Below are 56480 nucleotides of genomic sequence, written 5' to 3'. Positions count from 1 at the left end.
CCGGTGCGAGCGCAGTTGCGGTGGGCGGCAAGACCTACAAGATCGACAGCAGCTTCGCGCTCGGCGCGATCCGCGTGCAGGGCATGGTCAACGACAAGCCCTTCACCGCGCAGGTCGAGCGCGGCGCGGGCAAGAACCCGCTGGCGCTGCGCGTGTCGCACGACGGCACGCAGATCGAGGCGATGGTGCTGTCGCCGCTGGGTGCGCGCCTGCTCGAACTGATGCCCTACAAGGCCCCGCCGGACCTGAGCAAGTTCCTGATGTCGCCGATGCCGGGCCTGCTGGTCGAGGTGTCGGTGCAGCCGGGGCAGCAGGTGCGTGCGGGCGAGAAGCTGGCCGTCATCGAGGCGATGAAGATGGAAAACGTGCTGTTCGCCGCGCAAGACGGCGTGGTGGGCAAGATTTCGGCCGGCAAGGGCGAATCGCTCGCGGTCGATCAAATCATTCTGGAGTTCAATTGATGGGTGCCAATGACCTGCAACAGACGATCACGCTGCACCGGCCCGCGAAGCCGGTGACGCCCCAAGGCCCGTGGTCGGTCGAGGCGATCCAGGCGCTGCTCGACAAGCCGCTGATGGACCTGCTGTTCGAGGCGCAGACGGTGCACCGCCAGCACTTCCCCGAAGGCGACATCGAATTGGCAACGCTGCTGTCGGTCAAGACCGGTGGCTGTCCTGAGAACTGCGGCTACTGCCCGCAGTCGGCCGAGTTCGACACCGGCGTGAAGGCGCAGAAGCTCATGGAGGTCGACGAGGTGGTGCGCGCCGCGCAGGCCGCCAAGGACGCGGGCGCCACGCGCTTCTGCATGGGCGCCGCATGGCGCGCGCCGAAGGACCGCGACGTCGAGAAGGTCGCCGTGCTGGTCGAGGCGGTGAAGGGTCTGGGCATGCAGACCTGCGCCACGCTCGGCATGCTGGAGCCGCACCATGCGCACCAGCTCAAGGCCGCCGGCCTCGACTACTACAACCACAACCTGGACACCGCGCCCGAGTACTACACCGACATCGTCGACACGCGCACCTACCAGGACCGGCTCGACACGCTGGCCAACGTGCGCAGCGCCGGCATCAGCGTGTGCTGCGGCGGCATCGTCGGCATGGGCGAGCAGCCGGTGCACCGCGCCGGGCTGATCGCGCAGCTGGCCAACCTGAACCCGTACCCGGAGTCGGTGCCGATCAACAGCCTCGTGCGCGTGCCGGGCACGCCGCTGGCGGATTCGGAACCGGTCGATCCCTTCGACTTCGTGCGCATGATCGCGGTCGCACGCATCACGATGCCGACCGCACGCGTGCGGCTGTCGGCCGGTCGCCAGCAGATGGGCGATGCGGTGCAGGCGCTGTGCTTCATGGCGGGTGCCAATTCGATCTTCTACGGTGACAAGCTGCTGGTCACCGGCAATCCCGACGTGGACGCGGACGTGCAGCTGCTGCGCAAGCTGGGGCTGCAGTCGCGCCGTACGACGACCACTGAACCCGTGGAGGTCTGCGCATGACGACCACGGCGCGTCCCTTCAAGGTGCTGGGCATCCAGCAGATCGCCATCGGCGGCCCGGACAAGCTGCGCCTGCAGAAGCTGTGGGTCGACATGCTGGGGCTTGAAGTCACCGGCACCTTCAAGAGCGAGCGCGAGAACGTCGACGAGGACATCTGCGCGATGGGCAGCGGGCCGTTCAAGGTCGAGGTCGACCTGATGCAGCCGCTGGACCCCGAGAAGAAACCCGCGGTGCACGCGACGCCGCTCAACCACGTGGGGCTGTGGATCGACGACCTGCCCAAGGCCGTCGAATGGCTTACCGCGCAGGGCGTGCGCTTTGCGCCTGGCGGCATCCGCAAGGGCGCGGCGGGGTTCGACATCTGCTTCCTGCACCCGAAGGCGAACGAGGAATTTCCGATCGCGGGCGAGGGCGTGCTGATCGAGATGGTGCAGGCGCCACCCGAGGTCGTGACCGCCTTCAACGCACTCGCGAATCGCTGATCCTGGTTCTCCACTGACCGTTCGGGCTATCAGGCGTTCAGCACCTTCTTGATGGGCGGCCTCACGTCCGAGCGAAGTGGCGGCAGCATCGGCTGGTGCTCGCGTGCCGGGTTCAGGATGATCGATGTCGCCGTCTCGGTAAGGATGCAGAACTTGGTGACCACCGCGTCGAGGTGGCTCACGTCGATCACCGCGATCTCGAGGATCCAGCTGTCCTCGCCGGTCACGTTGTAGGCGTTCACGCACTCGGGCGTGTCCTGCACCAGCTTCACGACGAGGTCGTAGTCGGCGCGGCCGACGCGGATGATGGCGCGGATGCCGTAGCCCAGCTTGCCGAGGTTGACGGTGGCGCGGTAGCCGCTGATGACGCCCGCGGCCTCCAGCTTCTTCACGCGCTCGGTCACGGCCGGCTGGCTCAGGTGCACGCGGCGGCCGAGTTCGGCCATGGTGAGGCGCGCATCGCCCTGCAATTCGGCGAGGATGCGGGTGTCGTGGGCGTCCAGCGCGGGGTTCAAGGTGAAGTCCATGGAACTCCTTTAAATCGACGGTGATGGGGCGGCAGAACCGTGAAATATCCATGGTTCCCGGAAGGCGGCTTTCATACCATGGGCGGCGCTTCGATACCAATAAAACAATCACCTCGATATGCCGACACTCGTTTCTCCCGCCCAAGCCGCGACCGGTCCCGTACGGCCCGCGCTGCCGCCTTTGCTGTGGCTTTGCCTTGCCGCCACCTGGGTGGTCTGGGGCTCGACCTACCTGGCGATCAAGTACGCGCTGATCAGCTTTCCACCGTTCCTGCAGATGGGGTCGCGTTTTCTGTTCGCGGGGCTGGTGCTCGCGGCCTGGATGCGCTGGCGTGGCGCTGCATGGCCTTCGATGGTGCAGTGGCGCAATGCGCTGGTCGTGGGTGCATTGATGCTCGGGGGCGGCATGGGCGGCACGGCGCATGCGGAGGTGACCATCGGCTCGGGGCTCGTGGTGGCCTTCATCGCGGTGGTGCCGCTGCTGATCGCGTTGCTCAACTTGATCTGGGGCATCAAGCCGACGCGCATGGAGGCGGCGGGCATCGCGCTTGGCCTCATCGGCGTGCTGATGCTCACGCAAGGCAGCGGCTTCCAGTCGTCGCCTGCGGGGCTGGCGGCGATTTCGATTGCCTGCATCTGCTGGTCGATGGGCAGCGTGTTGAGCCAGCGCAGCCTGCCGCTCGCGCCCGGTGCGATGGGTTTTGCCAGCGAAATGATCTGCGGCGGTGTGGTGCTGCTGGTGCTCGCGGCCGTCTCGCGCGAAAGCCTGGTGTGGCCGCCGGCGCCCGAAGCCGTCTGGGCCTGGCTGTACCTGGTGGTGTTCGGCTCGCTGATCGCGTTCAACGCCTACATGGTGCTGCTCGCGAAGGCGCCGGCCGCACTGGCCGCGAGCTACACCTTCGTGAACCCCGTGATCGCAATGCTGTTGGGCGTGTGGATCGCCAACGAGACGGTCACGCGCTTCGAGTGGTACGCGGTGGTGGTCGTGCTGGCGGGGGTGCTGTTGTTGCTCTTCAAACGGCCGAAGAAGAGCTGAACGTCTTTCAGGTGCCCGGACGGCGCCAGAAGGCCAGCGTGGCCGCCAGCAGCCACATGCCGGCCGCGCAACTGCGGTTCAGCACCTTGAGGCCGCGACGCGAGAGCCAGCGCACGGCCTGCGTACCGGCTGCTGCATAGGCCAGCATCACGCAGGTGTCGAGCACCACGAAGATCGCGCCGAGCACAAGATATTGCACGCCCTGCGGTTGGGTGATGTCGATGAACTGCGGCAGGAAAGCCGCGAAGAACAACACCGTCTTCGGGTTCGACAACGCCACGAGCAGGCTGCGCATCAGCGCGACGCGGCCATGCGGACGAACCTCGACAGCAGACTTGGCCAGCGCCGTGCCGAGGTCGGTCGCCTCGCTGCGCCAGAGCTTGATGCCGAGCCAGACGAGGTAGGCGACGCCCGCCACGCGGATCGCGTTGAAGAGCACTTCGGATGCCGCGAGCAGGGAACCCAGCCCGAGCGCGACGACCGTGATCAGCGCGATGCTGCCGAGCGACGCACCCGCGATGCCCCAGCTCGCGCGCCGCATGCCGCCATCGATGCCGTTGGACAGCGCCAGCAGCATCGTGGGGCCGGGAATCACGGCGAGGGCGAGCGAGGCGACGACGTAGATCAGCAGGGTGTCGAGTGTCATGGCTTTGGGATGGTTTTTGCGCGTTGTTCGGCGGCGGCGCGGGCGCGCGCCAGGGCGGCTTCGACGATGGAGCGTTTGCGCGTGTCGGCGGCTTGCGGCTCGGCGATGGCAGGGGGTGGCTCAGTCTCGCGCTTCGCAGCGGCGCGGTGCTGACCATGGAGCTTGTAGCGCTGCAGTGCGGCTTCGGCCTGTGCCTGCGACCAGGCCTGCCAGCCGCTGCGGCCCGGCGTCTCGACCTCGAGCGAAATGCAATCGACGGGGCAGACCGGAATGCAGAGTTCGCAGCCTGTGCAGTGCGCCTCGACGACCGTGTGCATGCGTTTGTTGATCCCGACGATGGCATCGGTCGGGCAGGCATCGAGGCAGAGCGTGCAGCCGATGCACCAGGCCTCATCGATGACGGCCATGGCGCGCGGGCCTTCGGTGCCGAACTGCGGATCGAGCGGCAGCGCGGGGCGGCCGGTGAGCCGCGAGAGGCGGTCGATGCCCTCTGCGCCACCGGGCGGGCATTGATTGATGTCCGCTTCGCCATCGGCCACGGCTTGCGCATAGCCAGCGCAATCGGGGTAGCCGCACCGTGTGCACTGCGTTTGCGGCAGTGCGTCGTGGATGCGTGCGGCCAGTCCGTTCACTTCAGGTTGCGCGCGCCTCAGCGTGCGGTGCTGGCGCGGGGCTTCTTGGCAGCGGCCACGGGCTTCTTGGCGGGGGCGGCCACGACGGCCTTGGCCTTCTTCGCGGCCGGGGACTTCTTGGCCGCTGCGGTCGCGACCTTCTGGCCCGGCTTGATGCGATCTTCGGCGGCCAGGCTTTCGCGCGCGCCGGCACGGCTCTGCGGCTGGTCGTTCGCGGCGATGAACTTCAACAGCTTCGGGTAGACCAGTTCGCGCCAGCGGCGGCCGCTGAAGATGCCGTAGTGGCCCGCACCCTTGACTTCGTAGTGTTCGCGCTTCGAATCGGCGACGCCGGTGCACAGGCTGTGCGCGGCTTCGGTCTGGCCGGAGCCGGAGATGTCGTCGAGCTCACCCTCGACCGTCAGCAGCGCGGCCGTGCGGATGTCCTGCGGACGCACCCGCTCGATCAGGCCTTCGGGGTTCTTCACGTCCCAGGTGCCGTTCACAAGTTCGAACTGCTGGAACACGGTGCGGATGGTGTCGAGGTAGTAATCGGCGTCCATGTCGAGCACGGCGTTGTACTCGTCGTAGAACTTGCGGTGCGCCTCGGCGCTGGCGTCGTCGCCCTTGATCAGGTCCTTGAAATAGTCGTAGTGACTCGAGGCGTGGCGGTCGGGGTTCATCGCCACGAAGCCGGTGTGCTGCAGGAAGCCCGGGTACACGCGGCGGCCTTCACCCGGAAAGCCCTGCGGCACGCGGTAGATCACGTTGTTCTCGAACCATTCGTAGCTCTTGTTCATCGCGAGGTTGTTGACCGCGGTGGGCGACTTGCGGGCGTCGATCGGGCCGCCCATCATCGTCAGCGTGAGCGGCAGCGGCTCCTTGCGGCTCGCCATGAGCGACACGGCCGCCAGCACCGGCACGGTGGGCTGGCACACGCTCACCACGTGGCAGTTGCCGTACTCGGCCTGCAGGCGGCGGATGAACTCCTGCACGTAGTTGATGTAGTCGTCCAGGTGGAATTCGCCTTCCGACATCGGCACGAGGCGCGCGTTCTTCCAGTCGGTGATGTAGACCTTGTGGTCCTGCAGCATGGTGCGCACGGTGTCGCGCAGGAGCGTGGCGTAGTGGCCCGACAGCGGCGCCACGATCAGCACCACGGGCTGGCTCTTGAGCGTCTTGAGGATGTGCGGCTCGTCGGTGAAGCGCTTGAAGCGGCGCAGCTCGCAGAAGGGCTTGTCGAGCTCGACGGCCTCCTGGATGACGACCTCTTCGCCATCGACCTTCACCGACTTGATGTTGAACTCGGGCTTCTCGTAGTCCTTGCCGAGGCGATAGAGCAGGTCGTATCCCGCGGCCATGCGCTGGGCCATGGGCAACTGACCCCACACGGCGCCTTGGCCGTACAGCTTGGAGGCCGCTTGCGCGAAGTCCGAGAACGGCTCCATCAGGGAACGCTGGGCTTCGTAGAGTTGATAGAGCATCGCTGGTCTTGGAGTGGAATGTTGCGGTGCAATATATCAGTGCATCTGTGGGCACGCAGGGGGCCTAACCCCTAGTCCGGCCCTGTCGCAGGGGCCCTTCTAGCGAAAGGTGTGAAGGAATCGTCGGAACACGGATTCCTCCACACTTTGCTGTCACCTAGATGACTTTGGCGATCGACGCGCAGACGTAGTCGATGTTCTTGCTGTTGAGCGCGGCCACGCACATGCGGCCGGTGTCGGTGCCGTACACGCCGAACTCATTGCGCAGGCGCACCATCTGGTCCTTGGTGAGGCCCGAGTAGCTGAACATGCCGATCTGCGTGGTGATGAAGCTCATGTCTTCCTTCACGCCCGCGGCCTTCAGGCCGTCGACCAGCTTCTGGCGCATGGCCTTGATGCGCACGCGCATCTCGCCGAGTTCCTTTTCCCACAGGGCGCGCAGTTCGGCGTTGCCGAGCACCGCGGCCACCACGGCGCCGCCGTGAATGGGCGGGTTGCTGTAGTTGGTGCGGATGGCGATCTTCAGTTGCGACAGCACGCGGCCGGCTTCTTCCTTGTTCTCGCACAGCACCGAGAGGGCGCCCACGCGTTCGCCGTACAGGCTGAAGCTCTTGGAGAACGAGGTCGAGACGAAGAAGGTGAGGCCGGCAGCGACGAACTTGGCGACGGCCGCGCCATCTTCCTTCAGGCCGTAGCCGAAGCCCTGGTAGGCCATGTCGAGGAACGGCACGAGGCCCTTGGCCTTGACTGCTGCGACGACCTGGTCCCACTGCTCGGACGTGATGTCGTAGCCGGTCGGGTTGTGGCAGCAGGCGTGCAGCACGACGACGGTGCCCGCGGGCGCCGCGTTGAGCGCAGCCAGCATGCCGTCGAAGTTGATGCCGCGCTTGGCGGCGTCGTAGTAGGGGTAGCTTTCGACCTCGAAGCCCGCGTTGGTGAACAGGGCGCGATGGTTTTCCCAGCTCGGGTCGCTGATCAGCACCTTGGCCTTGGGGTTGAGCTTCTTCAGGAAGTCGGCGCCGACCTTCAGGCCGCCCGTACCGCCGATGGCCTGGATGGTGGCCACGCGGCCCGAGGTGACCGGTTCGCTGTCGGCGCCGAAAACCAGCGTCTTCACGGCGTTGTCGTACGCCACGATGCCGTCGATGGGGAGATAACCGCGCGCCGTGGGCGCTTTCATCATGTTCTGCTCGGCTGCCTGCACGCACTGGAGCAGGGGCAGCTTGCCGTTGTCGTCGTAATAGACGCCGACGCCGAGATTGACCTTGTTGGGGTTGGTATCGGCTGCAAATTGCTCGTTGAGGCCGAGGATCGGGTCGCGCGGTGCCATTTCGACCGCGGTGAACATAGACATGGAAAGGTCCTTTGGGATGAAAGCTTCGCTGGCAACCGGACTTGCGCTACGCTTTCCGGTTGCCTTGAATTTTACCGGCGCCATCGCCACCTGTCGGGAACAGCCATGCCAGAGAACACCGAAGCCATAGCAGACCTGAAGAAACTGGACCCGATCGGTCCGGCCAAGCAGGGCGAATTCATCAAGTACCCCGACTCCCCGTTCGAGCTTTTCCAGCCGTATCCGCCGGCCGGCGACCAGCCCAAGGCAATCCAGGGGCTGGTCGATGGCGTGATCGACGGCGAGGTGTTCCAGACGCTGCTGGGCGTCACGGGCTCGGGCAAGACCTTCACCATGGCCAACGTGATCGCCCGATTGGGCCGGCCGGCCATCGTGTTTGCGCCCAACAAGACGCTGGCGGCGCAGCTCTACAGCGAGTTTCGCGAGTTCTTTCCGAAGAACGCGGTCGAGTACTTCGTGAGCTACTACGACTACTACCAGCCCGAGGCCTATGTGCCGCAACGTGACCTTTTCATCGAGAAGGACTCCTCGATCAACGAGCACATCGAGCAGATGCGCCTGTCGGCCACCAAGAGCGTGCTGGAGCGGCGCGATACGGTCATCGTGGCCACGGTGAGTGCGATCTACGGCATCGGCACGCCCGAGGACTACACGCAGATGCGTTTCATCATGCGGGTGGGCGACAAGATCGGGCAGCGCGACGTGATCAGCCGGCTGATTCGCATGCAGTACACGCGCAACGAGCAGGATTTTGCGCGCGGTACGTTCCGTGTGCGTGGAGACACCATCGACGTGTTTCCGGCAGAGCACAGCGAGTTGGCGATCCGCATCGAGCTGTTCGACGACGAGATCGAATCGCTGCAGCTCTTCGATCCGCTCACGGGGCGCATCCGCCAGAAGATTCCTCGCTTTACGGTGTACCCGTCGAGCCATTACGTGACACCGCGCGACAAGGTGCTGGGTGCGGTCGAGACCATCAAGATCGAGCTGGCCGAGCGGCTCAAGGACTTTGTGTCGCAAGGCAAGCTCGTGGAGGCGCAGCGCCTGGAGCAGCGCACCCGCTTCGACCTGGAGATGCTGGCCGAGATCGGCCACTGCAAGGGCATCGAGAACTACTCGCGCCACCTTTCCGGCGCGGCGCCCGGCGACCCGCCGGCCACGCTGACGGATTACCTGCCGAAGGACGCGCTGATGTTCCTCGACGAGAGCCACCAGATGATCGGCCAGCTCAACGCCATGTACAGCGGCGACCGGGCGCGCAAGACCACGCTGGTCGAGTACGGCTTCCGGCTGCCTTCGGCGATGGACAACCGGCCGCTCAAGTTCGAGGAGTTCGAAACGCGGGTGCGACAGGCGATCTTCGTCTCGGCCACGCCGGCACAGTACGAAAAAGACCATTCGGGCAATGTCGTCGAGCAGCTGGTGCGGCCTACGGGCCTGATCGATCCCGAAGTCGAGGTGCGCCCTGCAACGCATCAGGTGGACGATGTCCTGGGCGAGATCCGCATCCGTGTCGAGAAGAACGAACGCGTGCTGATCACCACGCTGACCAAGCGCATGGCCGAGCAACTGACCGACTACCTGGGCGACAACGGCGTCAAGGTGCGCTACCTGCACAGCGATGTGGACACGGTCGAGCGAGTGGAGATCCTGCGCGATCTGCGGCTGGGTACCTTCGATGTGCTGGTGGGCATCAACCTGCTGCGCGAGGGACTGGACATTCCCGAGGTGTCGCTTGTGGCGATCCTCGATGCGGACAAGGAAGGCTTTTTGCGCGCCGAGCGCTCGTTGATCCAAACCATCGGGCGTGCGGCGCGGAACCTCAATGGCAAGGCGATTCTGTACGCGGACCGGATGACCGACTCGATGAAGAAGGCGATCGATGAAACCGAACGCCGCCGCGCCCGGCAGATCGCCCACAACGAGGCGAACGGCATCACACCGCGCAGCATCGTCAAGCAGGTGCGCGATCTGATCGACGGCGTCTACAGCGAGAAGACAGGCAAGGAAATGGCCAAGCTCGATCTGGAGCGTGCCAAGGTCGAGGACATGAGCGAGAAGGACATCGCGCGGGAAATCAAGCGGCTGGAGAAGCTCATGCTGGAGCACGCCCGCAACCTCGAATTCGAGAAGGCGGCGCGGGTGCGGGACCAGTTGGCGCTGCTGCGCGAGCAGGCGTTCGGGGCGTCGGGCGGCGACAACATCGTGATCTTGCCGTCATAGGTCGGAAGTCCGCGTTCTTCAAGTGGTTGGCGCTGGGGTTTACCCCAGCAGAGTTGAGGGCCTTCTGCTATACTTGACCGAAACACTCAACAACAAAAACTAGAACTTCGCGATGAAGGACCGACTCCTACCGACTGGTTCACCAGCATCAAGGGTCGGGCAGGGCGGAGACGAAGTCACCGCGGTCCAGAACCACGGTGTCATTTCAACGGTAAGCACTTGAAGGAGCTTGCGATGCGTCTCACTACCAAAGGCCGTTTTGCGGTCACCGCCATGATCGATCTGGCCCTGCGCCAGAACACCGGTCCGGTCACCTTGGCTGCAATCAGCCAGCGGCAGCAGATTTCGTTGTCGTATCTCGAGCAGTTGTTCGGCAAGCTGCGCCGTCACGAATTGGTCGAGTCGACCCGTGGCCCCGGCGGCGGTTACAGCCTTGGCCGTAAGGCTGCGGATATCACTGTGGCCGACATCATTGTTTCCGTCGATGAGCCCATCGATGCCACACAGTGCGGCGGCAAGGAAAACTGCCTTGGCGAAGCCGGCCGTTGCATGACGCACGAGCTCTGGGCCTCGCTGAACCAGCGTATGGTCGAGTTTCTCGATTCCGTCACCCTGCAGAAGCTGGTCGACGACCAGATCGCCAAGGGCGTGCAGATCGAGAACAAGCCTGTCGTCAAGCGCGCAATCTCGGCCCAGCCGGTGGTCAAGCCGATTCGCGTCAATGCGCCGAATTCGGTGTTCGCCCTCGGCAACGCCTTCGCCAAGTCCTGATGCCCTGAGTCGCGGCAAGCGCCTTCGGGCACTGCCGCGAGAGAAGAAGCCCAGATCCAAGAACAACCCCACGCCAGCCCGAGCCAGCCATGGACGTCACTCCTCATTTCCCGATCTATCTCGATTACGGCGCGACCACGCCGGTCGACCCGCGTGTGGTCGACGCCATGATTCCCTGGTTGCGCGAGCACTTCGGCAACCCGGCGTCGCGCAGTCACGCATGGGGTTGGGAGGCTGAAGAGGCTGTCGAGAAGGCGCGCGGCCAAGTGGCGGACCTGATCAATGCGGACCCCCGCGAGATCGTCTGGACGTCGGGCGCCACCGAGTCGATCAATCTCGCGCTCAAGGGCGCGGCCCAGTTCTACAAGGGCAAGGGCAAGCACCTGATCACGCTGAAGACCGAGCACAAGGCTGTGCTCGACACCATGCGCGAGCTCGAGCGCCAGGGCTTCGAAGTCACTTACCTCGACGTCGAGGAAAACGGCCTGGTCGACCTCGACAAGTTCAAGGCGGCGATCCGTCCCGACACCATCCTGGCCAGCGTGCTCTTCGTGAACAACGAAATCGGCGTGATCCAGGACGTGGTCGCGCTGGGTAATGTCTGCCGCGAAAAAGGCGTGATCTTCCATGTCGATTCGGCCCAAGCCACCGGCAAGGTCGAGATCGATATCACGAAGTTGCCTATCGATCTGATGAGTCTCGCCTCGCACAAGACCTATGGTCCCAAGGGCATCGGCGCCCTGTACGTGCGTCGCAAGCCGCGCATTCGCCTCGAAGCGCAGATGCACGGTGGTGGCCATGAGCGCGGCATGCGCTCGGGCACGTTGCCCACGCACCAGATCGTCGGCATGGGCGAGGCCTATCGCATCGCCAAGCTCGAGATGAAGGACGACATCGCACATGCGACCCGCCTTCAGAAGCGCCTGCTAGATGGCCTGAAGGATGTCGAACAGGTCTTCATCAACGGCGACCTCGAACGTCGCGTGCCGCACAACCTGAACATGAGCTTCAACTACGTCGAAGGCGAGTCGTTGATCATGGGCATCAAGGGCTTGGCGGTGTCTTCGGGTTCGGCCTGCACCTCGGCCAGTCTGGAGCCCAGCTATGTGCTGCGCGCCCTGGGCCGCAGCGACGAGTTGGCCCACAGCAGCCTTCGCATGACCATCGGCCGTTTCACGACCGAAGAAGAGATCGACTACGCCATCTCGACCATCAAGCACAACGTCGCGAAGCTGCGCGAGTTGAGCCCCCTTTGGGAGATGTTCCAGGACGGCGTCGACATCAGCACGATCCAGTGGTCGGCCCACTGACAACGGCCCGCCCCGAGGCTCCACGATTGAACAAAGTTTGAGAGGTACACCATGGCATATTCTTCCAAGGTCATCGACCACTACGAAAACCCCCGCAACGTCGGCTCCTTCGAAAAGGGCGACGATTCGGTAGGCACCGGCATGGTCGGCGCGCCGGCCTGCGGCGACGTGATGAAGTTGCAGATCAAGGTCAACCCCGAAACCGGCGTGATCGAAGACGCACGCTTCAAGACCTACGGCTGCGGCTCGGCCATTGCCTCGTCGTCGCTCGTGACCGAATGGGTCAAGGGCAAGACGCTCGATGAAGCGGCTGCACTCAAGAACGCGCAGATTGCCGAAGAACTGGCGTTGCCGCCGGTCAAGATCCACTGCTCCATCCTCGCGGAAGACGCCATCAAGGCAGCCGTGAGCGACTACAAGGCCAAGCACGGCGCCAAGACCACCGAGTCTGCCGCCGAAGCTGTTCACTGAAATGGCCGTCACGCTGACCGAAGCCGCTGCGCGCCACGTCACCCGCTACCTCGGCAAACGGGGGAAGGGCGTGGGCGTGCGGCTGGGCGTGAAGACCACTGGCTGCTCGGGTCTTGCCTACAAGCTCGAGTACGTGGACGAACTGGCGCCTGAGGACCTGGTGTTCGAAGACCGTGGCGTGAAGGTGCTGGTCGACCCCAAGAGCCTGGCCTACATCGATGGCACGCAGCTCGACTTCGTGCGCGAAGGCCTGAACGAAGGCTTCAAGTTCATCAACCCCAACGAGCGCGATCGCTGCGGTTGCGGAGAGAGCTTCCGCATCTGATGCGTCGTCGCTGACCGCGACCACAGCCGCCACCATGTCATGTGCTGGCGGTTTTTTCTTGCCATGAACCTGAACGACACCGACTTTGAACTGTTCGCCGTCCCGGCGACTTTCGCGCAGGACCGCGCCGCACTCGACGCGCGCTGGAAGGAACTGCAGCGCGAGGCGCACCCGGACCGCTTTGCCGCGCAGGGCGCCGCGGCGCAGCGCGTGGCCATGCAGTGGTCGGTGCGCATCAACGAGGCCTACCAACGGCTGAAGGACCCGATCCGCCGCGCCAGCTACATCTGCGAGTTGCACGACGCGCCTCTGAACGCTGAGAACAACACGGCAATGCCGCCCGAGTTCCTGATGCAGCAGATGGAGTGGCGCGAGGCGCTCGACGACGCCCGCGACATCGCGGCGGTCGAGAAGCTGCAGGCCGAGGTCGAGGTTGCGCGCACCCGTGCGCTTTCGTCCCTGGACTGGCTGATCGACGAGAAGGGCGACTACCCCGCCGCAGCGCAGCAGGTGAGAGCCCTCATGTTCATTGAGCGCTTCGGCGAGGACGTCGAAGCCAAATTCGATCAGTTGGGACAATAACGAAATGCACCCCCACGCTCCTCACTTCGTGTATTCGCTGCCCCCCGAGGGGGCGCAGGCCTCCCTTGGGGCGGCCCGGCGGGAGGCCTGATGGCTCTTCTTCAAATTTCCGAACCCGGCCAGGCGCCCGATCCGCATCAGCGCCGCATCGCCGTGGGCATTGACCTCGGCACCACGCATTCGCTGGTGGCCGCGGTGCGCAATGGCGTGGCCGAGTGCCTGCCTGACGACCAGGGCCGCGTGCTGTTGCCTTCGGCCGTGCGTTACCTCGAAGGCGACCGCCGCCAGATCGGTTTCGATGCGCTCGCCGCACGCGCAGAGGACCCCGCCAACACCATCACCTCGGTCAAGCGCCTCATGGGCCGTGGCCTTGCCGACATCGCGAACCGCGAATCCATGTCGTACCGCATTGGCGGCGACGAGGGCGGCATGGTGAAGGTGCAGACCTCGGTGGGCGAAAAGTCGCCGGTCGAGATCAGCGCGGAGATTTTGGCCACGCTGCGTTTCCGCGCCGAAGACACCTTCGATGATGAGCTCTACGGCGCCGTCATCACCGTGCCGGCCTACTTCGACGAAGGCCAGCGCCAGGCCACCAAGGACGCCGCGCAGCTTGCCGGCATCAACGTGCTGCGCCTGATCAGCGAGCCCACGGCCGCTGCGATCGCCTATGGACTCGACAACGCGAGCGAAGGCGTCTACGCGGTCTACGACCTCGGCGGTGGCACCTTCGACATCTCGATCCTGCGATTGACCCAAGGCGTGTTCGAGGTCATCGCGACCGGCGGCGATTCGGCGCTCGGTGGCGACGACTACGACCACGCGCTTGCCGATTTCGTGCTCGAGCAAACCGGCTTGAAAGTCGGCAACGACGCCGACAAGGCCGCGGTGCTCATGGCCGCACGCGCTGCGAAAGAGGCGCTGACCGATGCGGACGCGGTGGCGTTCCACGCCGATGTGGCAGGCGCCACCGCGCGATTCGACCTGACGCGCGCGCATTTCGACGCAGCAACCAAACCGCTTACGGACAAGACCATTGCCGCCGTCCGCAAGGCGCTGCGCGATGCCAGGCTCAAGGCGGATGACCTGCAGGGCATCGTGCTGGTTGGCGGCTCCACCCGCATGCCGCAGATCCGCGAGGCCGTGGCCGCGTTCTTCGGCCGCGAGCCGCTGGTCAACCTGAATCCGGACGAAGTCGTCGCGCTCGGCGCGGCGATCCAGGCCAACCAGCTGGCCGGCAACAACGGCGCAGGCGAGTTGCTGCTGCTCGATGTGATCCCTCTCTCGCTCGGCATCGAGACGATGGGTGGGCTGGTCGAGCGCATCGTGCCGCGCAACCAGACCATCCCGACCGCGATGGCCCAGGACTTCACGACCTACCAGGATGGCCAGACGGCCCTTGCGCTGCACGTTGTGCAGGGCGAGCGCGACCTGGTGTCCGACTGCCGCAGCCTCGCACGCTTCACGCTGCGCGGCATCCCCCCGATGGCGGCCGGCGCGGCGCGCATCCGCGTGACTTTCACTGTCGATGCCGATGGCCTGCTGAGCGTCAGTGCCAAGGAGCAGGGCAGCGGTGTCGAAGCCAGCGTGGCAGTCAAGCCGTCGTACGGTCTTTCGGACGACCAGATCGCGACCATGCTGCAGGAGAGCTTCTCCACTGCGCAGCAGGACATGCAGGCTCGCGCACTTGTCGAGGCGCGCGTCGACGCCGACCGCATGCTGCTCGCCACGCAGAGCGCGCTGGATGCCGACGGCGACCTGCTGAACGAAGACGAGCGCGCCGTCATCGACGCGGCGATGTCGGCGCTGCGCGAAGCCGCCAAGGGCAGCACCGACGCTGCCGCCATTGAGGCCGCCACCAAGAAGCTGGCCGACGATACCGAAGCCTTCGCTGCCCAACGAATGAACGCGGGCATTGCGCGCGCACTCGCCGGCCGCAAGGTCGAATCCCTCTAGAACAACAACATGCCCACGATCAAGATCTACCCGCATCCCGAGTACTGCCCGCAAGGCGCCGAGATCACCGCGCCCGCCGGCACCTCGATCTGCGAGGCGCTGCTGGACAACCACATCAACATCGAGCACGCCTGCGAGATGAGCTGCGCCTGCACCACTTGCCACGTGATCGTGCGCGAGGGCTTCAACTCGCTCAACGAAGCGGAAGAGGGCGAAGAAGACTTGCTCGACCGCGCCTGGGGCCTGGAGCCGCAATCGCGCCTGAGTTGCCAGTCGATCCTGGCGCAGGAGAATGTGACGATCGAGATTCCGAAGTACTCGATCAACCACGCCAAGGAAAATCACTGATGAGCGCAGCGCCGGGCCGCCCCAAGCAAGCTCGCACCCCCCTGGGGGGCGGCGAGGACACGAAGTGCCGGGACTGGGGGCACGCATGAGTCGCCAGATCGTCCTCGATACCGAAACCACCGGGCTTTCCGCCGAGAACGGCGATCGCATCATCGAGCTCGGCTGCGTGGAGCTGTTCGCCCGCAAGCTCACTGGCAACGACCTGCACATCTACTTCAACCCCGAGCGCGAGAGCCACGAAGACGCACTCAAGGTGCATGGCCTCACGACCGATTTCCTGCGGGACAAGCCGAAGTTCGCCACGCTCGCGAACGACATCGTCGAGTACCTGCGCGGCGCCGAGATCATCATCCATAACGCGGCTTTCGACGTCGGGTTCCTCAACAAGGAATTCGAGCGCGCGGGGCTGCCGCCGCTGCGAACCTTCGTCGGCGAAGTGACCGACACGCTGGCCATGGCGAAGCTGGTGTACCCCGGCAAGCGCAACTCGCTTGATGCGCTGTGCGACCGCTTCGGCGTCGATCGCTCGAACCGTACCTTTCACGGCGCCAAGCTCGACGCGCAGCTGCTGGCCGATGTCTACATCAACCTCACGCGCGGACAAGATGCACTGCTGATCGACGTGGCATCGAACGAGCCGGCGCAGGGCACTGCGGTGGTGGCGGTCGACCTGAGCCAGTTCGAGCTGCCAGTGATCGCGGCAGGCGAGCAGGAACTGGCCGCGCACGAGGCGGTGTTGTCGCAGCTCGACAAATCCAGCGGCGGTCGCACCCTGTTTCGCCAAAACAGCGGAAATGCTGTGGCATAATCGAAGGCTTCGCAGACAACGCGATTGATTCCACGGCACAGCAACTCGCTGTGTCACGGGCGGTTAGCTCAGGGGTAGAGCACAGCATTCACACTGCTGGGGTCGGAGGTTCGAAGCCTCCACCGCCCACCAAAATTTCACGACACGGCACCTTCGGGTGCCGTTTTCGTTGGTGCCGCCGTTTCAGCGAAAGGGCACGCTGCGATAGGGGCTGCGGGCGTCGCTCAGCAGCATGCGGTTCGTGCGCAGCAGGTGTTCCTCGCGCGCGTCGGAATAGCGCCAGATCAGGCCGGCGGCAATGTACGCGGCACTCACCTGAGACCAGTCGGCATACGCCTCGCGCACCTGCGCGTTCAGCGCGCCTGCGAAGCCGGCGAATTCCTCGCGCCCGATGAAGCCGAGCTGCACCGCCCAGCGCGAAAGGCTCGCCAACCGCACGGCATCCCAGGCCACCAGATTGGATATCTGGGGCGGCGAAACCTTGAAGTGCTTGCGCAAGGCATTGACCCAGCTTGGGCTGCCCGACACCAGCTGGCTCAGGTCCGTCACCGACCGCCCGCTCTCCGCCGCCAACGCGCGGTAGTCCAGGCTCTTGCGCGCCTTGATCTGGAAGAACGCGGGAAACCATGCATCCATGACCAGCCGTAGCACCGCCGGCGTGCTCTGGGTCGCCGCATCGACCGCGGCAACGGCCTGCCAAGTGGTCAGATAGGTCGAGCGCTGGCCTTCCTCCTTGAGCCAACGGGCCGTTTCCTCGAAGCTCGCCCGGTCGTGAACGTTCCAGACTTCCGAAATGCCCTCGCGCAAGGCGTCGTCGTCTTTTCCGGTGGTCACGGCATTTACGAAATCGCCATTGAATGCAGACAATGGCGCACTCAGCGTGACCAGCCATTGCTCTTCTGCGGTGAGTGTCTCCGTGCTGCTGAAATGAAGCTTCTCGTTGTCGAGCAGCGCATGCCCAAGCGTGTCCTTGATGCCCATTGATTTCCCTCCAGTTTTTGAAGCGTGAGTGCATCCAAATTGAATGCACGCCGAATCGGTATCGGAGGCGGATCTTAAACAGTAGCGTTTGCCTGGCGGTATGGCGTGCCGCGCAGGGAAATCGCATGCGATATTTGCTGCGTTCCTTCACCCTGAAAAAAGCGAAATGCCCGAATTCCTGAATGGCGTTCTCATCCGAACCCTGGCGATCTGGACCGCTGCACTCATGCTGGGTCCGTTGGCATTCGCGGCAGACGGCCTTCCTCCTTTGAAGGAGGGGGAAGACTACGGAGCGGTGCGGACAAAAATGATCAAGGCCGGGTGGAAACCGTTCCACGCACCCGATGCCGACGAGTGCGGCTCGCGCGACGCGAGGTGCGCCAACAGGCCCGAGATGCTTGCGTGTGCCGGCACCGGGTTGGCCAACTGCAAGTTCCTCTGGAAGAAGAATTCCCGCACGGTCGCCTTGTGCACGGCTGGGGAGACGAGGGCTGTGTTTACCGTCGTTTGCCGGCCTTAGGTTGTTCCGGACCGGCGGGCCACAATCGGCGAAGTCGGGAGCGGCCCTCGATCGAACTGTCGGCCCGCGCTGACGCCAGGTGCCGCTGCGTGCTGGCTGGCCATTCGCGGCAACGGCGTAAAAAGAGGGAAAAGGAGGTGACCATGGCCACTCATCCCGATCTTCCGACTCCCGTCACACCCAATTTGCCCGTAGAGCCAGATGAAGGGCCGAGCACGCCGCCCGACGAGCCCACGGACCCCGAGCCGCCGCCCTCCGTGTCGTGAGTTCGGCAGGTTGCGAGCCGCGATAAGCTCGTGCCATGGACGAACTCGATTGCGCCGTCATCGGCGGTGGTGTGGTGGGGCTGGCAGTGGCGCGCGCATTGGCGCTCGCGGGCCGGGAGGTGCTGGTACTCGAAGCCGAAGGCGCCATCGGCACGGGGACCAGTTCGCGCAACAGCGAAGTCATTCATGCCGGTATCTATTACCCCGAAGGCTCGCTCAAGGCGAGGCTGTGTGTGGAAGGGCGGAATGCGCTCTACGCATATGCAGCGGAGCGCGGTGTGCCGCATCGGCGTTGCGGCAAGCTCATCGTGGCGACCTCTGCCGAGCAGGTGGGCCAACTCGAATCGATCCGCGCGAAAGCCGAGGCCAACGGTGTCGACGACCTCGTGCAGCTCACCGCGCAGCAGGCGCAAGAGATGGAGCCGCAACTGCGTTGCACGGCGGCGTTGCATTCGCCCAGCACCGGCATCGTCGACAGCCACGCGCTCATGCTGAGTTTGCTTGGCGACCTGGAGAACGCGGGCGGCATGCTGGCACTGAAGTCGCCCGTCACGCGCGCCGAATGCGGTGACCGCGGCATCGTTCTGATCGCCAAGGACGGAACGACGCTGCGCTGCCGCAGCGTCGTCAATGCGGCGGGGCTCCGTGCACCGGCGCTGGCCAGGCGCTTCGAAGGGCTGCCTTCGTCGGCAATCCCGACCGAGTATTTCGCCAAGGGAAACTACTTCACCCTGTCGGGCCGCGCACCCTTCAGCCGTCTCATCTACCCGGTGCCCGAGCCCGGTGGACTGGGCGTTCACCTGACGCTCGACCTCGGCGGCCAAGCTAAGTTCGGCCCCGATGTGCAGTGGGTCGAGTCGGCCGACGACCTCGTGGTGAACCCCGCCCGCGGCGACGGTTTCTATGCCGAGGTCCGCAAGTACTGGCCTGCGTTGCCCGACGGCGGATTGATCCCGGGCTACGCCGGCATGCGGCCCAAGATCTCGGGCCCGGGCGAGCCGGCGGCCGACTTCATGATCGACGGCCCCGCGTCGCATGGCGTGCCGGGGCTGGTCAACCTGTTCGGCATCGAATCACCGGGGCTCACCAGCAGCCTCGCGATCGGTGCGCATGTTGCCCGGCTGCTGGCCGACGCCTTCTGAGCCATCGCACGCACAAGTCTGCACACCTGCCGCGCATGAGGGGCTTTCGAGCCTGTAACATGACACCACGCCATATGCTGGCGTGAAGCCGCCGGCGCGGTGCCGGTGTCATCACGGAGGAAAGATTCCAATGAGTGCATCCAACAATCTTGAAGCAGCAGCCGCAGACATCGCGAGCGACGTGCGTGGCGTGCTGGCCAGCAAGGATCTGGATTCGGTTCCCCACATCAAGGCGCTGCGCCAACGCATCGACACCAAGCTCGCCATCGCGCGCGAACTCGCCGCCGAGAAGAGCAAGCTCGCCGCCAAGAAGGCGCGCGAGGCGGCCTCCGCCACCAACGCCTACGCCCACGACGAACCTTGGCAGATCGCAGGCGCCGCACTGGCCGTCGGCGTGCTGGTGGGTCTGTTGCTTGGCCGCCGCTGATCGCGCTGATCCAAGCGCGCACTGCCGGAGCCTTCGTCGCCGCTCGCTGAGCGGGGCTGGAGCACGCCGATGAGGCTGCTTTCCCTGTTTGGGCTGAGTGGTCGCATCCGCCAGTTGCGCATTGCTGCTGCCGAAGGCGCACTGGCGGCCGAAGACCGGGTGCAGCTGCTGCGCATGGCCTGGGAGGACGAGAAACAGCGCCTGAAGCTGATGCTCATCCTCGTGGTGGCCGTGCTGGGGCTGACCACCGTCACGGTGGCCTTGCTGTCGATGGCGGTGGTGGTGCATTTCTGGGAAACACCGTACCGCATCACGGCTGCATGGTCGGTGGCCGGCGTGTGGATCGTTCTCTGGTTGGGTGCTGCCGCCGGTCTGCTGTTGACCCTGCGCAATGCCTCCAACAGCTTCATTCCGGCACGCCAGGAGTTCGAACGCGACTGGGCCTGGGTGCAGGACAGCTTCGGCCTCGGCAAGGACCCGGAAGACGAGGAAGCCCCGCGTCCCCCGCGGCCGGCCACGCGCGAGGAATTGCTGGCGCGAATGGCGCTTCAGCGCGAACGCATCGCGACCCTGCAGGGCGGCCGCGAGACGCAACCGGCGAGCACTGGGCGCGAAGCACCTCCGCCGAACGAAACGGCCACAGCCGCCGCACTGCGGATTGCCCGGGCGCATCCTGTGGCGACCGGCGTCGCCGCCGCAGCTGCCGTGGTGGTGATCCGCCCGAAGCGCCTGCTGCGCTGGGCAGCAGTCATCGCGCCGATCCTCTGGCGCATGCGCTGAAGGAAGAGAGAAAAAGGCTCAGGCCTTGCTGCGATCGCGCAGCAGCGCCTGGGCCGTCTCGCGAACCAGCGCCGGGCCGCGGTAGATAAGGCCGGTGTAGATCTGCACCACGTCTGCACCCGCGGCGATCTTGGTCTTGGCATCGGCCGCACTCAGGATGCCGCCCACGCCGATGATCGGGAAGTCCTTCCCCAGCGCCGCGCGCAGTTGGGCAATCACTCGGTTGCTCGCCTCGCGCACGGGCGCGCCTGACAGTCCTCCGGCCTCTTCCGCATGTGGAAGACCAGCTACTGCATCACGCGCCAGCGTGGTGTTGGTGGCGATCACGCCGTCCATGCGGTGGCGCTGCAGCGTCGCGGCAATGACAGCAACCTGTGCTTCATCAAGATCGGGTGCGATCTTCACGAACAGCGGCGACCGCTTGCCATGGCGCGTGGCCAGCGCCTCGCGCCGCTCGGCCACCGCGCCGAGCAGTGCATCGAGCGCCTCGTCGCTCTGCAGCGTTCGCAGGTTGGCGGTATTCGGGCTGGAGATGTTGATCGTCACGTAGTCGGCATGCGGGTACACGCCATCCAGGCAGGTGAGGTAATCGTCCACCGCGCGCTCGATCGGTGTGGCGGCGTTCTTCCCGATGTTCAGCCCGAGCAGCATCGGCGTCTTGCTGCCAGCGCTCTTGCGAAAGCGCGCCTTCTGCACGTTGGCGAGGAAAGCGTCGAGTCCTTCGTTGTTGAAGCCGAGGCGGTTGATCAGCGCGTCGCGCTGCGGCAGGCGGAACATGCGGGGCTTGGGGTTGCCCGGCTGCGCTTTCGGCGTCACGGTGCCAACCTCGACGAAGCCGAAACCCATCGCTGCAAAGGCGTCGATGCAGCGGGCATTCTTGTCGAGCCCTGCGGCCAGGCCCACGCGGTTCGGAAAGGTCAGCCCGGCCAGCGTGACAGGATCGTCCACGCGCGGGGCGGAGTACGCGCAGGCCAGTGGCGTGTTCTGCGTGCGGGCCAGGCCGTCGAGGGTGATTTCATGGGCGTGCTCGGGATCGAAACCGAACAGGAAAGGGCGGGCCAGGCCATAGAGCGAAGAGGGCATCAGCAGGGGCATCGGATAATTCTCGTCTCGACTTCAATGAGCCAAGGATTCTCCGCGATGACCGCACCTGCCTCCCCATCCCCCGTGACCCCTGTCCTGTCCCAGGACGAACTCAAGACCCAGGTCGGCCTTGCCGCGCTGGCCTATGTGGTCAAGGGCGAGATCGTCGGCGTGGGCACCGGCTCCACGGTCAACAAGTTCATCGACGCACTGGCAACGATCAAGGACGAGATCAAGGGTGCCGTCTCCAGCTCGGTGGCCTCGACCGACCGCCTGCGCGCGCTGGGCATCCCGGTGTTCGACAGCAACGAGGTGGAAGAGCTGGCCGTCTACATCGACGGTGCCGACGAAATCGATCACCGGGGATTCATGGTGAAGGGCGGCGGCGCGGCGCTCACGCGCGAGAAGATCGTCGCGGCGCAGTCCAAGCGCTTCATCTGCATCGCCGACGCTTCCAAGCTGGTCGAGACGCTGGGCGCCTTTCCGCTGCCAGTGGAAGTGATCCCGATGGCGGTGCGCCGCGTCATGCGCCAGTTCGCGGCCATGGGTGGCATCGCCCAGGTGCGCGAGAAGGACGGCCTGCCGCTGGTCACCGACAACGGTCAGCACATCGTCGACGTGACGGGCCTGCAGATTGCCGATCCGCTGGCCTTCGAGTCCGAGGTGAGCCAGTGGCCCGGCGTGGTGACGGTCGGCGTCTTCGCTCACCAGAAGGCCGATGTGTGCCTGCTGGGCACCGCGACAGGCGTGAAGACGATGCAGTTCGCCTGAGGAGGCGAACTGCCCCGCATCAGAATTTGATGCCGGCCGGGTTGCCTGCACCCGGATCGCTCGGTGCAGCGGGCGGTGGCGCTGGCTGCGCGGCGGGCGCTGTTGCGGCGCGGGACGCTGGCGCCGCCTGCTGCGCGGCGATCAAGGGGCGGGCCGGCGCATTGCGATAGCCCGCCGGCAGGCTGTTGCTCTTGGGGTAGCCCGCCGCATCGAGGTACTGCGACCATTCGGCATCACCGTAGCCCTTGAGCTGCTGAGAGCCAATGGTGAGCAGCGGCAGCGAACTCTGGCTGCTCAGCCGCTGCAGCGCCTCGATTTCTTCATTGCTCTTGACCGTGCGTTCCTCGAACGGAATGCCGCGCGTGGTGAGCAGCGTGCGGGCCTGGCTGCAGGGCGCGCAGTCTTCGCTGGTGTACAGCGTGACGGGATAGCGCTGGGCCACCTGTCGCAACTCGTACGGAAGCCCTGCGGTGTTGGCCGGGGTGGCGGCGCCTTGCGGACCCGCGGCAGGCTCGGTGCTGGCGGCGGGCGCACGATCCGAGAAAGTGACCTTGCCGTTCTTGTCGACGTTGCGATAGATCGGCTGGGCCATCGCGCCTGCGGCGACGAGCAGCAGGGCGAGGCCGGTCAGGCGATGCGACGGGAATTTGTAAGAGGTCAGATACATGTCCCGAGTATCGCAAGCTTCAGCGCCGCATCAAGCAGGCTGGGCCTCGGCCATGCCCTGATGTCGCAGCAATGCATCAAGCTGGGGCTCGCGGCCGCGGAAAGCCTTGAACGAATCCATGGCGCTGCGGCTGCCACCGGCCTCCAGGATCGCCTGGCGGTACTTGCGGCCGGTCTCGATGTTCGGCTCGCCATCGGCGCCCACGGTTTCCTCGAAGGCCGCATAGGCGTCGGCGCTGAGCACCTCGGCCCACTTGTAGCTGTAGTAGCCGGCTGCATAGCCGCCCGAGAAGATGTGGCTGAAAGTATTCGGTGTGCGGCTGAATGGCGGCGAAGGCATCACCGCCACTTCGCTGCGCACCTTGCCGAGCAGCGCCATCACATCACCTGGCTTGGCGGCGGCGGCGTGGTATTCGGTATGCAGCAGCATGTCGAACAGCGAGAACTCGATCTGGCGCAGCGTCTGCAGCCCGCTCTGGAAGTTCTTGGCGGCGGTCATCTTGTCGAAGAGGGCGCGCGGCAACGGCTCGCCGGTGTCCACGTGGGCCGTCATGTGGCTGAGCACGTCCCACTCCCAGCAGAAGTTCTCCATGAACTGGCTGGGCAGCTCGACCGCGTCCCACTCCACGCCGCTGATCCCCGAGACATCGCGCTCATTCACCTGCGTGAGCATGTGGTGCAGGCCGTGGCCGAATTCATGGAAGAGCGTGGTCACGTCGTCGTGCGTGAGCAGCGGCGGCTTGCCGTCGACGCCGCTCGCGAAGTTGCAGACCAGCTGTGCGACCGGCGTCTGCAGCACGCCGTTGTCGGGGCGCAGCCAGCGGGCGCGCACGTCGTCCATCCAGGCGCCGCCGCGCTTGGCGGCGCGGGCGGAGGGGTCGAGGTAGAACTGGCCGACCTTCTGGCCGGCACGTTCGATGCGGTAGAACTCGACGCTCGGATGCCACGTCGGCGCGCTGTCGCGGCGGATCGACACCTCGAACAGCGTCTCCACGATCTTGAACAGCCCGGCCATCACCTTCGGTGCCGGGAAATACTGCTTCACCTCCTGCTCGCTGAAGGCATAGCGCGCTTCCTTCAGCTTCTCGCCGATGTAGCTCCAGTCCCAGGGTTGCGGGTCGGTGATGCCCAGTTGCTCGGAGGCAAAGGCGCGCAGGTCGGCGAGGTCGCGTTCGCCGTACGGCCTGGCCTTGGTGGCCAGATCGCGCAGGAATTTGACGACCTGCTCGGGCGATTCGGCCATCTTCGGCACGACCGAGAGCTCGCCGAAATTCTTGTAGCCCAGGAGCTTTGCCTCTTCTTCGCGCAGCGCGAGGATCTCGGTGATCAGCGCCGTGTTGTCGAAAGCTGGATCGCCAAATTCGCTGGCGCGGGTGACGTACGCGCGATAGAGCGTTTCGCGCAGCGCGCTGCTCTTGGCGAACTGCATCACCGGCAGGTAGCACGGCATCTTGAGCGTGAGCTTGTAGCCATCCTTGCCGTCCGCTTCGGCGGCGGCGCGTGCGGCGCTCACCACGTCTTCGGGCACGCCTTCGAGTTCGCCGAGCTTGGCGTAGTAGGCGAAGGCGTCGGTGGCGTCGAGTGCGTTCTCGCTGAACTTCTGGCTCAGCTCGGCCTGGCGTTCCTGGATGTCGGCGAAGCGCTTCTTGGCGTCGCCCTGCAACTCGGCGCCGCCCAGCACGAAATTGCGCACGGCATTGCGGTGGGCCTGGCGCTGCTCGCTGTTGAGCGTGGCGACGTCGATGGCCTTGTACTTCGCATAGAGCCGTTCGTCGGAGCCCACGCGGGTCCAGAACGCGGTGACGCGGGGCATGGCTTCGTTGTAGGCAGCGCGCAGTTCGGGCGTGTCGGCCACGGCGTTGAGGTGGCCGACCGCGTTCCATGCGCGGGTGAACCGCTCTCCACCCACATCGAGCACGCGCGAAATCTTGAGCCAGTCGGCGGGAAACTCCGGCGCGACCACGGTCTCCAGATTGGCCTCGCCTTCTGCCAGCAGAACGTCCACGGCAGGAGCCACGTGCTCGGGCCGGATGCGGTCGAACAACGGGAGATCGGTGAAGTCGAGAAGGGGGTTGTTAGTCATGGCCATGAAAGTTACTTGGCGGCGCGTTCGGCCGCTTCAAGGGTGTTGACGAGCAGCATGGCGCGGGTCATCGGGCCGACGCCGCCGGGCACGGGGGTGATCCAGCCGGCCACTTCTTTCACGCCGTCGAAATCGACGTCGCCGGCGAGCTTGCCGTCCGCCTTGCGGTTCATGCCGACGTCGATGACGACCGCGCCGGGCTTCACCATGTCGGCGGTCAGCAGGTTCAGCTTGCCGACCGCCGCAACGACCACGTCGGCCTGCCGCGTGATGGCGCCCAGGTCTTGCGTGGCGCTGTGGCAGATGGTCACGGTGGCGCTCTTGGCCAGCAGCATCATGGCCATCGGCTTTCCGACGATGTTGCTGCGGCCGATGACCACCGCGTGCTTGCCGCGCAGGTCATAGCCGATGGCCTCGAGCATCTTCATGCAGCCGTGCGGCGTGCAGGGCCAGAAGCCGGGGGCGCCGGTCATCAGCGCGCCGGCGCTGGCGACGTGGAAGCCGTCCACGTCCTTGGTGGGCGAGATCGTCTCGATGACCTTCTGGCTGTCCATGTGCTTGGGCAATGGCAGCTGGACCAGGATGCCGTGCACCTTGGGGTCGTCGTTGAGCGCGCGGATACGGGCCAGCAGGTCGGCCTCGGTCATGTCGGCGGGGTAGGTCTCCAGCGTGGCTTCGAGGCCGGTCTGCGTGCTGTCGTTGACCTTGTGCTTCGTGTAGACCTGGCTGGCCGGGTCTTCGCCTACGAGGATGATGGAAAGAGCCGGGTTCACGCCACGTGCCTTGAGTGCGGCGGTGCGGCCTGCGACTTCGGTGCGGATGGTTTTGGCGAGGGCGTTTCCGTCGATCAGTTGGGCGGTCATCGGTTTCGATTTTCCAAGTAAAAACGCCCGCTTGCGCAGGCGTGAGGGCTATGCGTTGCTATCGCGGGGATAGCGGTCTAGGCCTTGGCCGCGGGGGCCGCCTGTCCGAGCGCGATCTTCAGCAGATCGGCCACGGTGTTGGCGTTGAGCTTTTCCATGATGTTGGCGCGGTGCGCCTCCACCGTCTTGATGCTGATGCCCAGGTCGTCGGCGATCTGCTTGTTCAGGCGGCCGGCGACGATGCGCTCTAGCACCTGTGCCTCGCGGCCGGTGAGCTTGGACAGCAGCGCGTCGCGACTGGCCGATTGCTGGTGCTGGGTGAACGCGCCGCGCGCATGTTCGAGCATGCGCTCGACCAGCGTGACGAGTTCTTCGTCGTTGAAAGGCTTCTGGATGAAATCCATTGCGCCCTTCTTCATGCTGTCGACCGCCATGGGCACGTCGCCGTGGCCGGTAATGACCACGATCGGCAGCGGGGAGCGCCGCTCGATCAGCCGATCCTGCAATTCGAGGCCGGTCATGCCGGCCATGCGGATGTCGACGATCAAACAGGCGACTTCGCGCGGGTCGTATCGGGAGAGAAAGGATTCGGCGGAATCGAAACAGCGGACTCTGTAGTCCTTGCCTTCGAGCAGCCATTGCAGCGAATCGCGTACGGCTTCGTCGTCGTCGACGACATAGACCGTGCCCTTCTTCGGAATCAAACTCATGCAGGTACCTTTGCCTCGTCGCTAGCTACGGAACTGATAGCGTCCAACACCGGAATCCAGAAGGAAAAACGGCATCCGATCACATCCGGGCCATTGTAGATGTTCTCCGCCTGCATCCGGCCGCGGTGCGACTCGACGATGGTGCGGCACAAATTCAGCCCGATGCCCATGCCTTCGGGCTTGGTGGAGAAGAAGGCTTCATACAGCCGGTCCATCACCTCGGGCGACAGGCCCTTGCCCGTGTCCTGCACCGAGAACTCGATGGCGTTCTGCCCCTCGATGGTCTTGGGCAGAACGCGCAGTTCGACGCTGCGGCGCGCGAGCGGCCGGTCGGCGAGGTCGATGGACTCGGCGGCGTTCTTCAACAGGTTGACCATCACCTGCTCGATCAGGATCGGATCGACCCGCACCACTGGCAGCCGCGCGGCCACGTAGTGGTTCAGGCGCACGTTGCGCCGGCGCAGCTCGATGCCCGCGAGCTCGACCGCTTCGCTCACCATGGTGGCGACGTCGGCGGGCGTGCGGTTTGGTTCGCTGCGCTTCACGAAGGAGCGGATGCGCTGGATGATCTGGCCCGCGCGCTGCGCCTGCTTGGAGGTCTTCTCCAGCGCCGCGAGCAGCGCCTCGGTGTCGATCGTCTGCCCCTTGATGCGCGACATCATCCCGTTGCAGTAGTTGGTGATGGCCGTGAGCGGCTGATTGAGTTCGTGCGCCACGCTGGAAGCCATCTCGCCCATCGTGATGAGACGGCTCGCGGCCTGGGCCTTGTCGGCCTGCGCGGCGGCTTGCTCCTCGGCATCGCGGCGTGGCGTGATATCGGTGGCGATCACGAGCTGCGCGAGGCGGCCGTCCACCCAGGTCAGATAGCGCGAGCGCACTTCGAGCCATTTGCCGAGATGCGGCACGAAGATTTCGTTGTTGGCGGCCTGCGCTGCAGTGAGCGTGTCGATGGGAAGACCGGCGTACGGGTCCACATCGTCGAGACCTTCGTCGTGCGCATTCGACGCCGGCACGCCGGCCTGCGCGACCATGCCCAGGTGGCCTACGGTGTCGGAGCCGAACCACAGGCGGTAAAGCTTGTTCGCGAACAGCAGCTCTTCACTCCCGATGGGCGCGACCGACACCGCCGCGTCGAGTGCTTCGAGCACCGTGGTGAACCGCTCGTAAGACGCCGACAGCTGCTCGCGGATGCGCGTGGGCTCGGTGATGTCGGTCATCGACGTCATCCATCCGGTCTGATGGCCGCGCGCGTCGATCAGCGGAGAGACGTAGAGCCGCGCGTTGAACACGCTGCCGTTCTTGCGCTTCACCCGCACCTGGAAGCCGCCGGGGAGGGCGCGGCCATGCAACTCTTCTTCGAGCCGCTCGTTCATCACTTCGCGGTCGGATTCCAGCCAGTAGGGGAAGGGCGGCGATTGGCCGACGAGTTCGGCTTCGCTCCAGCCCGTCATCGCACAGAACGCGGCGTTCACATAAGTGATGCGGCCCTGCAGGTCGAGCACGCGCATGCCGGTCAGCATGGAGTTTTCCATCGCGCGCCGGAAGTTGGTCTCGGCGACCAGCCGTTGCTGCGCCTGCAGGCGACGGCGCGTGTGGCGCCAGGTGCCGATCAGCATCCAGCTGGTGAGCACGCTGAGCGCGCAGACCAGCCAGAAGAGGCCGTTGCCCACCACGCCTTGCGAGGTGCGGTAGGCCTGCGCGCGCAGGATCAGCGCATTGCCGACGGGCGATACCGGCACTTCGTATTCGTTGGTCCGCTCCGACCAAGGCAGCAGCCGCGTGCCGCTGTCCTTCAAGTTGGTCGTGTTGCCGGCGATGACGTTGCCCTTGGCGTCGAGCAGCGAGACCGCATAGCGCGCCTGCACCTCGGAGGGCATGCCGTAACGCAAGAGGCCATCGACCGAGAACTCGCCGAGCACGACGCCTGCAAACAGGCCCTGGTCGAAAAGAGGGATGTGCAACTGCAGCATTGCCGCCGGGTCGCCGCCCGCCACCGGCTGCGAATACACCGGCTGCCGCAACTCGCGCGCCAGGGCGTAGTTGCTTTCGATGTCGCCCGGACGCAGCACATCGCCGATCAGGTGCTGCTGCGCGGGGTGCACGCTGGGCGCCGCATAGCCGGCCTTGAAGCGGCGGCGGTCGTCGATCCAGGTGATGGTCTGCAGCTCGGGGAACTGGCTCACGAGCGATTCGGCACGGCTCGTGAACTCGGTGGGGTCGATCTCGCGGTTGGAAGCGTCGCGTGCGATGCGCATCAGCTGCTCCTGGCGCTCCAGCAACCGAAGGCGCATGCGCTGCTGGGCATATTCGACATCGCGGCGCACCGACTCCTGCTCGCGCTCGACCTCCTCCGTGCGCAGATACCAGAAGGCGGAAACGATGGCAGCAAGAAAGAGCAGCACGGCTGCCATCGGCGCCAGCATGGCGACGGCGTCCTGCAGCACCGGCGTTTGCCGACGCCACCAGCGGCGCCACCAGGAGAGCGGCGAGGCGTTCACGGCACTGCGGGCAACCGCCAGCGGGGAGGAGAGGGGCATCCGGCGAGTTTAGGGGATGCCCCTTGAGAAACGACGGAAAAGCGCCAGTGGCATTGATCCCGTCGCGGTCGGGCTCTGTCGGTGAAAGTCACAAAAATATCACATTAAGAAATCATCACGCGCCATTTGAAATTGCCAAGTTTCTATGCGAAACTCGCCGCGTTTATTGCAGAGCGCACTAAATTACAGCCACAGCCCTAAAAGGAGAGACAAGCATGTCGGCAAATCCCGAGAACCTGTTCGGCTCGGCCGCAAACGATGCGGACGCCCAGGAGACCCGTGAATGGATGGATGCACTGTCTTCCGTCATCCAGAGCGAGGGTCCCGAGCGGGCCCACTTCCTTCTCGAGCAGTTGCTCGAACATGCCCGGCAGCACAGCATCGACAAGCCGTTCTCTGCCAACACCGCCTACGTCAACACCATCGAGCCCGATCAGGAAGAGCGTTGCCCCGGCAACCTCGAGATCGAAGAGCGCCTGCGTGCCTACATGCGCTGGAACGCGATGGCGATGGTGGTCAAGGCCAACCGCCACCATCCCCCTGAAGGCGGCGACCTCGGCGGCCACATCGGCTCCTTCGCCTCGCTGGCGAACATGTTCGGCGCCGGTTTCAACCACTTCTGGCACGCGGAGAGCGAAAACCACGGCGGCGACTGCCTCTACATCCAGGGCCACGTCTCTCCCGGCATCTATGCCCGCGCCTACCTCGAAGGCCGCCTGACCGAAGAGCAATTGCTCAACTTCCGCCAGGAAGTCGATGGCAAGGGCCTCTCCAGCTACCCGCATCCGAAGCTGATGCCCGAGTTCTGGCAGTTCCCCACGGTGTCGATGGGCCTCGGCCCGCTGATGGCCATCTACCAGGCCCGCTTTCTCAAATACCTGCATGCCCGCGGCATTGCCAACACCGAGAACCGCAAGGTCTGGGTGTTCTGCGGCGACGGTGAAATGGACGAAGTCGAATCGATGGGCGCCATCGGCCTCGCAGCGCGTGAAGGCCTCGACAACCTCGTCTTCGTCATCAACTGCAACCTGCAGCGCCTGGACGGCCCGGTGCGCGGCAACGGCAAGATCATCCAGGAGCTCGAAGGCGAATTCCGCGGTTCGGGCTGGAATGTCATCAAGCTGATCTGGGGCAGCGGCTGGGACCAGCTGATCGCCCGCGACAAGGAAGGGGCCCTGCGCAAGATCATGATGGAAACGAACGACGGCGATTACCAGTCGTTCAAGGCCAACGACGGCGCCTACGTCCGCAAGCACTTCTTCGGCCGCGATCCGCGCACGCTGGAGATGGTCGCCAAGATGAGCGACGACGACATCTGGCAACTGCGCCGCGGCGGCCACGATTCGCAGAAGGTCTATGCGGCCTTCGATGCGGCCGTCAAGCACAAGGGCCAGCCGACGGTGCTCCTGATCAAGACGGTCAAGGGCTTCGGCATGGGCAAGATCGGCGAGGGCAAGAACAACGTCCACCAGACCAAGAAGCTCAGCGACGAGGACATCATGGCCTTCCGCGACCGCTTCAACATCCCGATCCCGGACAGCCAGATCGCCGACCTGCCGTTCTACAAGCCGGCCGACGACACCCCGGAAATGAAGTACCTGCACGAGCGCCGCAAGGCCCTGGGCGGCTACCTGCCGCACCGTCGCACCAAGGCCGACGAGAGCTTCACGGTGCCGTCGCTGGACACCTTCAAGTCGGTGATGGAGCCCACGGCCGAAGGCCGCGAAATCTCGACGACACAGGCCTACGTGCGTTTCCTCACGCAGCTCCTGCGCGACAAGGCGCTCGGCCCCCGCGTGGTGCCCATCCTGGTGGACGAGGCCCGCACTTTTGGCATGGAAGGGTTGTTCCGCCAGATCGGCATCTACAACCCCGCAGGCCAGCAGTACACCCCGGTCGATAAAGATCAGGTCATGTACTACAAGGAAGACAAGGCCGGCCAGATCCTGCAGGAAGGCATCAACGAGGCCGGTGGCATGTCCAGCTGGATCGCTGCGGCCACCTCGTACAGCACGAACAACCGCATCATGGTGCCGTTCTACGTGTACTACTCGATGTTCGGCTTCCAGCGCATCGGCGACCTGGCCTGGGCGGCCGGCGACATGCAGGCCCGCGGCTTCCTGCTGGGCGGCACCTCGGGACGCACCACGCTGAACGGCGAAGGCCTGCAGCACGAAGACGGTCACAGCCACATCCTGGCCAACACCATCCCGAACTGCGTGAGCTACGACCCGACCTTCGCGCACGAAGTGGGCGTGATCCTGCACCATGGCTTGAAGCGCATGGTCGAGAAGCAGGACAACGTCTACTACTACCTGACGCTGCTGAACGAGAACTACGCGATGCCCGGCCTGCAGCCCGGCACCGAAGAGCAGATCATCAAGGGCATGTACCTGTCCAAGCAGGGCCCGGTGGTCAAGGCCGCCAAGGGCAAGGAAGCACCGACTGTGCAACTGCTGGGCAGCGGCACCATCCTGCGCGAGAGCTTCGCGGCGCAAGAGCTGCTCGAGAAGGACTGGGGCGTGTCGGCTTCCGTGTGGAGCTGCCCGAGCTTCAACGAGCTCACCCGCGACGGCCAGGACGCCGACCGCTGGAACCTGCTGCACCCCGACCAGACCCCGCGCGTGCCTTTCGTGGCCGAGCAACTGGCGCCCACGACCGGCCCGGTGGTGGCATCGACCGACTACATGAAGGCCTATGCGGAGCAGATCCGCCCCTTCATCCCGAAGGGCCGCACCTACAAGGTGCTGGGCACCGACGGCTTCGGCCGCAGCGACTTCCGCAACAAGCTGCGCGAGCATTTCGAAATCAACCGTCACTACATCGTGGTGGCCGCGCTCAAGGCGCTGAGCGAAGATGGCACCGTGCCAGTGGCCAAGGTGGTGGAAGCGATCAAGAAGTACGGCATCAATGTCGACAAGGTCAACCCGCTCTACGCTTGAACATCAACAACCAACGAACGAACGGCGCCTCGCGGCGGGAGACAACGATATGGCAGCAGTGGAAGTGAAGGTGCCGGACATCGGCGATTTCGATGAAGTCGCGGTGATCGAGGTGCTGGTGAAAGTGGGCGACACGGTCAAGGCCGAGCAGTCGCTCATCACGGTCGAATCGGACAAGGCGTCGATGGAGATTCCGTCGTCGACCGCCGGTGTCGTCAAGGAAATCAAGGTCGAGGTCGGCGGCAAGGTGAAGGAGGGCTCGGTGGTGCTCGTGCTCGAGGCCGAAGGTGCAGCTGCCGCAGCACCTGCGCCTGCGCCAGCAGCGGCCCCGGCTCCTGCGACCGCCGCGCCGGCACCCGCCGCAGCGGCGCCTGCGCCTGCTGCCGCACCCGCGGCATCGGGTCCCGTCGAGATCAAGGTGCCGGACATCGGCGACTTCAAGGACGTCGCGGTCATCGAGCTGCTGGTGAAGCCCGGCGACACGATCGCGGCCGACCAGTCGCTGATCACGGTCGAATCGGACAAGGCCTCGATGGAGATCCCGTCGTCGGCTGCCGGCGTGCTGAAGGAGCTCAAGGTCAAGGTCGGCGACACGGTCAACATTGGTGACCTGATCGCGATCCTGGAAGGTTCGGCAGGTGCCGCGGCGCCCGCGCCGGCACAAGCTGCTGCAGCCGCCCCGGCCGCGGCAACCGCCAGCGCCCCCGCGCCAGCTGCGGCTTCGCCGGCCCCGGCCGCAAGCCCTGCAGCCGCTGCCGCGCCGCACAACCCCACCACGGCGCCCAGCGCCAGCCTGCCGCACGCCTCGCCGTCGGTGCGCAAGTTTGCCCGAGAACTCGGCGTGCCGCTCGAAGAGGTCAAGGGCTCCGGTCCCAAGGGCCGCATCACGCAGGAAGACATCCAGAGCTTCACCAAGGCCGTGATGAGCGGCCAGGCCAGCACCAAGGCCTCGGCGGCCAAGGCACCGGCCGGCGGCGGCAGCGCGGACGGCGCGGCGCTCGGCCTCATTCCGTGGCCGAAGGTCGACTTCACCAAGTTCGGTGCGGTCGAGCGCAAGGACCTCTCGCGCATCAAGAAGCTCAGCGGTGCGAACCTGCACCGCAACTGGGTGATGATTCCGCACGTCACCAACAACGACGAAGCCGACATCACCGAGCTCGAGGCCTTCCGCGTCTCCACCAACAAGGAGAACGAGAAGTCGGGCATCAAGGTCACGATGCTGGCCTTCGTGATCAAGGCGGTGGTGGCTGCGCTGAAGAAATTCCCCGACTTCAACGCCAGCCTCGACGGCGACCAGCTCGTCTACAAGCAGTACTTCAACATCGGCTTCGCGGCGGACACGCCCAACGGGCTCGTGGTGCCGGTGCTGAAGGATGCCGACAAGAAGGGCATCCTGCAGATCAGCGCCGAGATGGGCGAGCTCGCCAAGAAGGCGCGCGACGGCAAGCTCGGCTCGGCCGACATGCAGGGCGGCTGCTTCTCGATCAGCTCGCTCGGCGGCATCGGCGGCACGCACTTCACGCCCATCATCAACGCACCCGAAGTGGCCATCCTCGGCCTCTCCAAGGGCCAGATGAAGCCGGTGTGGGACGGCAAGCAGTTCGTGCCGCGCCTGACGCTGCCGCTGTCGCTGTCGTACGACCACCGCGTGATCGATGGTGCCCTGGCTGCGCGCTTCAACGCCTACCTGGGCCAGGTGCTCGCGGACTACCGTCGAATTCTGCTATGACCACCGTAGTGGCCGTCCGCAAAGGCGGCCAGGTCACGATGGCAGCCGATTCTCTGGTGACTTTCGGCGACACGCGCCTGTCGCACAAGGCCGAAGCGAACCAGAAGATCTTCACCGTCGAGGACGCGGCGGGCACCAGCCTGTTCGCCATGGCCGGTGCTGCGGCGCACTTCCTGGTGCTCCAGCACGCGCTGGCCGCGCAGGAGCGCGAGAAGCTCCTGTTCGGCAGCAAGCACGAGATCTTCCGCACCTTCACGATGCTGCATCCGGTGCTCAAGGACTCGTTCTTCATGCAGACCAAGGAAGACGACCACGAGCCCTACGAGTCGAGCCAGTTCACGATGCTGATGGCCAACCAGAGCGGCATCTACGGCATCTACAGCTACCGCGAGGTGTTCGAGTTCAAGCAGTTCTGGGCCATCGGCTCGGGACGCAGCTTTGCGCTCGGCGCCATGCATGCGGCCTATGACATCAAGGCGCGCAACTCGCGCGACGTGGCGGAGGCGGGGATCGCCGCCGCCTGCGAATTCGATCGCAATTCGGCCCCACCGGTCGACGTTCTCACACTCAAACTGAAAGTGTCCAAATGAGCGAACAACAAATCAAGGTGCCCGATATCGGCGACTTCGACGAAGTCGCGGTGATCGAGGTGCTGGTCAATGTCGGAGACACGGTCAAGGCCGAGCAGTCGCTGATCACGGTCGAATCGGACAAGGCATCGATGGAGATCCCGTCGTCGGCGGCCGGCGTGGTGAAGGCCGTTGCCGTGAAGGTGGGCGACAAGGTCAAGGAAGGCTCGGTCGTGCTGACGCTCGAGGTGGACGGTGCCGCGGCGCCCGCACCGGCTGCCGCCGCGCCTGCGCCTGCCGCTGCAGCGGCTCCTGCGCCCAAGGCTGCCGCTCCGGCACCGGCTCCTGCCGCCGCGCCCGTCGCTTCCAGCTACGGAGGCAAGGTCGGTGTCGAGTGCGACGTGATCGTGCTCGGCGCCGGCCCTGGCGGCTATTCCGCCGCCTTCCGCGCGGCCGACCTGGGCCTGAAGGTCGTGCTGATCGAGCGTTACGCCACGCTCGGCGGCGTGTGCCTGAACGTGGGTTGCATCCCCTCGAAGGCGCTGCTGCACGTGGCTTCGGTCATGGACGAGGTCAAGCACTTCGCCGACCTGGGCGTGAGCTTCGCCGCGCCCACGGTCGATCGCGCCAAGCTGCTCGGCCACAAGAACAAGGTGGTGGGCAAGCTCACCGGCGGCCTCACGGCGATGGCCAAGATGCGCAAGGTGACGGTGCTGCGCGGCGTGGGCAACTTCATCGACCCGTATCACCTGGAGGTCGAAGAGACATCCGGTACCAGCTGGGACACGACCGGCAAGAAGCAGACCGTCAAGTTCCGCAACGCGATCATCGCGGCCGGTTCGCAGTCGGTCAGCCTGCCGTTCATGCCGAAGGACCCGCGCATCGTGGATTCCACCGGTGCACTCGAGATGGGCACCGATCCCAAGCGCATGCTGATCCTGGGCGGCGGCATCATCGGCCTCGAGATGGGCACGGTGTATTCCACCCTCGGCGCGCGCCTGGATGTGGTCGAAATGCTCGACGGCCTGATGCAGGGCGCGGACCGCGACCTGGTGAAGGTCTGGCAGAAGATGAACGCGCCGCGCTTCGACAACATCATGTTGAAGACCAAGACGGTCGGCGCCGAAGCCACGAAGGAGGGCATCAAGGTCACCTTCGAGGGCGAGAACGCGCCGAAGGAACCGCAGGTGTACGACCTCGTGCTGCAGGCCGTGGGCCGCAGCCCCAACGGCAAGAAGATCGGTGCCGAGAAGGCCGGCGTCACGGTGAGCGACCGCGGCTTCATTCCGGTCGACATCCAGATGCGCACCAACGTGCCCCACATCTTCGCCATCGGCGACATCGTGGGTCAGCCCATGCTGGCGCACAAGGCGGTGCACGAGGCGCACGTGGCGGCTGAAGTCATTGCCGGCGAGCAGAAGGGCGACAAGGAGCTCTCCAGCGCCGCTTTCAACGCCCGCGTGATCCCCAGCGTGGCCTACACCGACCCCGAAGTGGCGTGGGTGGGCCTTACCGAAGACCAGGCCAAGGCCGAAGGCATCAAGGTCAAGAAAGGCCACTTCCCGTGGACCGCTTCGGGCCGCGCCATCGCCAATGGCCGGGACGAAGGCTTCACCAAGCTGCTGTTCGACGCCGAGACGCACCGCATCCTGGGCGGCGGCATCGTCGGCACGCATGCGGGCGACATGATCGGCGAGATCGCGCTGGCCATCGAGATGGGCGCGGACGAGATCGACATCGGCAAGACCATCCATCCGCACCCGACGCTGGGCGAAAGCATCGGCATGGCGGCGGAAGTGGCGCACGGTACGTGTACCGACCTGCCGCCGGCGAAGAAGGCGGCCTGATGGAGAGAGGCGCCACCGAGCGCCCACAAAAAATCCCGCCGCGGCGGGATTTTTTTCGTCCTGATCCTCAAGGAATCGGAAGGGGGGGGAGATCAGTCGCCGGTGCGGGCGCTGGCTGCTGCGGCCTTGATCTCTTCGGTCGGTGCGCCGCCGAGCACGCGGCGAGCGCCGTCGAAACGGCGTTGCCAGTAGCTGCCGTTCATGTCTTCGACACGAACCTGGGCGCCCGAGCGGGGGGAGTGGATGAACTTGCCTTCGCCGACGTAGATGCCGACATGGCTGAATGCGCGGCGCATGGTGTTGAAGAACACGAGGTCGCCGGGCTTGAGCTGGCTGCGGTCGATTTTTTCGGTGGCGGCGGCTTGCTCTTCGGCGCGGCGGGGGAGCATGTGGCCAACGGTCTGGTTGTACATCGCGCGGACGAATCCGCTGCAATCAAAACCGGATTCCGCCGTGTTGCCGCCGCGGCGGTATGGAACGCCCAGGAAACCGATGGCGGTCACCACCAGGTCGGACGTTCGCTCTGTGACTGTTTGACGGACCTGCTGCAACTGCCCGATCAGACCTTTGTCTACGAGCAAGCGGGCCATCTCGTCATCGGTACGGTCCTGTTGGGGGGCTGCGTGGGCAGCGAGGGCAAACAGGAGGGACGCGGGTAGGACGAAAAAACGCATGGCGCGTAGGATATTGATGACGCGCGGTTATGTCAATTTAATCTGAATTAGCGAATATGTCTGCAAATCGTTGATTCGCTTGATGTTTTTCGATCCGGCCGAAGAAAAAATGTAACGGTCGACCTTTATGGTCCATAAGTGATTCGCTTCGAATGGGCCTTCATCGTCGGGGTGAACTGTCGGAAGGGCTGGGCGTTGGCGCTATTTCCCGCCAAGATGGTCTCAACTACCCGGAAAAGACATGAACTTTCGATCTAAGGTCGTTATTCGCCTCGTGCACCGCACTGCCGTGGTCGCTGGCTTGGGTTTTTGCGGCTTCGCCTTGGCGCAGGCGCGGCCTGAAACGGTGGCATCCGGCCTCGAGAACCCTTGGGGTGTGAGCTTTCTGCCCGGCGGCCGCTACCTCGTGACCGAGCGCCCCGGGCGACTGAGGTTGATCGGCGCGGACGGCAAGATCGGCGCGCCCATCGCAGGCTTGCCCGCCATCGCGGCGGGTGGCCAGGGCGGTTTGCTCGACGTGCTGGCCGACTCGGGCTTCGAGAAGAACCGCACGCTGTACTTCTGCTTTTCCGAGCCTGAGGCCAGCGGGTCGGGCAACGGCACCGCGCTGGCGAGCACGCAGTTGTCTGCCGACGGCGCCCGGCTCGAGAACCTGAAGATCATCTTCAGCCAGAAACCCAAGGTGGCGAGCCGCTCGCATTTCGGCTGCCGCATTGTCGAGGCGCGCGACGGCACGCTGTTTCTCACGCTGGGCGACCGCTTCAGCCGCAAGGACGATGCGCAGAAGCTCGACAACCACCTCGGCAAAGTGGTGCGCGTCAACAAGGATGGCTCGGTGCCGAAGGACAACCCCTTCGTCGGCAATGCGGGCGCGCTGCCCGAGATCTGGAGCTACGGCCACCGCAATGGGCAGGGCGCGGCGCTCGCGCCCGATGGCCGCTTCTGGATGACCGAGCACGGCCCGCAGGGCGGCGACGAAATCAACATTCCGCAGGCCGGCCGCAACTACGGCTGGCCGGTGATCACCTACGGCGAGAACTACGGCGGCGGGAAGATCGGCGACGGCATCACCGCCAGGGACGGCATGGAGCAGCCGCTGCACTACTGGGTGCCGTCGATCGCGGCATCGGGCATGGCATTTCTGACGAGCGATCGCTACGGTGGCGGCTGGAAGGGCAACCTCTTCGTGGGCTCGCTGAAGTTCGGCTACCTCGACCGCATCGAGCTGAAGGACGGCAAGGTGGTCGCCGAGCACAAGCTGCTGGCCGACGGCCGGGCACGCATCCGCGATGTGAAGCAGGGGCCGGATGGTCTGCTCTACGTGCTGACGGATGAGTCCGACGGCAAGTTGCTGCGCCTGCGTCCGAACTGAAGCTGCGCTTCAGCCGGGGCAGCCCGGCAAGGGCAGGGTCGGCAGCATGCGGCGCCAGAGCCGCGTCCACTCGGGCCAGTCGTGGCCGCCTTCCGTCGTGAAGACGCGATCCGCAGGCAGTGCGGCCGCCAGCAGCCGATGGCTGAAGGCGAAGCGGTCATCGACCGCGTACCCGAGATAGAGCGGCGGCCGCGCGCCGAAGGTGGCGGTAGTGCCGACATAGCCTCGCAGCCATTGCCAGAGCTGTGTTTCGTTCGGCGTGCGCGGGTCGCTGCCAGGCGGGGCGCCCAGCGGCCCGGTCCAGCGGGCGATGCCACCGGCATTCGAGATGTCGGTGCTGAGGCCGCGTTCACCGAGGTAGGGCGCAAGCGTGATGAGGCCCGCGAGTTCGCCGGGGTGCGTCTGCGCATAGAGCAATCCGCCGAAGCCACCGACCGAGATGCCGACGACCCAGATCGACTTGTAGCCCTGGCCGCGCGCCGGTGCCATCACGTCCTGGCTCAGGCGGTCGAGGATGGTTTTGTTGTTGTAGTAGCCCAGGTGGGCGTCGACCCGCATCACGTCCACCGCGAGCCGGTTGTCGTTCAGCGCCGCGATGAAGCCTTCGCGCACGAACTCGTCGGGGTGCGAGTACGCGCCGGGCAGCATTACCACGAGCGTGTCGGCGTTTGCCGTGCAGGTGCTTTTTTCGAGCGTGGTGTCCAGCGGCACCTTGGCCGTGCGCAGGCCGCCGCAGCCGGTGGCCAGCAGCGCCGCACAAAGAGCCGTCGAAAGAATCCGCATCCGCCGGAGTCTAGGCGCGCAGCGAGGTTGGCAGGTCGACCATCACCGGCTGGCCGGGTGTGGTGCAACCGGTGTCGCAGCATTTGCCGGGCTGGCGGTTCTTCGTGATGGCGCGTGCCGGATCGTGCGGCGCTGCGGCGGGCGAGCCATCGGCCGCAATGCCGCGTTCCAGGATGCGCTCGACCAGCTCGACCTTGGAGCCGACCGGGTAGTTGCGCCAGATCTCCTGCTTCATTGCCGCGGGCGAGCCGCCGCCGTGCAGGCTGATCACGCTGTACCAGCCGCCCTGGTAGCCGGCCGTGAGGTCTTCGATGAAGCGGGCGGTCTCGATGCGCTGTTCGTAGGGAATCGCCGGGTTGGCGCGCAGCACGTCCGAGAGGCGGGCGGCGGTCTCGGGGTTGTGGTCTTCGTCGGGGCCGGGCAGGGTGACGAGCAAGCCGCCGCTCACGTAGTGCGCGATGCGGTGCATGTCGTAGATCTTCGTGGCGAGCAGCAGCTTGCCGATGTTGCTGAACACCGGGTCGGGCATGAAGACCTCGCAGTGCGCGTCGGCCTTGCCGTAGACGCTGGCGGCCACGCCGCAGGCGAAGAAGCTCTCGGTGATGGTGATCAGTTCGACCATCTGCTCGCGCAGATGGCTTTCCTTGCCGGGGTCGAAGCCATTGGCCTCGCACATCAACGCGCCGGCCCCGATGAGCAGGTCGCCGAAACCCGCGCGGGCGCCGATGCAGCTGTGGCGATGGTGGGTGGCGTAGCTGTAGGTCAGGTGGCCGGAGTGCTCCCATTCGCCAGCGTAGAACACGCGCTCCCACGGTACGAACACCTTGTCGAACATGCACACGCCGGTGCTCTGGCCGTACTTGCGGCTGAAGAGGGCGTCGCCGTGTTCGAGCTTCTCGCCGGGGCGGCCGGCCGGTCGCGCGACGATGGTGAGGCCGGGTGCGTCCAGCGGCACGGCGCAGCACACGGCGAAGTCGGCGTCTTCGCGGCCCATGTTGCGGCAGGGCATGACCAGCAGCTCGTGCACATAGGGCGCGCCGGTCACGATGGCCTTGGTGCCCGAGATGACGATGCCGCGCGCATTGCGCTCGACCACGTGCAGGTAGCTGTCGACGTTCGCCTGCTCGTGCGGCCGGCGACTGCGGTCGCCCTTGGCGTCGGTCATGGCGACGCCGAGGGTCAGGTCCTGGTCTTGCACGCGGTGCAGGTAGTCGCGAAAGCGCGCGGTGTGCTCGGTGCTGCCGCGGGCGTCGTCGATGCGGGCCGACACCTGGGCAATGGCGTTGAGCGCATCGTGCGTCAGGTAGCGCTGGGCGCAGCCGGTTTCCTGGCAGACCAGCCGCACGGCCTCCAGCTTGTTGAGCAGGTCGCCCGAGCTGGTGTTGATGTGCGAGAGCCGGTTCACCCGCTTGCCGCTGGTGTGCTGCACGGCGGTCATCAGGGGCTCGTACCCGGACTTCAGCGCGTAGTCGTAGGTGAGGGCGATGGCATTGATGCCGGGCTGGAAGGCGGCTTCATCGGCCACGCTGTCGACACGGCGGCCGTCGACGAACACATGGGGGCTGTAGCGGCGCAGCGATTCGCGGTAGTCGGCGCCGGACATGAGGGTGGCGGGGAGTGGGGCGTTCATCGTTTGTCTCCGTGATTCTTGATCGTCGGCACAAATATTTAAACACTGTTCATTTTTTATATCAATGTTAAAAAATATGAACGAAAACGTAATCCGAGGCATATAGTGCCGCCCATGCACGCCAAGCTCCAACGCCGCCAGACCCTCACCGACGCCCGCCGTGCCCTGGTGCTCGACGCTGCCCGCGCGGTGTTTTCGGAAGCGGGAATCGAGGGCGCGAGCATCCGGGAGATCGCGAAGAAGGCCGGCTACACGCCGGGGGCCATCTATTCGTACTTCGAGAGCAAGGAGGCGATCTACGCCGCCTTGCTCGATGAATCGCTGCTGCGCCTGCAGGCGGCCGTGGCCGAGGCGAAGGTGTCCAAGTCCAGGCCGGACAAGACCCTGGCCGCCAAGGCCCAAGCCTGGTTCGACTTCTACGCGGCGAACCCGCGCGACCTCGACCTCGGCTTCTATCTGGTCCACGGCATGCGTCCCCGCGGGCTGACCAGCGAGCTGGACCACGAACTGAACGATCGCCTCTACGACGCGCTGCGCCCCTGCGAAGACGCGTTGCTCGCCATGGGCCTCGATGCGGCCCTCGCGCTGCAGGAGAACACGGCCCTCTTTGCGCACGGCGTCGGCCTGCTGCTGATGCAGCACACCGGCCGCATCCGCATGTTCCGGCAGTCGGCCGATGCCCTGTTCAAGACCTATCTGGCGCAACTGACGCAGCGATCCGCCGCCACGGCGATGAATGAAGATGCCGGCGAGGCCGTGGAGGTGGGCCAACCCGATCTTTTCGGTGGTACGGTTCAGCCCAATTCAACCGATACCTGAAAGACCCCGTTCATGCTGCTCGACGCCTCGCTCTCCCAACTCGTTCTGGTCGACTACCAGGCGCGGCTGATGCCGGCGATCTTCGAGGGCGAATCGGTCGTGCAGAACGCGGTGCGCCTGGGCAAGCTGGCGCGGCTGTTCGAGGTGCCGGTGTTCGGCACCGAGCACAACCCCTCCAAGCTGGGCGAGAACGTGCCCGACATCCGCGCGCTGTGCCAGCGCACCCTGCCGAAGATGCATTTCAGCGGGGTGGAAGAGGGCCTGGGCGAATGGCTGCGCGTGCCGGCCAAGGCGCCGCAGGGCAATGCCCGCAGCCTGCCCAAGCATCTGCAGAAGCCCGCGGCCGCGGCCGAAGAGCGCAACACCATCGTGATCGCCGGCTGCGAAGCCCATGTCTGCCTGCTGCAGACCGCACTGGACCTGCTGGAAGACGAGTTCGAGGTCTGGGTCGTCACCGACGCATGCGGCTCGCGCACCGAGCGCAACCGCGACGCCGCCTTCGACCGGCTGGCCGGCGCTGGTGCCGAGCTCGTGACGACCGAGATGGTTGCCTTCGAGTGGCTGCGCACCGCGGAACACCCCGCATTTCCTGAAGTGCTCGCGCTGGTCCGATAGCCGAATCGCGGCTTGCCGGGCAGGGCTCGGCCGGATTGTTCCGGCCGTCAGCTTGCTGCAAGATCGGTCTCCATAATTATGAATTCAGTTTTGGCGAGGCTGCCGGAACAGGACGAATAACAGGAGACAAGCCGAGATGAGCCGCTACGAAGAGTTCTACCGCCAGTCCATCGACGCGCCCGAGGCCTTCTGGGCCGAGCAGGCGAAGCTGATCGACTGGCAGGCCCCCGCAGAGCAGATCCTCGACGCCAGCCAGCCGCCATTTGCGCGCTGGTTCGTGGGCGGCACGACCAACCTGTGTCACAACGCGGTCGACCGGCATCTGGCCGCGCGAAGCGAGCAGCCGGCGCTGATCTTCGTTTCCACCGAGACCGGCGTCGAGAAGAGCTACAGCTTCAGCGAACTGCACGCCGAGGTGCAGCGCACCGCCGCCAGCCTCGTCGAGCTGGGCGTGGAGAAGGGCGATCGCGTGCTCATCTACATGCCGATGATTCCCGAGGCCGCCTTCGCCATGCTGGCCTGCGCGCGGATCGGCGCGATCCATTGCGTGGTGTTCGGCGGCTTCGCGAGCGGTTCGCTCGCCACGCGCATCGAGGACGCCGAGCCCAAGGTCGTCGTGAGCGCCGATGCTGGCTCGCGCGGCGGCAAGGTCATCGCATACAAGCCGCTGCTCGACGAGGCGATCCGCCTGTCGAAGTACAAGCCGGCCGCCGTGCTGCTCACCGACCGCGGCCTCGCGCCCATGGACCTGACCGCCGGCCGCGACCACCTGGCCGGCGAACTCCGCCAGAAACACATCGATGCGCAAGTGCCCTGCACCTGGCTTGCCTCGACCGACATCAGCTACACCATCTACACGAGCGGCACCACCGGCAAGCCCAAGGGCGTGCAGCGCGACGTGGGCGGCTATGCGGTGGCGCTGGCCGCGAGCATGAAGCACATCTTCGACGGCCGGCCCGGTGAAACGTATTTCTCCACCAGCGACATCGGCTGGGTCGTGGGGCACAGCTACATCGTCTATGGCCCGCTGATCGCCGGCATGGCGACGATCATGTACGAGGGCCTCCCCACCCAAGGCATCGACCGGCAGCCCGACGGCGGTATCTGGTGGCGCCTGGTCGAGAAGTACAAGGTGACGGTGATGTTCAGCGCGCCCACCGCGGTGCGGGTGCTCAAGAAGCAGGACCCGGCGCTGCTCAAGAAATACGACCTCTCGACCCTGCGCGCGCTGTTCCTCGCGGGCGAGCCGCTCGACGAACCGACCGCGCGCTGGATCAGCGAAGGCCTGGGTGTGCCGATCATCGACAACTACTGGCAGACCGAATCGGGCTGGCCGATGATCACCATCGCCAATGGCGTCGAGGCCAAACCGAGCAAGTTCGGCAGCCCGGGCATCCCGATGTATGGCTACCGGATCAAGATCCTTCACGAATCGACAGGTGAGGAACTGACCGCGCCGAACGAGAAGGGCGTGGTCGTGGTCGAGGGGCCGACGCCGCCGGGCTTCATGCAGACCGTGTGGAAGGACGACAAGCGCTTCGTCGACACGTATTGGAAGAGCGTGCCCGGCAAGATGGTCTATTCGACCTTCGACTGGGGCATCCGCGATGCGGACGGCTACTTCTACATCCTGGGCCGCACCGACGACGTGATCAACGTCGCGGGCCACCGGCTCGGCACGCGCGAGATCGAGGAGAGCATCTCGGGCCACGCCAACGTGGCCGAGGTCGCGGTGGTCGGCGTGGCCGACGCGCTCAAGGGGCAGGTGGCGATGGCCTTTGTCGTGCCGAAGGACGGCCGCGCGGTGACCGATGCCGATGCGGCGTTGAGGCTCGAGGGCGAGATCATGAAAGTGGTGGCCGATCAACTCGGCGCGCTGGCCCGGCCTGCCCGCGTGCGCTTCGTCTCCGGCCTGCCCAAGACCCGCAGCGGTAAATTGTTGCGCCGCGCCATCCAGGCCGTGTGCGAAGAGCGCGACCCGGGCGACCTGACCACCATCGACGACCCCGCCACGCTGCAGCAGATCAAACAGTTACTTTCTTCGCCCTGAATGAGGCCGCGCGGGCCTTGCGAAGCCGCGTCGAACCGTCATATGGTTGACGTGGCACAATGCCAAGGTACTCAGGCCCTTCCCCAGCCACAGTCGCATCCGCCAATCGGTTCAGCCGTGTCGCGGAAGGTTTCTTAACCAGCTAGTGCTTCCTTCAGGGAAGCGAAGGTCAGCGGATCATGAGCGATTCCTCTACGCCCACGGCGTACACCGCCTATCAAGGCAACACCTACCTCTTCGGCGGCAACGCGCCCTATGTCGAGGAGATGTACGAAAACTACCTCTCCAACCCCGGCAGCGTTCCCGACAACTGGCGTTCGTACTTCGACGCCCTGCAGAACGTTCCCGCCGCCGACGGCAGCAACACCCGCGACGTCCCGCACCTGCCGGTCATCAACGCTTTCGCCGAACGCGCCAAGCAGGGCACGACCAAGGTCGTGCAGGCCAGCGGTGCCGACTCCGAACTCGGCCGCAAGCGCACCGCCGTCCAGCAGCTGATCGCTGCCTACCGCAACGTCGGCGCACGCTGGGCCGACCTCGATCCCCTCAAGCGCGCCGAGCGCCCGGCCATTCCGGAACTCGAGCCCTCGTTCTACGGCTTCGCCGATGCCGACCTCGAGACGGTGTTCAACACCAGCAACACCTTCTTCGGCAAGGAGACCATGTCGCTGCGCGACCTGCTCAACGCCTTGCGCGAAACGTACTGCGGCACGATGGGTGCCGAGTACATGTACACCACCGACCAGAACCACAAGCGCTGGTGGCAGCAGAAGCTCGAAAGCGCACGCACCAACCCGAAGCTGAGCGCCGAGCAGAAGAAGCACGTGCTCAACCGCCTGACCGCGGCCGAGGGCCTCGAGCGCTTCCTGCACACCAAGTACGTCGGCCAGAAGCGTTTCTCGCTCGAAGGCGGCGAGAGCTTCATCGTCTCGATGGACGAGCTCATCAACCAGGCCGGCGCCAAGGGCGTGCAGGAAATCGTGATCGGCATGGCCCACCGCGGCCGCCTGAACGTGCTGGTCAACTCGCTCGGCAAGATGCCGGCCGACCTGTTCGCCGAGTTCGACCACACCGCCCCTGAAGACCTGCCCAGCGGCGACGTGAAGTACCACCAGGGCTTCAGCTCGGACGTGACCACCCCCGGCGGCCCGGTGCACCTGAGCCTCGCGTTCAACCCCTCGCACCTTGAAATCGTGAACCCCGTGGTCGAAGGCTCGGTGCGTGCTCGCATGGACCGCCGCGCCGACCCGCAAGGCAAGCAGGTGCTGCCCGTGCTGGTGCACGGCGACGCGGCCTTCGCCGGCCAGGGCGTCGTGATGGAAACGCTGGCGCTCGCCGAAACCCGTGGCTATTTCACGGGCGGCACGGTGCACATCGTCATCAACAACCAGATCGGCTTCACCACCAGCGACCCGCGCGACAGCCGCTCGACGCTGTACTGCTCGGACATCGTCAAGATGATCGAGGCGCCGGTGCTGCACGTGAACGGCGACGATCCCGAAGCCGTGGTGCTCGCCACCCAGCTCGCGCTGGAATTCCGCATGGAATTCCAGAAGGACGTGGTCGTGGACATCATCTGCTTCCGCAAGCTCGGCCACAACGAGCAGGACACGCCCTCGCTCACCCAGCCGCTCATGTACAAGAAGATCGCCCAGCACCCCGGCACGCGCAAGCTGTACGCCGACAAGCTGGCCGCGCAGGGCCTGGGCGACACGCTCGGCGACGACATGGTCAAGGCGCAGCGCGCCGCGTTCGACGAAGGCAAGAACACCGTCGATCCGGTGCTCACCAACTTCAAGAGCAAGTACGCCGTCGACTGGAGCCCGTACCTCAACAAGAAGTGGACCGACGCCGGCGACACCGCCATTCCCTCGAGCGAGTGGAAGCGCCTGGCCGAGAAGATCACCACGGTGCCGGCCGGCTTCACGGTGCACCCGCTCGTGAAGAAGGTGCTGGACGACCGCGCCGCCATGGGTCGCGGCGACGTGAACATCGACTGGGGCATGGGCGAGCACATGGCCTTCGCCTCGCTGGTGGCCAGCGGCTACCCGGTGCGCCTGTCGGGCGAAGACTCGGGCCGCGGCACGTTCACGCACCGCCATGCCGTGCTGCACGACCAGAACCGCGAGAAGTTCGACGAAGGCACCTACACGCCGCTGCAGAACGTGGCTGAAAACCAGGCGCCGTTCGTCGTCATCGACTCGATCCTGTCGGAAGAAGCCGTGCTCGCGTTCGAATACGGCTACGCCTCGAACGATCCGAACACGCTGGTCATCTGGGAAGCCCAGTTCGGCGACTTCGTGAACGGCGCGCAAGTGGTGATCGACCAGTTCATCGCCTCGGGCGAAGTGAAGTGGGGCCGCGTCAATGGCCTCACGATGATGCTGCCGCACGGCTACGAAGGCCAGGGCCCCGAGCACAGCTCGGCGCGTCTGGAGCGCTTCATGCAGCTGAGCGCCGACACCAACATGCAGGTGGTGCAGCCCACCACGGCCAGCCAGATCTTCCACGTGCTGCGCCGCCAGATGGTGCGCAACCTGCGCAAGCCGCTGATCATCATGACGCCCAAGTCGCTGCTGCGGAACAAGGACGCGACCTCGCCGCTGTCCGAGTTCACCAAGGGCAGCTTCCAGACCGTCATTCCCGACAGCAAGGGCCTGAAGGCCGAGAAGGTCAAGCGCCTGATCGCCTGCTCGGGCAAGGTCTACTACGACCTGGCCAAGAAGCGCGAAGAGCAGGGCAACGACGACGTGGCGATCATCCGCGTCGAGCAGCTCTACCCGTTCCCGCACAAGGCTTTCGCTGCCGAGATCAAGAAGTACCCGAACCTCGCCGACGTGGTGTGGTGCCAGGACGAGCCGCAGAACCAGGGTGCCTGGTTCTTCGTGCAGCACTACATCCACGAAAACATGCAGGAAGGCCAGAAGCTCGGCTACTCCGGCCGTGCCGCTTCGGCATCGCCGGCGGTGGGGTACTCGCACCTGCACCAGGAACAGCAGAAGGCGCTCGTCGATGGCGCATTTGGCAAGCTCAAGGGCTTCGTGCTGACCAAGTAAAACAAGCCTCTTTTCACACGAACACCCTCAAGAAAAACACGGAGCAATCTCCAAATGTCTATCGTAGAAGTCAAAGTCCCCCAGCTTTCCGAATCCGTGGCCGAAGCCACCATGCTCACCTGGAAGAAGAAGGCCGGCGAAGCCGTCGCCGTCGATGAAATCCTGATCGAGATCGAAACCGACAAGGTCGTGCTGGAAGTGCCCGCGCCTTCGGCCGGCGTGCTGGCCGAAATCGTGCAACCCGATGGCGCCACCGTGGTGGCCGACCAGCTGATCGCCAAGATCGACACCGAAGGCAAGGCTGGCGCCGCTGCTCCAGCCGCAGCACCCGCCGCCGCCGCCCCGGCACCGGCCGCTGCTGCTCCGGCAGCCGCTGCAGCCGCCGCCACCGGCGGTTCGAAGTCGGACGTTGCCATGCCTGCCGCTGCCAAGCTGCTGGCTGACAACAACCTCAAGACCGGCGACGTGGCCGGCACCGGCAAAGACGGCCGCGTGACCAAGGGCGACGTGCTCGGCGCCGTGGCTTCGGGCGCCAAGCCTGCCGCCGCTGCTATCCCCGCACCGGCCGCCAAGCCCGCGCTGCCGCAGGTCGCCGCACCGGTCGGTTCGTCCGATCTGGGCGAGCGCCCTGAGCAGCGCGTGCCGATGAGCCGCCTGCGCGCCCGCATCGCCGAGCGCCTGATCCAGTCGCAGTCGACCAACGCGATCCTGACGACCTTCAACGAAGTGAACATGGCGCCCGTCATGGAACTGCGCAAGCGCTTCCAGGACAGCTTCACCAAGGAACACGGCGTGAAGCTCGGCTTCATGTCCTTCTTCGTGAAGGCGGCGGTGCATGCGCTCAAGAAGTACCCGGTGATCAACGCCTCGGTCGACGGCAACGACATCCTGTACCACGGCTACTTCGACATCGGCATTGCCGTCGGTTCGCCGCGTGGCCTGGTGGTGCCGATCCTGCGCAACGCCGACCAGATGAGCTTTGCCGACATCGAGAAGAAGATCGCCGAGTACGGCAAGAAGGCGCAAGACGGCAAGCTGGGCATCGAAGAGATGACCGGTGGCACCTTCTCCATCTCCAATGGCGGCACCTTCGGCTCGATGCTCTCGACGCCGATCATCAACCCGCCCCAGTCGGCCATCCTCGGCGTGCACGCCACCAAGGACCGTGCTGTCGTGGAAAACGGCCAGATCGTCATCCGTCCGATGAACTACCTGGCCATGAGCTACGACCACCGCATCATCGACGGCCGCGAAGCCGTGCTGGGCCTGGTTGCGATGAAGGAAGCGCTGGAAGATCCGTCGCGCCTGCTGTTCGACATCTGATCCACCCCAGTCTTCGCGCATTTCGTGTCGCTTCGCCAGCCCCCTCGCCCGGGGGCAACACCTGCGGCCCGGCAAAGCCGGTTCCGCGGTGTTCGCGAAGGAAGCCTGATTCAGGCTGCGCGATGGACAACTGAAACGGAAACCCTATGAGCAAACAATTCGACGTCATCGTCATCGGCGGCGGCCCCGGCGGCTACATCGCCGCGATCCGCGCGGCGCAACTCGGCTTCAACGTGGCCTGCATCGACGAGTGGAAGAACGCCAAGGGCGGTCCCGCACTCGGCGGCACCTGCACCAACGTCGGCTGCATTCCTTCGAAGGCGCTGCTGCAATCGTCGGAGCACTTCGAGCACGCCGGCCACGGCTTTGCGGACCACGGCATCAAGGTGTCGGGCCTCGAACTCGACATCGGCAAGATGCTGGCCCGCAAGGACCAGGTCGTGAAGCAGAACAACGACGGCATCACCTACCTGTTCAAGAAAAACAAGATCACGTCGTTCCACGGCCGTGGTTCGTTCGTGAAGGCCGCCGAAGGCGGCTACGAGATCAAGGTGGCGGGCGCCGCCGAGGAAACCATCGTCGGCAAGCACATCATCGTGGCCACGGGCTCCAATGCTCGCGCGCTGCCGGGTGCGGCCTTCGACGAAGAAAACATCCTCTCGAACGACGGCGCGCTGCGCATCGGCGCCGTGCCGAAGAAGCTCGCGCTGATCGGCTCGGGCGTGATCGGCCTCGAAATGGGCTCGGTGTGGCGCCGCCTCGGCTCGGAAGTGACGGTGCTCGAAGCACTGCCCACGTTCCTGGGCGCGGTGGACGAGCAGATCGCCAAGGAAGCCAAGAAGGCCTTCGACAAGCAGGGCCTGAAGATCGAACTGGGCGTGAAGGTCGGCGAGATCAAGTCGGGCAAGAAGGGCGTCTCCATCGCCTGGACCAACGCCAAGGGCGAAGCGCAGACGCTGGACGTCGACAAACTGATCGTGTCGATCGGCCGCGTGCCCAACACCATCGGCCTGAACCCCGAAGCCGTGGGCCTGGCGCTCGACGAGCGCGGTGCCATCACCGTGGACGGCGACTGCAAGACGAACCTGCCCAACGTGTGGGCCATCGGCGACGTGGTGCGCGGCCCGATGCTCGCGCACAAGGCCGAGGAAGAGGGCGTTGCCGTGGCCGAGCGCATTGCCGGCCAGCATGGGCACGTCAACTTCAACACGATTCCGTGGGTGATCTACACGCACCCCGAGATCGCGTGGGTCGGCCAGACCGAGCAGCAGCTCAAGGCCGAAGGCCGCGCCTACAAGGCGGGCACCTTCCCGTTCCTGGCGAACGGCCGCGCACGTGCGCTGGGCGACACGACCGGCATGGTCAAGTTCCTGGCCGATGCAACGACCGACGAGATTCTGGGCGTGCACATGGTGGGCCCGCAGGTGAGCGAACTGATCTCCGAAGCCGTGGTGGCGATGGAGTTCAAGGCGAGCGCCGAGGACATCGCGCGCATCTGCCACGCGCATCCGTCGCTGTCGGAAGCCACGAAGGAAGCCGCGCTCGCCGTGGACAAGCGCACGCTCAACTTCTGATGCGCTGATCCATTGACCAGCGTCAAAGAGGCTTACGAAAAGGAACTCGCCGTGCGCGGGTTCCACAGCGATCCCGCGCAACTGCGAGCCGTGGAGGCGCTGGATCGCTGTGCGAACGAATGGGCCGAGTACAAGGCCCAGCGTTCGAATGCACTGAAGAAGTTCATCAACCGGCCCGAGCTGCCGCGCGGCGTCTACATGTACGGTGGCGTCGGGCGGGGCAAGAGCTTCCTGATGGACCTGTTCTTCAACGCGGTGCCGCTGCGCCGCAAGACGCGCCTGCACTTCCATGAGTTCATGCGCGAGGTGCACCGCGAACTGCGCGAACTGCAGGGCACGGTCAACCCGCTCGACGAGCTGGGGCTGCGCATTTCCAAGCGCTACAAGCTGATCTGCTTCGACGAGTTCCACGTGGCGGACATCACCGACGCGATGATTCTTCATCGACTGCTGGTGTCGCTGTTCGAGAACGGCGTGGGCTTCGTCACCACCTCCAATTTCAAGCCCGACGACCTGTACCCCGGTGGGCTGCATCGCGAACGCATCCTGCCCGCGATCGCGCTGCTCAACGAGAAGCTCGAAGTGCTGAGCGTGGACAACGGCACCGACTACCGGCGCCGCACGCTCGAGCAACTGCGCATGTACCTCACGCCGAACGACGCGTCGGCCGAGAAAGAAATGCGCAAGGCCTTCGACAAGCTGGCCGAGACGGCCGACGAAAACCCGGTGCTGCACATCGAGGCGCGCGAGATCCGCGCACGGCGCAAGGCCGGCGGCGTGGTCTGGTTCGACTTCAAGACGCTGTGCGGCGGGCCGCGTTCGCAGAACGACTACCTCGAAATCGCCAGCCAGTTCCACACGGTGCTCCTGTCCGACGTGCCGCACATGCCGGTGCGCATGGCCTCGGAAGCACGCCGTTTCACCTGGCTGGTCGACGTCTTGTACGACCGGCGCGTGAAGCTCATCATGTCGGCCGAGGTTCCGCCCGAGGCGTTGTACACCGAGGGTCCGCTGGCGCACGAGTTTCCGCGCACGGTTTCCCGGCTCACCGAAATGCAGTCGAGCGAGTTCCTCTCCCTGGAACGCCGCGTCGTCGATACCCGACTCACATGAAAAAAACTGCCCTTGCCTTGCTGATGACCCTGGCCAGCCTTCCGCTCTGGGCGCAGTCGAACGCTGCGGCGGGCAACGCCAATCTCGAGGCAGAGCGCAGCCGCCTCTCTGCCGAGCGCGAAGCGATCGAGGCGCGCTTCGTGCAGGAGCGAACGGCTTGCTACAAGAAATTCGCGGTTGAAGATTGCCTGCGCGAAAGCCGCGGCCGCCGGCGCACGGAGCTCGACAGCATCAAGCGCCAGGAAACCGCGATCAACGACATCCAGCGCCAGCGCGCCGGCGCGGCGGAACAACAGAAGCTCGACCAGAAGGCCGCCACGCAACGCCCGGCGGACACCCAGGAAAAGCGCGACCAGTCGGCCAAGGACCAGAAGGACCGCGAACAGCGCGCTGCCGACCATGCCGCCAGTCGGGCCGCCACCGCAGCCGAAGCCGCCGAGCGCCAGAAGCAGTTCGACGACAAGCAAAAGGCGCATGCCGACGCACAGGCCAAGGCTGCACAGCGCCGCGCCGAAGCGCCCGCCGAGGCCGAGCGCTTTGCAGAGAAACAGAGGAAGGCGGAAGAGCACAGGGCGAGCCGCGAGCGCCAGAACGCCAATCGCACGAAGCCGCGCGGTGCACCGCTGCCGCCAGCAGCGCCCGCGTCATCGCCGGCGCGCTGAGGGCGCCGCTGCTGCGATCAGGCCGTTGTTGCGGTGGTGGCCGTTGCCGTCGTCGGCAGCGGATCGAGCTTCAGCACGGCGATCGAGATGTTGTCGCCCGTGCCGCGGGCCCGGCGACGCGCTTCTCCCACCAGGATCTCGACCGCGTCGCGCGGCGACTGTGCGTACAGCACGCTCGCCAGTTCCGCGGGGCTGAAGTAATGCCAGAGCCCGTCGCTGCACGCCATCAGCAGGTCGCCCGGCTGCATCTTGGGGATGTAGTGGGGGTCGATGGGCGGCGGCGTCGTCGCCATGCCCAGGCACCCGAGCAGGATGTTGCCCTGCGGATGCACGTTGGCCTCGGCCTCGCTGATCTGGCCGCGATCGACCAGCGCCTGCACGTACGAATGGTCGCGCGTGCGCTTGACCAGTTGCCCGTCGCGGAAGTGATAGATGCGCGAGTCGCCCGCATGGATCCAGGCGCAGTCGCCCTTGGGGTTCATGAGGAAAGCCGCGAGCGTGCTGTGCGGCTCCTGCTCGCTGGAGATCGCGGTGAGCTTGATGACCGTGTGCGCGTCGTCGAGCAACTGGCGCAGCACGGCTTCGGGGTCGTCGCGGTCGGGGTGGTAGCGGGTGAAGAGCTGGCGCGCGGTCATCAGCACCTGGTCGGAGGCCTTGCGGCCCCCGCTGCGGCCACCCATGCCGTCGGCGATGACGCCAAGGACACAGCCCGGCGTGCGCGGATGGCTCATCATCAACACCTGGTCCTGTTGATAGGGGCGGTCTCCCTTGTGGAGTCCGGTGGCGGCGGCAAGTCGAAAGCCTTGGGTCATGAGCACATGTGCGCCAAAGGCGCGCTTCCTGTCTTCTCGTAAATTCGTATCAGGACGTATTATCGAATGAACATGCGTCGCGCAAACCCTGCGTTCGCACACCCACCGTTGGACTCCAATCTCCACTCCCTTTCCCGCCAGCTGATCGAACTGCGCATCGAGCACGCCGATCTCGACGCCACCATCGACCGACTGGCCGAAGCCTCGCCGCAAGACGAGCTTTTGCTGCGGCGCCTGAAGAAGCGCCGTCTCGCGCTGCGCGACCAGATCACGCGCGTGGAGAACATGCTCGATCCGAGAGAGCCCGCGTGACCGAGTCGCTCGAGGACAAGGTGCGCGACGCGTTCGCGCAGGGCGGGGTGCTCTCGCATGCCGCCGATCAGTTCCGCGAACGCTCGGGCCAGACCGACATGGCGATGGCCGTGGCTCGCACCATCGACCAGGGCGGCGTGCTGGTGGTCGAGGCCGGCACCGGCGTCGGCAAGACTTTTTCGTACCTCGTGCCCGCGCTGCTGAGCGGCGAGCGCGTGCTGCTGTCGACGGCCACCAAGACCCTGCAGGACCAGCTCTTCGGCCGCGACCTGCCGCGGCTGGTCGAGGCCTTCGGACTGCCGGTGCGCACGGCGCTCCTGAAGGGTCGAGGCAGCTACCTGTGCCTGCACCGGCTCGACACGGCGCGTCACGATGCCTCCTTGCCCGAGCGCGGCAGCCTGCGAACGCTCGCCAAGATCGAGCAATGGTCCAAGGCCACGCGCACCGGTGACCTGGCCGAGCTGCCGGGGCTCGACGAGCGCTCGCCGCTGATTCCGCTGATCACTTCCACGCGCGAGAACTGCCTGGGCGCGCAGTGCCCGCAGTTCAAGCCCTGCCACGTGAACCTGGCGCGGCGCGAGGCGTTGGCGGCCGACATCGTGGTCATCAACCATCACCTGTTCTTTGCCGATCTCGCGGTGCGCGAGACCGGCATGGCCGAACTGCTGCCGACGGTGAGCGTGGTGGTGTTCGACGAAGCGCACCAGCTCAACGAGACCGGTGTGCAGTTTCTCGGTGCGCAACTCGGCAGCGGCCAGGCGCTCGACTTCGCGCGCGACATGTTGGGCGCCGGCTTGCAGCACGCGCGCGGGCTGGTCGATTGGCAGCAACTGGTGGCGGGGGTCGAGCGGGCCGCGCGCGAGCTGCGGCTCGTGGTCGGCAAGCAATGGCCCGGCGCCAAGCTGCGCTGGTTGGGCGAGTCCCCGGAGGGCGTCGATCCCGGCGCTTGGCAACGGTCGCTAGAGGATCTGCAGCATTCGTTCGAGCTCGCGGCCGAAGGCCTCGATACGGTCAGCGAAATTTCTCCCGACTTCGTGCGCCTGCACGAGCGGGCGCAGCAGCTCGCCAAGCGGGCGGCGCGCTTCGCACTGCCGTGTGCAGTCGATTCGGTGCGCTGGGTGGACGTGGGCTCGCAGCTGCGGCTGATCGAATCACCACTCGACATTGCCGAGGCGATGCGCAAGCGCGTGCTCAAGATCAGCGAGCCGGACGACGAAGACGACAGCAACACCGATGCGTACGGAGAGCGCCCCGCGGCAGAGGAGCGGGAGCACGATCGCCGCGCCTGGGTCTTCACCTCCGCCACATTGGGCGACGAGCCGACGCTGCGCTGGTTCACCGAGCCCTGCGGCCTGGGCGATGCCGAGGTGCTGCGGGTGCAGAGCCCGTTCGACTACGCATCGCAAGCGGCGCTCTATGTGCCGCGTGTCTTTCCGAAACCCAACGATGCCTCGCACAGTGCGAAGGTTGCGCAACTGGCCGCACGCGGCGCTGCGGAGCTGGGTGGACGCACGCTGGTGCTGACGACCACGCTGCGCGCATTGCGCACCATCGGCGATGCGATGAAGCAGCATTTCGAGCTGCTCGATGCGGCGCTCCGTCCCGAGGTATTGGTCCAGGGCGAACTGCCCAAGCGAGTGCTCATGGAGCGATTCCGCGAAGGCGCGAACGAGGGGCGCGCCGGCTGCGTGCTGGTGGCATCGGCGTCGTTCTGGGAGGGTTTCGATGCCCCCGGCGATGCGCTGCAGCTGGTGGTGATCGACAAGCTGCCGTTTCCGCCGCCCAACGACCCGCTGGTCGAGGCGCGTTCGCAGCGCCTGGAAGCGCAAGGGCGCAGTTCGTTCAGCGACTATTCGTTGCCCGAGGCTGCCGTGGCGCTCAAGCAGGGGGCGGGGCGGTTGATTCGCCGCGAGACCGACAGCGGCGTGCTGGCGATCTGCGACACCCGTCTGGTGGCCATGGGCTACGGGCGCCGCTTGCTGGCGGCACTGCCGCCGATGCGGCGGCTGGAAACCGAGGCGGACTTCGAGAGCGCCATCGGCGCCCTCAAGAATCCGTACTGAGGGGCTTCCCCTTGGTTGGGTGGATTACATGAAGCGAAGCGAAGAGCCGGAGGCTCTGTTACTTCACCAGACCTTCCACCAAGGGTCGTTGTTGCCCTTGAAGCCGTTCGCCAGATAAGTGCTCTGCGGATAGTTGGTGGTCAGCACGCGCTGGGCGTCGTCGCGCAGGTCCTTCATGCCGAGGGCATCGTACGACTTCACCATGATGTAGAGGGCTTCTTCGAGCGCCGGCACTTCCCGGTAGTCGGACAGTGCGATCTGTGCCCGGTTGATGGCCGCGAGGTAGGCGCCGCGCGTGTAGTAGTAGCGAGCCACGTGAACCTCGTACTGCGCGAGCGAATTCACGATGTAGTTCATGCGCTGGCGCGCATCGGGCGCGTAGCGTGAATCGGGGAAGCGCGTCACGAGGTCGCGGAACGACTCGAACGATTCCTTTGCGGCCTTCTGGTCGCGCTCGGAGAGGTCCTGGCGCGTGAGGAACGCGAACATGCCCAGATCGTCATTGAAGTTGATCACGCCCTTGAGGTAGAGCGCGTAATCGAGCGCCGGGCTGGCCGGGTGCAGCTTCATGAAGCGGTCGATGGTGGCGATGGCACTGGCCTTTTCGCCACCCTTGTACTGGGCGTAGGCCTTTTCCAGCTGGGCCTGCTGCGCGAGTGGCGTGCCGGCGGCACGGCCTTCGAGCTTCTCGTACAGGGGGACCGCCTTGTCGTAGGCGCCGGAACTGGATTCTTCCTTGGCTTCCGAATAGATGCGGTTGGGACTCCAGGAAGCGGTCTTGTCTTCCTTGGTGGTGGAGCAGCCGGTAGCTAGCAGGGCCGCTGCGCTGAGCGCGATCCAGGCAGGGACCGATAATTTGGCGCGAAACATCACATACGGCTTTCGTGAAACAGTTGCCTTCAATTATATCGACCGACCCTTTGGCCGATCCCCCGGAAACCATGGAGCTCGAAGAGGGCGCCGATCCGGTCGAATCGAGCGAACTGCGCCCCTTTGCGATCGGTCAGGCAGAGCACGGCCAGCGGCTCGACCGGGCGCTGGCGGCTCTGGTGCCCGAATTTTCCAGAAGTTACCTGCAGCAGTTGATCGAGGCCGGAGCGGTCGAGTTCCAGGGCCGCACGCTCACCAAGGCCTCGGCCACGGTGCGCGCGGGGCAGGCGGGGCACATCGAATTGCGCCCAACGCCCCAGAGCCAGGCCTTCCGGCCCGAGTCCATGGACCTCGTCACCGTGTTCGAAGACGAGCACCTGCGCATCGTCGACAAGCCCGCCGGCCTGGTCGTG

Annotated in this window: 51 protein-coding genes and 1 tRNA gene (2 of these 52 only partly in view); 35 read left to right on the top strand and 17 right to left on the bottom strand. The window is 65.4% G+C overall.

The genetic code is table 11. From position 1 onward, the window contains the following. The 3 genes in view from accC to J2W23_RS07235 are tightly spaced (each overlapping or abutting the next) and all read left to right on the top strand, a layout consistent with a single transcriptional unit that may run on beyond the window. Positions 1 to 461, top strand: partial view of an acetyl-CoA carboxylase biotin carboxylase subunit gene (gene accC, locus J2W23_RS07245; RefSeq protein WP_307648212.1) — the final stretch only. The gene continues 1588 nt to the left of window position 1, outside the view; 461 of the gene's 2049 nt are visible here — the last part of the coding sequence; its start codon lies beyond the left edge, outside the window; it ends in the stop codon at positions 459 to 461. After that, complete coding sequence (gene bioB, locus J2W23_RS07240; RefSeq protein WP_307648211.1) at positions 461 to 1492, top strand: biotin synthase BioB; 1032 nt, start codon at positions 461 to 463, stop codon at positions 1490 to 1492. The genes accC and bioB overlap by 1 nt, the downstream gene beginning before the upstream one ends. Continuing rightward, positions 1489 to 1974 (top strand): VOC family protein, encoded by a 486-nt coding sequence (locus tag J2W23_RS07235; protein WP_176656740.1) that lies wholly within the window; start codon positions 1489 to 1491, stop codon positions 1972 to 1974. The genes bioB and J2W23_RS07235 overlap by 4 nt, the downstream gene beginning before the upstream one ends. A gap of 29 nt (positions 1975 to 2003) precedes the next feature. Here the strand turns inward: J2W23_RS07235 and J2W23_RS07230 are convergent, their stop codons facing one another. Continuing rightward, on the bottom strand, positions 2004 to 2501 hold the full coding sequence (locus J2W23_RS07230) for an Lrp/AsnC family transcriptional regulator (RefSeq protein WP_176656741.1): 498 nt from the start codon (positions 2499 to 2501) through the stop codon (positions 2004 to 2006). A gap of 118 nt (positions 2502 to 2619) precedes the next feature. Here J2W23_RS07230 and yedA point away from each other — a divergent pair, with 118 nt between their 5' ends. After that, positions 2620 to 3537 carry a drug/metabolite exporter YedA gene (gene yedA, locus J2W23_RS07225; protein ID WP_307648210.1) on the top strand — a complete coding sequence of 306 codons (918 nt, stop codon included), beginning with the start codon at positions 2620 to 2622 and terminating at the stop codon, positions 3535 to 3537. 7 nt (positions 3538 to 3544) lie between these two features. On the opposite strand, the gene J2W23_RS07220 is transcribed toward yedA, so the two are convergent. From J2W23_RS07220 to J2W23_RS07205, 4 genes are all read right to left on the bottom strand, one after another. Beyond that, entirely contained in the window at positions 3545 to 4183 is a 639-nt protein-coding gene (locus J2W23_RS07220; protein WP_307648209.1) for a LysE family translocator, read from the bottom strand. Beyond that, the gene (locus J2W23_RS07215; protein ID WP_307648208.1) at positions 4180 to 4815 is read right to left on the bottom strand and encodes an RnfABCDGE type electron transport complex subunit B; all 636 of its coding nucleotides are present in this window, start codon (positions 4813 to 4815) and stop codon (positions 4180 to 4182) included. The genes J2W23_RS07220 and J2W23_RS07215 overlap by 4 nt, the downstream gene beginning before the upstream one ends. A gap of 17 nt (positions 4816 to 4832) precedes the next feature. Then, positions 4833 to 6278: a polyhydroxyalkanoate depolymerase gene (locus tag J2W23_RS07210; RefSeq protein WP_307648207.1), complete on the bottom strand. Its 1446-nt coding sequence runs from the start codon at positions 6276 to 6278 to the stop codon at positions 4833 to 4835. A gap of 157 nt (positions 6279 to 6435) precedes the next feature. Beyond that, positions 6436 to 7632 carry an amino acid aminotransferase gene (locus J2W23_RS07205; RefSeq protein ID WP_176656746.1) on the bottom strand — a complete coding sequence of 399 codons (1197 nt, stop codon included), beginning with the start codon at positions 7630 to 7632 and terminating at the stop codon, positions 6436 to 6438. A gap of 105 nt (positions 7633 to 7737) precedes the next feature. Between J2W23_RS07205 and uvrB the strand changes: the two genes are divergently transcribed. The 10 genes from uvrB to J2W23_RS07155 all read left to right on the top strand — a co-directional run bounded on the left by uvrB (position 7738) and on the right by J2W23_RS07155 (position 16555). After that, a complete protein-coding gene (gene uvrB, locus J2W23_RS07200) occupies positions 7738 to 9855 on the top strand; it encodes an excinuclease ABC subunit UvrB (protein ID WP_307648206.1) in 2118 nt (705 codons plus the stop codon). A gap of 234 nt (positions 9856 to 10089) precedes the next feature. After that, positions 10090 to 10626, top strand: coding sequence for a Fe-S cluster assembly transcriptional regulator IscR (iscR, locus tag J2W23_RS07195; RefSeq protein ID WP_007828186.1), 537 nt, complete (start codon positions 10090 to 10092; stop codon positions 10624 to 10626). 89 nt (positions 10627 to 10715) lie between these two features. Continuing rightward, entirely contained in the window at positions 10716 to 11936 is a 1221-nt protein-coding gene (locus tag J2W23_RS07190; RefSeq protein WP_176656747.1) for an IscS subfamily cysteine desulfurase, read from the top strand. Between the two features lie 51 nt (positions 11937 to 11987). Beyond that, positions 11988 to 12407, top strand: a complete 420-nt coding sequence (gene iscU, locus J2W23_RS07185) for a Fe-S cluster assembly scaffold IscU (RefSeq protein WP_176656748.1) — start codon at positions 11988 to 11990, stop codon at positions 12405 to 12407. 1 nt (position 12408) lies between these two features. Continuing rightward, positions 12409 to 12732 carry an iron-sulfur cluster assembly protein IscA gene (gene iscA, locus J2W23_RS07180; RefSeq protein ID WP_307648205.1) on the top strand — a complete coding sequence of 108 codons (324 nt, stop codon included), beginning with the start codon at positions 12409 to 12411 and terminating at the stop codon, positions 12730 to 12732. Positions 12733 to 12795: 63 nt separating this feature from the next. Then, positions 12796 to 13314: a Fe-S protein assembly co-chaperone HscB gene (hscB, locus tag J2W23_RS07175; RefSeq protein ID WP_176656749.1), complete on the top strand. Its 519-nt coding sequence runs from the start codon at positions 12796 to 12798 to the stop codon at positions 13312 to 13314. 90 nt (positions 13315 to 13404) lie between these two features. After that, positions 13405 to 15267 carry a Fe-S protein assembly chaperone HscA gene (gene hscA, locus J2W23_RS07170; protein WP_307648204.1) on the top strand — a complete coding sequence of 621 codons (1863 nt, stop codon included), beginning with the start codon at positions 13405 to 13407 and terminating at the stop codon, positions 15265 to 15267. A 9-nt stretch (positions 15268 to 15276) separates the two neighbouring features. Then, positions 15277 to 15615, top strand: coding sequence for an ISC system 2Fe-2S type ferredoxin (gene fdx, locus J2W23_RS07165; protein ID WP_013542153.1), 339 nt, complete (start codon positions 15277 to 15279; stop codon positions 15613 to 15615). Between the two features lie 85 nt (positions 15616 to 15700). Continuing rightward, positions 15701 to 16423 (top strand): DNA polymerase III subunit epsilon, encoded by a 723-nt coding sequence (gene dnaQ / locus J2W23_RS07160; protein ID WP_176656751.1) that lies wholly within the window; start codon positions 15701 to 15703, stop codon positions 16421 to 16423. Positions 16424 to 16480: 57 nt separating this feature from the next. After that, a tRNA-Val gene (locus J2W23_RS07155) sits at positions 16481 to 16555 on the top strand. 51 nt (positions 16556 to 16606) lie between these two features. Here J2W23_RS07155 and J2W23_RS07150 read toward each other — a convergent pair. Beyond that, positions 16607 to 17404 (bottom strand): DUF1266 domain-containing protein, encoded by a 798-nt coding sequence (locus J2W23_RS07150; RefSeq protein ID WP_307648203.1) that lies wholly within the window; start codon positions 17402 to 17404, stop codon positions 16607 to 16609. Between the two features lie 166 nt (positions 17405 to 17570). On the opposite strand from J2W23_RS07150, the gene J2W23_RS07145 reads away from it, so the two are divergent. The 4 genes from J2W23_RS07145 (at position 17571) to J2W23_RS07130 (ending at position 20539) form a co-directional block, all read left to right on the top strand. Continuing rightward, a complete protein-coding gene (locus J2W23_RS07145) occupies positions 17571 to 17924 on the top strand; it encodes a hypothetical protein (RefSeq protein ID WP_307648202.1) in 354 nt (117 codons plus the stop codon). Between the two features lie 301 nt (positions 17925 to 18225). Then, a complete protein-coding gene (locus J2W23_RS07140; RefSeq protein ID WP_307648201.1) occupies positions 18226 to 19332 on the top strand; it encodes an NAD(P)/FAD-dependent oxidoreductase in 1107 nt (368 codons plus the stop codon). A gap of 130 nt (positions 19333 to 19462) precedes the next feature. Beyond that, complete coding sequence (locus J2W23_RS07135; RefSeq protein ID WP_176656755.1) at positions 19463 to 19759, top strand: glycine zipper domain-containing protein; 297 nt, start codon at positions 19463 to 19465, stop codon at positions 19757 to 19759. A gap of 69 nt (positions 19760 to 19828) precedes the next feature. Beyond that, complete coding sequence (locus tag J2W23_RS07130) at positions 19829 to 20539, top strand: phage holin family protein (protein WP_176656756.1); 711 nt, start codon at positions 19829 to 19831, stop codon at positions 20537 to 20539. An 18-nt stretch (positions 20540 to 20557) separates the two neighbouring features. Here the strand turns inward: J2W23_RS07130 and J2W23_RS07125 are convergent, their stop codons facing one another. Then, complete coding sequence (locus J2W23_RS07125) at positions 20558 to 21634, bottom strand: quinone-dependent dihydroorotate dehydrogenase (RefSeq protein WP_307648200.1); 1077 nt, start codon at positions 21632 to 21634, stop codon at positions 20558 to 20560. A gap of 45 nt (positions 21635 to 21679) precedes the next feature. Between J2W23_RS07125 and rpiA the strand changes: the two genes are divergently transcribed. Beyond that, positions 21680 to 22393 carry a ribose-5-phosphate isomerase RpiA gene (rpiA, locus tag J2W23_RS07120; RefSeq protein WP_307648199.1) on the top strand — a complete coding sequence of 238 codons (714 nt, stop codon included), beginning with the start codon at positions 21680 to 21682 and terminating at the stop codon, positions 22391 to 22393. A 19-nt stretch (positions 22394 to 22412) separates the two neighbouring features. Here the strand turns inward: rpiA and J2W23_RS07115 are convergent, their stop codons facing one another. The 5 genes from J2W23_RS07115 to J2W23_RS07095 all read right to left on the bottom strand — a co-directional run bounded on the left by J2W23_RS07115 (position 22413) and on the right by J2W23_RS07095 (position 29252). After that, positions 22413 to 23060, bottom strand: a complete 648-nt coding sequence (locus tag J2W23_RS07115) for a glutaredoxin family protein (protein WP_307648198.1) — start codon at positions 23058 to 23060, stop codon at positions 22413 to 22415. Between the two features lie 30 nt (positions 23061 to 23090). Beyond that, positions 23091 to 25148 (bottom strand): M3 family metallopeptidase, encoded by a 2058-nt coding sequence (locus tag J2W23_RS07110; protein ID WP_307648197.1) that lies wholly within the window; start codon positions 25146 to 25148, stop codon positions 23091 to 23093. Between the two features lie 5 nt (positions 25149 to 25153). Then, entirely contained in the window at positions 25154 to 26005 is an 852-nt protein-coding gene (folD, locus tag J2W23_RS07105; RefSeq protein ID WP_307648196.1) for a bifunctional methylenetetrahydrofolate dehydrogenase/methenyltetrahydrofolate cyclohydrolase FolD, read from the bottom strand. 77 nt (positions 26006 to 26082) lie between these two features. Continuing rightward, on the bottom strand, positions 26083 to 26715 hold the full coding sequence (locus J2W23_RS07100; RefSeq protein WP_012747279.1) for a response regulator transcription factor: 633 nt from the start codon (positions 26713 to 26715) through the stop codon (positions 26083 to 26085). Beyond that, a complete protein-coding gene (locus J2W23_RS07095; protein WP_013542141.1) occupies positions 26712 to 29252 on the bottom strand; it encodes a PAS domain-containing sensor histidine kinase in 2541 nt (846 codons plus the stop codon). The genes J2W23_RS07100 and J2W23_RS07095 overlap by 4 nt, the downstream gene beginning before the upstream one ends. A gap of 215 nt (positions 29253 to 29467) precedes the next feature. On the opposite strand from J2W23_RS07095, the gene aceE reads away from it, so the two are divergent. From aceE to lpdA (J2W23_RS07075), 4 genes are read left to right on the top strand one after another with little or no spacing between them, the layout of a single operon-like run. Beyond that, on the top strand, positions 29468 to 32194 hold the full coding sequence (gene aceE, locus J2W23_RS07090) for a pyruvate dehydrogenase (acetyl-transferring), homodimeric type (protein ID WP_307648195.1): 2727 nt from the start codon (positions 29468 to 29470) through the stop codon (positions 32192 to 32194). A gap of 49 nt (positions 32195 to 32243) precedes the next feature. After that, entirely contained in the window at positions 32244 to 33923 is a 1680-nt protein-coding gene (gene aceF / locus J2W23_RS07085; RefSeq protein ID WP_307648194.1) for a dihydrolipoyllysine-residue acetyltransferase, read from the top strand. Beyond that, the gene (locus tag J2W23_RS07080; protein WP_307648193.1) at positions 33920 to 34513 is read left to right on the top strand and encodes an MFS transporter; all 594 of its coding nucleotides are present in this window, start codon (positions 33920 to 33922) and stop codon (positions 34511 to 34513) included. Before aceF ends, J2W23_RS07080 begins: the two co-directional genes overlap by 4 nt. After that, a complete protein-coding gene (gene lpdA / locus J2W23_RS07075; protein ID WP_307648192.1) occupies positions 34510 to 36339 on the top strand; it encodes a dihydrolipoyl dehydrogenase in 1830 nt (609 codons plus the stop codon). The genes J2W23_RS07080 and lpdA (J2W23_RS07075) overlap by 4 nt, the downstream gene beginning before the upstream one ends. A 92-nt stretch (positions 36340 to 36431) precedes the next feature. Here lpdA (J2W23_RS07075) and J2W23_RS07070 read toward each other — a convergent pair whose 3' ends face one another. After that, a complete protein-coding gene (locus J2W23_RS07070; protein ID WP_176656767.1) occupies positions 36432 to 37013 on the bottom strand; it encodes a C40 family peptidase in 582 nt (193 codons plus the stop codon). 241 nt (positions 37014 to 37254) lie between these two features. On the opposite strand from J2W23_RS07070, the gene J2W23_RS07065 reads away from it, so the two are divergent. Beyond that, positions 37255 to 38385 carry a PQQ-dependent sugar dehydrogenase gene (locus J2W23_RS07065; protein WP_307648191.1) on the top strand — a complete coding sequence of 377 codons (1131 nt, stop codon included), beginning with the start codon at positions 37255 to 37257 and terminating at the stop codon, positions 38383 to 38385. 9 nt (positions 38386 to 38394) lie between these two features. Here the strand turns inward: J2W23_RS07065 and J2W23_RS07060 are convergent, their stop codons facing one another. Next, positions 38395 to 39168, bottom strand: a complete 774-nt coding sequence (locus J2W23_RS07060) for an alpha/beta fold hydrolase (protein ID WP_307648190.1) — start codon at positions 39166 to 39168, stop codon at positions 38395 to 38397. 10 nt (positions 39169 to 39178) lie between these two features. Further along, complete coding sequence (locus J2W23_RS07055; protein ID WP_307648189.1) at positions 39179 to 40798, bottom strand: 4-hydroxyphenylacetate 3-hydroxylase family protein; 1620 nt, start codon at positions 40796 to 40798, stop codon at positions 39179 to 39181. A 114-nt stretch (positions 40799 to 40912) separates the two neighbouring features. Between J2W23_RS07055 and J2W23_RS07050 the strand changes: the two genes are divergently transcribed. The 8 genes from J2W23_RS07050 to J2W23_RS07015 all read left to right on the top strand — a co-directional run bounded on the left by J2W23_RS07050 (position 40913) and on the right by J2W23_RS07015 (position 52010). Beyond that, the gene (locus J2W23_RS07050) at positions 40913 to 41617 is read left to right on the top strand and encodes a TetR/AcrR family transcriptional regulator (RefSeq protein ID WP_176656771.1); all 705 of its coding nucleotides are present in this window, start codon (positions 40913 to 40915) and stop codon (positions 41615 to 41617) included. A 12-nt stretch (positions 41618 to 41629) separates the two neighbouring features. Further along, positions 41630 to 42232, top strand: coding sequence for an isochorismatase family protein (locus J2W23_RS07045; protein ID WP_307648187.1), 603 nt, complete (start codon positions 41630 to 41632; stop codon positions 42230 to 42232). 82 nt (positions 42233 to 42314) lie between these two features. After that, on the top strand, positions 42315 to 44282 hold the full coding sequence (locus J2W23_RS07040) for a propionate--CoA ligase (protein ID WP_307648501.1): 1968 nt from the start codon (positions 42315 to 42317) through the stop codon (positions 44280 to 44282). Positions 44283 to 44461: 179 nt separating this feature from the next. Next, positions 44462 to 47338 carry a 2-oxoglutarate dehydrogenase E1 component gene (locus J2W23_RS07035; protein WP_176656774.1) on the top strand — a complete coding sequence of 959 codons (2877 nt, stop codon included), beginning with the start codon at positions 44462 to 44464 and terminating at the stop codon, positions 47336 to 47338. Positions 47339 to 47392: 54 nt separating this feature from the next. After that, positions 47393 to 48661 carry a 2-oxoglutarate dehydrogenase complex dihydrolipoyllysine-residue succinyltransferase gene (gene odhB / locus J2W23_RS07030; RefSeq protein ID WP_307648186.1) on the top strand — a complete coding sequence of 423 codons (1269 nt, stop codon included), beginning with the start codon at positions 47393 to 47395 and terminating at the stop codon, positions 48659 to 48661. 146 nt (positions 48662 to 48807) lie between these two features. Then, positions 48808 to 50235, top strand: coding sequence for a dihydrolipoyl dehydrogenase (gene lpdA, locus J2W23_RS07025; protein WP_307648185.1), 1428 nt, complete (start codon positions 48808 to 48810; stop codon positions 50233 to 50235). Between the two features lie 12 nt (positions 50236 to 50247). Then, positions 50248 to 51348 (top strand): cell division protein ZapE, encoded by a 1101-nt coding sequence (gene zapE, locus J2W23_RS07020; RefSeq protein ID WP_307648184.1) that lies wholly within the window; start codon positions 50248 to 50250, stop codon positions 51346 to 51348. Next, positions 51345 to 52010, top strand: a complete 666-nt coding sequence (locus J2W23_RS07015) for a hypothetical protein (protein WP_307648183.1) — start codon at positions 51345 to 51347, stop codon at positions 52008 to 52010. The genes zapE and J2W23_RS07015 overlap by 4 nt, the downstream gene beginning before the upstream one ends. Before the next feature lie 17 nt (positions 52011 to 52027). Here J2W23_RS07015 and J2W23_RS07010 read toward each other — a convergent pair whose 3' ends face one another. Then, the gene (locus tag J2W23_RS07010) at positions 52028 to 52822 is read right to left on the bottom strand and encodes a PP2C family protein-serine/threonine phosphatase (protein ID WP_176656779.1); all 795 of its coding nucleotides are present in this window, start codon (positions 52820 to 52822) and stop codon (positions 52028 to 52030) included. Between the two features lie 108 nt (positions 52823 to 52930). Between J2W23_RS07010 and J2W23_RS07005 the strand changes: the two genes are divergently transcribed. Together J2W23_RS07005 and J2W23_RS07000 are read left to right on the top strand one after the other, a co-directional pair. Further along, positions 52931 to 53134 (top strand): YdcH family protein, encoded by a 204-nt coding sequence (locus J2W23_RS07005; RefSeq protein ID WP_041943815.1) that lies wholly within the window; start codon positions 52931 to 52933, stop codon positions 53132 to 53134. Then, a complete protein-coding gene (locus J2W23_RS07000) occupies positions 53131 to 55197 on the top strand; it encodes an ATP-dependent DNA helicase (RefSeq protein WP_307648182.1) in 2067 nt (688 codons plus the stop codon). The genes J2W23_RS07005 and J2W23_RS07000 overlap by 4 nt, the downstream gene beginning before the upstream one ends. A gap of 63 nt (positions 55198 to 55260) precedes the next feature. Here the strand turns inward: J2W23_RS07000 and J2W23_RS06995 are convergent, their stop codons facing one another. Further along, positions 55261 to 56067: an outer membrane protein assembly factor BamD gene (locus tag J2W23_RS06995; RefSeq protein ID WP_176656781.1), complete on the bottom strand. Its 807-nt coding sequence runs from the start codon at positions 56065 to 56067 to the stop codon at positions 55261 to 55263. Between the two features lie 71 nt (positions 56068 to 56138). Between J2W23_RS06995 and J2W23_RS06990 the strand changes: the two genes are divergently transcribed. Then, positions 56139 to 56480, top strand: partial view of an RluA family pseudouridine synthase gene (locus J2W23_RS06990; RefSeq protein WP_176657646.1) — the start only. 627 nt of this gene lie beyond the right edge of the window; 342 of the gene's 969 nt are visible here — the first part of the coding sequence; its start codon is at positions 56139 to 56141; its stop codon lies beyond the right edge, outside the window.

This window comes from Variovorax boronicumulans, assembly GCF_030812215.1.
In the GTDB taxonomy this organism is placed as follows: Bacteria; Pseudomonadota; Gammaproteobacteria; order Burkholderiales; family Burkholderiaceae_C; genus Variovorax; species Variovorax boronicumulans_C.
Note: the sequence above shows the minus strand (reverse complement) of the source record. Positions and strands in the feature narration are given on the sequence as shown.

Bases quoted from the DNA above. Each gene is read 5' to 3' on its own strand.
- bioB (WP_307648211.1), top strand. From the start codon at position 461: ATGGGTGCCAATGACCTGCAACAGACGATCACGCTGCACCGGCCCGCG.
- J2W23_RS07130 (WP_176656756.1), top strand. From the start codon at position 19,829: ATGAGGCTGCTTTCCCTGTTTGGGCTGAGTGGTCGCATCCGCCAGTTG.
- J2W23_RS07115 (WP_307648198.1), bottom strand. From the start codon at position 23,060: ATGTATCTGACCTCTTACAAATTCCCGTCGCATCGCCTGACCGGCCTC.
- lpdA (WP_307648192.1), top strand. From the start codon at position 34,510: ATGAGCGAACAACAAATCAAGGTGCCCGATATCGGCGACTTCGACGAA.
- J2W23_RS07060 (WP_307648190.1), bottom strand. From the start codon at position 39,168: ATGCGGATTCTTTCGACGGCTCTTTGTGCGGCGCTGCTGGCCACCGGC.
- hscB (WP_176656749.1), top strand. From the start codon at position 12,796: ATGAACCTGAACGACACCGACTTTGAACTGTTCGCCGTCCCGGCGACT.
- J2W23_RS07100 (WP_012747279.1), bottom strand. From the start codon at position 26,715: ATGAGTTTGATTCCGAAGAAGGGCACGGTCTATGTCGTCGACGACGAC.
- J2W23_RS07135 (WP_176656755.1), top strand. From the start codon at position 19,463: ATGAGTGCATCCAACAATCTTGAAGCAGCAGCCGCAGACATCGCGAGC.
- J2W23_RS07145 (WP_307648202.1), top strand. From the start codon at position 17,571: ATGCCCGAATTCCTGAATGGCGTTCTCATCCGAACCCTGGCGATCTGG.
- J2W23_RS07220 (WP_307648209.1), bottom strand. From the start codon at position 4,183: ATGACACTCGACACCCTGCTGATCTACGTCGTCGCCTCGCTCGCCCTC.
- J2W23_RS07080 (WP_307648193.1), top strand. From the start codon at position 33,920: ATGACCACCGTAGTGGCCGTCCGCAAAGGCGGCCAGGTCACGATGGCA.
- J2W23_RS07035 (WP_176656774.1), top strand. From the start codon at position 44,462: ATGAGCGATTCCTCTACGCCCACGGCGTACACCGCCTATCAAGGCAAC.
- iscA (WP_307648205.1), top strand. From the start codon at position 12,409: ATGGCCGTCACGCTGACCGAAGCCGCTGCGCGCCACGTCACCCGCTAC.
- yedA (WP_307648210.1), top strand. From the start codon at position 2,620: ATGCCGACACTCGTTTCTCCCGCCCAAGCCGCGACCGGTCCCGTACGG.
- rpiA (WP_307648199.1), top strand. From the start codon at position 21,680: ATGACCGCACCTGCCTCCCCATCCCCCGTGACCCCTGTCCTGTCCCAG.
- J2W23_RS07210 (WP_307648207.1), bottom strand. From the start codon at position 6,278: ATGCTCTATCAACTCTACGAAGCCCAGCGTTCCCTGATGGAGCCGTTC.
- J2W23_RS07230 (WP_176656741.1), bottom strand. From the start codon at position 2,501: ATGGACTTCACCTTGAACCCCGCGCTGGACGCCCACGACACCCGCATC.
- J2W23_RS07125 (WP_307648200.1), bottom strand. From the start codon at position 21,634: ATGCCCCTGCTGATGCCCTCTTCGCTCTATGGCCTGGCCCGCCCTTTC.
- dnaQ (WP_176656751.1), top strand. From the start codon at position 15,701: ATGAGTCGCCAGATCGTCCTCGATACCGAAACCACCGGGCTTTCCGCC.
- J2W23_RS07190 (WP_176656747.1), top strand. From the start codon at position 10,716: ATGGACGTCACTCCTCATTTCCCGATCTATCTCGATTACGGCGCGACC.
- J2W23_RS07095 (WP_013542141.1), bottom strand. From the start codon at position 29,252: ATGCCCCTCTCCTCCCCGCTGGCGGTTGCCCGCAGTGCCGTGAACGCC.
- J2W23_RS07050 (WP_176656771.1), top strand. From the start codon at position 40,913: ATGCACGCCAAGCTCCAACGCCGCCAGACCCTCACCGACGCCCGCCGT.
- lpdA (WP_307648185.1), top strand. From the start codon at position 48,808: ATGAGCAAACAATTCGACGTCATCGTCATCGGCGGCGGCCCCGGCGGC.
- aceE (WP_307648195.1), top strand. From the start codon at position 29,468: ATGTCGGCAAATCCCGAGAACCTGTTCGGCTCGGCCGCAAACGATGCG.
- folD (WP_307648196.1), bottom strand. From the start codon at position 26,005: ATGACCGCCCAACTGATCGACGGAAACGCCCTCGCCAAAACCATCCGC.
- J2W23_RS06995 (WP_176656781.1), bottom strand. From the start codon at position 56,067: ATGTTTCGCGCCAAATTATCGGTCCCTGCCTGGATCGCGCTCAGCGCA.
- J2W23_RS07205 (WP_176656746.1), bottom strand. From the start codon at position 7,632: ATGTCTATGTTCACCGCGGTCGAAATGGCACCGCGCGACCCGATCCTC.
- fdx (WP_013542153.1), top strand. From the start codon at position 15,277: ATGCCCACGATCAAGATCTACCCGCATCCCGAGTACTGCCCGCAAGGC.
- J2W23_RS07045 (WP_307648187.1), top strand. From the start codon at position 41,630: ATGCTGCTCGACGCCTCGCTCTCCCAACTCGTTCTGGTCGACTACCAG.
- J2W23_RS07010 (WP_176656779.1), bottom strand. From the start codon at position 52,822: ATGACCCAAGGCTTTCGACTTGCCGCCGCCACCGGACTCCACAAGGGA.
- J2W23_RS07110 (WP_307648197.1), bottom strand. From the start codon at position 25,148: ATGGCCATGACTAACAACCCCCTTCTCGACTTCACCGATCTCCCGTTG.
- odhB (WP_307648186.1), top strand. From the start codon at position 47,393: ATGTCTATCGTAGAAGTCAAAGTCCCCCAGCTTTCCGAATCCGTGGCC.
- J2W23_RS07140 (WP_307648201.1), top strand. From the start codon at position 18,226: ATGGACGAACTCGATTGCGCCGTCATCGGCGGTGGTGTGGTGGGGCTG.
- aceF (WP_307648194.1), top strand. From the start codon at position 32,244: ATGGCAGCAGTGGAAGTGAAGGTGCCGGACATCGGCGATTTCGATGAA.
- hscA (WP_307648204.1), top strand. From the start codon at position 13,405: ATGGCTCTTCTTCAAATTTCCGAACCCGGCCAGGCGCCCGATCCGCAT.
- J2W23_RS07070 (WP_176656767.1), bottom strand. From the start codon at position 37,013: ATGCGTTTTTTCGTCCTACCCGCGTCCCTCCTGTTTGCCCTCGCTGCC.
- J2W23_RS07150 (WP_307648203.1), bottom strand. From the start codon at position 17,404: ATGGGCATCAAGGACACGCTTGGGCATGCGCTGCTCGACAACGAGAAG.
- J2W23_RS07235 (WP_176656740.1), top strand. From the start codon at position 1,489: ATGACGACCACGGCGCGTCCCTTCAAGGTGCTGGGCATCCAGCAGATC.
- iscU (WP_176656748.1), top strand. From the start codon at position 11,988: ATGGCATATTCTTCCAAGGTCATCGACCACTACGAAAACCCCCGCAAC.
- J2W23_RS07065 (WP_307648191.1), top strand. From the start codon at position 37,255: ATGAACTTTCGATCTAAGGTCGTTATTCGCCTCGTGCACCGCACTGCC.
- J2W23_RS07015 (WP_307648183.1), top strand. From the start codon at position 51,345: ATGAAAAAAACTGCCCTTGCCTTGCTGATGACCCTGGCCAGCCTTCCG.
- uvrB (WP_307648206.1), top strand. From the start codon at position 7,738: ATGCCAGAGAACACCGAAGCCATAGCAGACCTGAAGAAACTGGACCCG.
- J2W23_RS07055 (WP_307648189.1), bottom strand. From the start codon at position 40,798: ATGAACGCCCCACTCCCCGCCACCCTCATGTCCGGCGCCGACTACCGC.
- iscR (WP_007828186.1), top strand. From the start codon at position 10,090: ATGCGTCTCACTACCAAAGGCCGTTTTGCGGTCACCGCCATGATCGAT.